The organism is Paenibacillus pinistramenti, assembly GCF_005869875.1.
In the GTDB taxonomy this organism is placed as follows: domain Bacteria; phylum Bacillota; class Bacilli; order Paenibacillales; family Paenibacillaceae; genus Fontibacillus; species Fontibacillus pinistramenti.
This window is the reverse complement of record NZ_VAWG01000008.1, coordinates 113,038-160,332: the sequence shown is the minus strand read 5'-3', so window position 1 is coordinate 160,332 and position 47,295 is coordinate 113,038. Positions and strand designations below refer to the sequence as shown.

The window sequence follows — 47,295 nt, the reverse complement described above, 5'->3', positions numbered from 1 at the left end:
CGCCCGCGCGCTGCGCCGCGGGCGGCTCCAAAGGCGCGTCCGGGCCGCCGGTATCCGGCCCGGGCGCGCCTTCCTGCGCCCACGCGCCGAATACGGCGCGTGCCAGCTTCTCCGGCGCTAGATTCAGCGCCGTGAGGGCGAGGCGCGGGTCCGTGCTCCAGCCGGACACCGCCGCCTCGCGCAGAGCGGCTGCGTGCCTGCAGCCGCTGCCGCCGCAGGCGCAGCGCGGAGCTTCCGCGCGCTGCGCCGCTTCCGCAGCCCCGGCCTGGCCGGGCTGCGGAAGGAGGGGCGGCTGCGCGGGAAGCAGCTCCGCCACCCCTTGGGGCACGGCCTCTCCGGCCAGCAAAGCGGCCAGCTCCATCGGCTTCTCCGACAGATAGCCGGCTATCCGCCCTTCCAGCTCTTCATCCGCTTGCCGGACCGCAAGGGCAGCCTGGCAGCGCTCCTTGTCTTCCTGTCCGGCGGCTCCGAGTGCGCCGTCCGGGCCGGGCTTTCCGGACTGATCCTGTCCCTGCCCCATCGGATTCTGAACCCATTCCGCCAGCAGCTCACCCGGCGCGGCCTTCAGCTGTATGCTGCCGTTTTCCGCTGCCGCCTTTCCCTTCGCCATTGCCACACCGCTCCTTTGTCTATTCAGGTCCAGTCCACAGTCTGCAGCGTAATCAGATCCTGCAGCTCCTCGGTCGACATCTCCGTCAGCCACTGCTCGCCGGAGCCGACGACCTGCTCGGAGAGGGATCTTTTGCGCTCGATCAGCTCGTCAATCCGCTCCTCCAGCGTCCCCTGGCAGATCAGCTTGTGGACCTCTACATTTTTCTCCTGTCCAATGCGGAACACCCGGTCCGTCGCCTGATTCTCTACTGCCGGATTCCACCAGCGGTCATAATGAATGACGTGATTGGCACGTGTTAAATTCAGCCCCACACCGCCTGCCTTTAAGGACAGAATGAAGATCGGGGGCCCGGAGCCGTCCTGAAACGTCCGCACCATCTCATCCCTTTCCCGCTTAGGCAGGCTCCCGTGCAGGAAATACGGCTCAAACCCGTACCGGCTGCGGATATGGCGGACAAGCAGCTCACCCATCCGGACGTACTGCGTGAAGATCAGGGCGGCTTCGCCGTTCTCCGTTACCGTATCGGCCAGCTCCAGCAGCCTCTCGAGCTTGCCTGAACGGCCTGCGCCGGAAGCCCGGGCCGCGGCAGCGCCGTCCGTCTGAAGCGCCGGATGATCACAGATCTGCTTCAGCTTTGTCAAAGACGATAGAACCAGACCTTTCCGCGCGATTCCCTGGCTGTCCCCGATTCTCGACATCAGCTCATCCGTAACATTCTTATAAAGCGCGGCCTGCTCGGAAGTAAGACTGCAGTAAGACTTCATTTCGATCTTCTTCGGCAGGTCCTTTGAAATGTCCGGGTCGCTCTTGAGCCTCCGCAGGAGGAACGGCGCCACCAGCTTTCTCAGTCTGGCCAGCTCCTCCGGATAGCCCTCGCCTCCAGCCGCATACTGGCGGCGGAAGGAGGCCGCAGTCCCCAAGTAGCCCGGATTGAGGAACTGAAAGATCGACCACAGCTCGCCAAGCCGGTTCTCCACCGGCGTGCCTGTCATCGCAATCCGCTGCGGGGCCCGCAGCTTCATAACGCTCTGCGCCTGCTTGGTGCCGAAGTTCTTAATATACTGCGCTTCATCCAGCACGATGGCCGACCAGTCCAGCTCCCTCATCTCCGCCGCGTCGCGTCCGGCCAGCTGGTAGGTGGTAAGAACGACATCGTAGGTCTGGCAGGCTTTCGTAAACTCCTCGCCGTGGAGCCTCTTGCCTCCATGATGAATATAGACCGACATCTGCGGCGCAAACCGCTTCAATTCCCGCTGCCAGTTGCCCAGAAGGGAAGTCGGGCAGATGATGAGACAGGCTCCTTCTCCCTTCTTTTCTTCTCCCTTCTCACCGTCCAGCATCGCCGTAATAACCTGCACCGTTTTGCCAAGGCCCATGTCATCGGCCAGCAGCGCGCCAAAGCCGAGCCTCTTCATCAGGGACAGCCACTGGAAACCGCGTTCCTGATAAGGGCGCAGCGTTCCCTGCAGCGTCTTCGGCACCGGTCTCTTCTCCAGACAGCCGAGCGCATCTCCTTGCACCAGCGCCTGCAGCAGGCCTTCCATTTCAAAGCCGGCAATATACATGCCTTCCCACTGCTCATCCAGATCAGGATCAGCAGCGAGATGCATCATCTCGGCAAACGTCATGCTTCCTTCTTCATGCTTCTTCATGTATTTCAGCATCTGGCGGATTTCCTTGACGTCGATCTCTATCCACTCACCCTGGAAAAATACCAGAGGAACCTTGGAACCCGCCAGCTCCTCAAGCTCCTCCAGGCTCAGCATCCGGTCGCCCAGCATCGCCTCGAGCTTGAACGTGACCAGCTGCTGCATGCCGAAATCCGTCTTCGCAGGGCGGCTGCCCTGCTGATCCCAGCTTCTTGCGCGCAGCTTCACGCCGGCCCGCCGCTTGCCCTCCTTCGTCCATCTGGACGGCATCTGCACCGTTATTCCTTGACGGCGCAGCAGAGGCACCGTCCGGCTCAGAAAGCGGTACACCTCCTCCTGGGTCAGCTCGGTCCCCTCGGGACTTGAAATGTTCAGCGCCGCCCTGACTTCAGGGGAGACGCCTGCCGCCTTATACAAGCTCAGCAGAAATTCGGTCTGCACATCCTTGTACACACTTCCGCCAAGGGGCAGATCCGGCTCCGTGCTGCTCCAGATGCCATCCGCCGCAATCCGGAGAGACGGATCCTCCCGGCTCTCCGCCCAGAAGGACAGCATCCAGTAAGGGTGCTCCTCCCACCGCTCCGGCGGCTCCAGCCTTAGGCAAAGATTGAAGCCCGGTCCGGCCTGGGGGGAATGGTCTGCCCGTTCCTGCGGCTCTACGCCCCCCGCTCCGGCTATCGCCGCCTCCAGCTCTCCGATTTCAGCGGCTGTGCCCTGAATTTCCGCCGGATAACCGGGGCCTGTTAGATTGTTCCACCACAGCTCGCTCAGCGGCGAGTATCCTCTTCTATAGTTAGCCCGTGCTTTCCTGAGCTCTCTTCCCAGCTCCTGCACCGTTTCCTGTACTTTGACATCTATAAGTGCGCTGATAAAAGAATGCAGCACATGAAGCTGGCGCTGCTCGGTCGATTGGGTCTCCTCCTCGGCCGGCGTCCTGATCTGCGCAAGTCCGATCGGCGGCATGGCAGCGGCCAGCCTGCGGAAGCGTTCCTCATCCTCCGGCAGGTCGAGCAGCGGGCACCAGACAGCCCGGATGGCTGACATCGTCCCCCTTCTTCTGCCGCCGGGGACAGCCGCCGGCGCTGAGCCGGGTACAATCTTCCCTCTTTGCAGCAAATTCTGCGCAAACCTTGCCGCTTCCCGCCAATAGGTCATTTCTCCGCCAGGCGTTACGCCCTGGGCTTCCAGGCCGGCTTCTTCCCAGGCGAACAGCATGCTCCAGGTGTCTTTAGGCGACAGAGCCAGGCCTTCCAGGCTGCGCCCGGTCAAGCCCCTGCGTTCTCCGCGCCGTGCCTGCTCCCGCGGAACTGCCGCAGGCCATCTTAACTCAGCGATCCGCAGGGCTGCCTGCTGAAACGGCCTTGCCCCGCCCGGCGATTGAAGCCGGCGCATGGTGAGTACCCACGCATCCACCCTGGATTCCGATATTTCTCCAGAGAAGCTGAAGAACACATCGCCAAGCCATATTCCATACAGACGTTGATTCATTGCTTTCTCCTGTCTTTTTCCGTTTGAGAACTTAATATTATATTATACATTAAGCTGCCCGATTAAAAACAGCTTTCCGCAAACTCGTATGAACTCAACCAAAAAAATAAAGCGGGCAGGCAGAAAGAAGCTGTCCGGCTTCGGGTATATGAATAGAAAGGGAAGAAATCCAATTGAGCTTCAAGAGAGGAGCCGGACATGCTGAGGCACAATCCTTATAAATGGTGGAACATCATTTTCTATCTCATTATGATTGCCGTAAATGCGGCCGCGGTGATCATCCCGCTCGGCGGCCATACGACAGGCGAGCTGTCGGATAAATACCATACACCGGTCACGCCGGCCGGCTATGCGTTTATGATCTGGTCGCTCATCTACCTGCTGCTGGCCGGATTCTGCATTTATCAGTTCAGAAGATTTACCGAACACCGGGATTCTGTTCGCTCCATCGGATTCTGGTTCGTATTATCGTGCGTCTTCAACGCCGGATGGATTCTGCTGTGGCAGAACCAGCTGGTCGCAGCCTCCGTTCTGGATATGATCGCTCTTCTTGTTACCTTAGTCATCATTTACAGAAAAACCAGGCTCATCCCTGACCCAACGCGGGGTGAACAATTCTTCCTGCGCCTGCCCTTTAGCCTTTATCTAGGCTGGATATGCGCCGCGCTGCTCGTCAATATGGCTGCTGTGCTTCAGAAGAACAGCTGGGGCGGGCAGGGCCTCCAGCTGGATGGCATAGCCATTGTCCTGCTGGCTCTGGGAGCCGCCGCCGCTCTGATTACCGCATTCCGGGGCCGCGACTTCATTCTGCCCCTTGCGCTGGTCTGGGCTTATTCAGCCATCGCTTTCGAGCAGAAGGATACCGTCAACGTTTATATAACAGCCATCGGCCTTGCCGCCTTCCTGCTCGGGTTCAGCTTGTGGATTCTGCTGTTTAGGCCTGCTGATGACCGGAGAGGGGCAAAAGGCTACCCCCGTTTCGGGTTCACATCAACCCGCAGGCACGGCCAGTAACGAGGAAAATTTTTCACTAAAAAAAGAAGAAGACCTCTGATCGCTCAGAGGCCTTCTTCTATTCCCGCTGCAGCAGCAGCGCAGATACTCTATGCCTTATTCCTTCAGTCCATTTCTTAAGCGCTATTTCTTGAGTGCCATTTCTTGAATACTACTTCTTCAGCGCTACAACCTCGATCTCTACCTGCGCATCCTTTGGAAGGCGGGCCACCTCGACGGCGCTGCGTGCCGGATAAGGCTCTGTGAAGAAGGTGCTGTACACCTCGTTCATTTTCACAAAATCGTTCATGTCTTTCAGGAAAACCGTTGTTTTCACTACCTGGTCCAGGCCGCTGCCGGCGGCTTCCAAAATGGCTTGTACATTCCGCAGGGACTGCGCGGTTTGAGCCGCTACTCCGTCAGCCAGCTCACCGGCAGCCGGGTCCATACCCAGCTGTCCGGACGTATACACCAGGTCGCCGATCGAAATTCCTTGGGAATAAGGACCGATAGCCCCGGGAGCATGAGTCGTTGCAATTACCGATTTCTTCATTGGCAGAATCCCATCCTTTGCTTCGCATGATTCGGTTATTCATAACTATGCATATTGTATCATTTCAGCGGCAGAAAAAGCGAGAAGGTGCTGCCCGCGCCAATCTGGCTCTCCACCCGGATAAAACCGCCAAGCAGACGTGCCAGGTTGCGGCTGATGGACAAACCAAGACCGGTACCGCCGTATTTGCGGCTGATAGTGCCGTCCGCCTGCTGGAAGGCTTCAAAGATCGAGTGATGCTTGTCCTCCGGAATTCCGATCCCGGTATCCTTCACCTCAAAGATCATCCAGTCTCCCTGGACCTGGTCCTGCGCGCCGGATTTGCGCATCGTAAGGCTGACTTCGCCTTGGGACGTAAATTTAAAAGCGTTCGAGAGCAGGTTGCGCAGAATCTGCTGCACCCGCTGACCGTCAGTATGAATCGTTAGCGGAAGAGGCTCCTCCTGGTGAATATGGAACTGCAGGCCTTTCTGCTGGGCTGACACTTCAAACTGCAGATAAATCAGTTCGGGAATCTCGCAGATACTGACCTCTTCGTCCACAATTTCCAGCCGCCCGGCCTCTACCTTGGATAAATCCAGAATGTCGTTAATGAGCTGAAGAAGCTCCTGACCGGATTTATAAATAATACCGCCATACATGGCTGCTTCGTCATCCTCGCCCGGACCGGAACCGCCTGCGTTAACTTTGCTGTTCTCCGAAATCAGCTGAGCCAAGTTGATGATGCTGTTCAGCGGCGTTCTCAGCTCATGGGACATATTGGCCAGAAATTCGGACTTGTACTGGGATGCCAGCATCAGCTGCTTGGCCCGTTCCTCCAGCACAATCTTGGCTTTATGCAGCTCCTCCGTCTGCCTCATCATCAGCGTATTGGTTTCCTTAAGCTCCTTGTTGCGGCTTCGCTCCACCTGAAAGTCCCGGAACATAAACACAAAGCCGGTGCTGAGCAGCAGGGACCAGAACAGCGTGCCCGGAAGCATGTGTACCACATAATAATTGAAAGGAATTACGCCGAAGACGGCAATATTCAGGTTGTTAACCACATTAATAACCAGAATATAAAGAAAGGCCTGCAGGACATATCCAACTCTAAACCGGTTAAAGCAGGCCTTCAGCACCGCCGCCGCCACACCAAGTATAGTTAAATTCAGACAGCCCGCCAGAGAGGCTTCATTAATTCCGAACAGCAGACGGCACAGACCGATCGCCACCCCAATGAATATCAGCGTCGCAGGCTCGCCAAAGCTCAAAGCTGCAATAATCAGCGGAACAAAGCGGAGATCAAAAATCACGTCATCCCCGAGCTTAAAGCCAAAACACATGGACGCATAAGCGGAGAAAATAATCAGCAGCACCGACGCCGCATATTTAATCCGGTTCGAAGCGATGACGAAGACGTATTTATATACTAGATTAGCCAGATAAGCGATAGTGACCAGTATACTCAAATTTACTGCAAAGGAACTTGCCATATTATTCATCCTATCACTCCCGGCAGCAGGCAGAAACAGATGCACCTCTATAGAGAATGAGCCGGCTTCTGCACGATGTATTTTCAATAGATTTGCAGCTATTATTTTGTAAATGGTGGTCCCCTGTCCAAATAGTAACAATTTGTAATATCTCTATCTTATCATAACACGAAGGCCTTTCGCGGAATAGGTACACATAAAAAAGAAGCCCAAATCCGAAGCCAAGGTTTTGGACAATCAAAAGACGCGAATCCTCAGACCCGATTCGCGCCTTTGTTCAGAAGCGGCAGCCAAGCCAGCTTCGGCCGCCTGAAATGAAATCCTCTGCCTGCGAGACTGCGCTTCTCCTCTTGCTGAACGGCTGTGTCCTGGTTGTCTTCTAGTGCCTGAAGCGGATAATCTCCTTCCGGAAGCATATAATACCTCCGGTGATAGGTGCTGACCATGTCTCCTTGAATGGTGACAGCATAATCGTTATGGAGCTCCAATAATCTGCCTTCCATAATGAGTGATTTATACATTGGAAATCGCCTCGGTTATAGAATTGGTAGCCTGTACTTAGTTACGGCTGCGGGTCCAGTTGTCATATTCCTTCTCTGCCGCTTCCTTGGAGTGGCCGTAGCGCTCCTGCAGCTTGCCGACCAGCTTGTCTTTCTCCCCGTCAATAACGTCGAGATCGTCGTCCGTAAGTTCTCCCCACTGTTTCTTTGCTTCCCCTTTTATCTGATTCCATGTGCCTTTGAATACGTTATGATCCATTTCCAATCACTCCTTCAGGTTAATGTCAAGATGCTGTGATAACTGGCCATGCCTTTACACTTGATAATTACCCCGGAGAATTTATCTCGAACCGTGGAAGGGCTTACAAAAATAACTGCGGTTACCCGCCGCAAAGCACAACGCACCGGAGAGCAGGCATTTCCTGTTCCCGGTGCGTTGTGCACTTGCTTTTCTCTTCTAATATGCCTTTCTCTTCTGGCGGTAATCATTGACAAACAACCCTGCAAAATAAGGATCCCACTGGGTTCCGCGGCCCTTATCCAGAATGTTGATCGCCGTGTCGGTGTCCATCCCTTTACGGTAAGGCCTGTCCGAGGTCATCGCGTCAAAGGCGTCCGCTACCGCGATAATTCTTCCGAAGAGAGGAATATTCTCCCCCTTCAGGCTGTCGGGATAACCCTTGCCGTCGAACCGTTCATGGTGGGATCTTACCCCGGGCAGGATGGGCGCCATCGCGTCCGCCGGCTCAACCCGCTGGAGGATCATTTCCCCCTGAACCGGGTGCTGCTTGATCTGGTGGAACTCCTCGTCGGTCAGCACTCCGTCCTTAAGCAGCACGGCATCGCGGGTGCCGATTTTGCCGATGTCATGAAGCAGCGCCGACTTTCTCAGCTCCTCCATCATCTTGTCCGGCAGCTTGGCCAGCATTCCGATATGCATCGCATATTCAGCAACCCTCTGCGAATGCCCCGCCGTGTAAGGGTCCCGGGCATCAAGCGCTGCAGCAAGCGTAGAAAAATAGCTTTCAATCAGCTGCTCGTTGCGTGAATTCTGAACCTTGATTCCTTCCAGCATGTGATTGAATCCGAAGACCAGCTTAGCGAATTCGTCCGAATAGAAGTCATCCGCCTGAATGTCCAGGTCTCCCGCCTTGACTTTGGCCATCATATCATACAGATGGTGAATCGGCCGCTCAATCTCCCGGGTCAGAATCCAGGCTCCCCCGTAGGAGAAGGCCATGCCGAGAACCAGGATCACTCCGGCCCACTGCCAGTAAGCATTGCTCGCGGTCTCCCAGCCTCCGAGCTTCACCTGGACAACCGTGCCATAGAGCAGAAGCGGAAAAACACCGATCAGAAATGTGCTGAGCTGGAACTTGCGGCGAATGGACATGATGACCTGGCCTTCGAGTGAAATTCTCCGGCCATACTGGCTTTCGCTGACCCTGAGCACTTCTTCAATAAGGGGCCTGCAGGCCCAGGAGGTTAAATAGAACTCGATCAAAGCGTGCATAAGCGCGATTAAGAGCGCTCCTATGCCTGCTAACAGAAGGTAATGAAGAGGGATGGTGACCGCCTTGATGTTAACCAGCCATGAGGTCAGGAGAACAGCAGGAATTGACAAGCTTAAGAAATGAGGACCCAAAATCCGCTTAACGGCCAGAAACGGCAGGCGGTGGATATGCAGATAGGCTTGCTGAAATTCAGGCCATGTCCTGTCCTCTGCCTCCGCTTCGAACAAACCTTTGACCGGCTTCATGTCCTTAATAAAGGCCATTGCATCCATCGCCATCATGAGGATCACAGAGAAGAGAAGGACAAGCGATAAACGTTCCAGCTCAATACCAGGAACGTCCAGGCTGCTGTAGATCACAACGCCCCCCACACCCAGTACCACGATGATCGAGCCTATCAGATAATTCAAGATAAGCCGCTGTACAAATTTCCGGTAGACTTCCAAAGGAACGTTCCTTCTTTCCGCAGTCAAACTGATAAAGATGATAGATCTGTTATTATTATCGGCTGCGGGGCTCTGATTGTTGACAGAAGAGCCTTTCTTTTTCAGAAAATAGCGGTTCGCCTTGGCCGGCTCTGCCGTCTCTTGTTTCGTTATCTGCCCCTTTCGTCTAATTAAGGGTAGGCGCTGAAGCGTGAAATGCCAACATAATGAGGGGCTGTTTAAATATGGAACTCACCCGGCTGACTGAAAATATCATCATTCTGCTGGCGCTGCTGCTTCTTGTGGGCGTGATATCGACCAAATTTTCGAGCAGGCTTGGCCTTCCTGCCCTTGTCTTTTTTATCGCCGCAGGTATGGGGCTCAACCACTTCGTCTATTACGATAATCCCTTTCTGACCCAGCTGGTCGGCACGCTGGCTTTAATTATTATTCTGCTGGACGGCGGCATGCAGACCAAATTTATAACCATCAAGCCTGTGATCGGCTCCGCCCTGTCCCTTTCGACAATCGGTGTGCTGGTCACTACCGTCCTGGTGGGGCTGTGCGCCCATTATATTCTGGACGTCACCTTAACCCAGGGCCTCCTGTTCGGGGCCATTGTCGGCTCCACTGATGCGGCAGCCGTCTTCTCCGTCCTCAGCGGAAGGAATATTAAAGAAAGAATCACCTCCACCCTGGAGGCTGAATCAGGCAGCAACGATCCTATGGCCGTCTTTCTGACCGTTACTTTGATCAGCTGGCTCCAGCATCCGGATCAGGCGGTCTGGAAGCTGGTCATGTCTTTCGGGCTTGAAATGGGTATCGGCCTGGCAGCCGGGCTTCTCCTTGGGTGGGCTGCGGTGAAGGGCATCAATCTTATCAATTTCGATTCATCCGGCCTGTACCCGGTGCTGGCCATTGCCTTCGCCGTGCTCACCTACGGGCTGACCTCCGCCGCCCACGGGAGCGGCCTGCTGGCCGTTTATGTAATGGCGCTTGTGCTGGGCAACAACGATTTAACGCACCGGCAGTCCATCCTGCAGTTCAACAAAGGCTTCGCCTGGATCATGCAGATTACCATGTTCACGTTGCTCGGCCTGCTTGTTTTTCCAGCCGATCTGCTTGGCATCGTTCTGCCCGGGCTCGCCTTATCGCTGATCCTGATGTTTATTGCCCGGCCCGCAGGCGTGTTCGCCTCCATGCTGTTCTCTAAATTCAGCTTCAGGGAGCAGGTGCTGCTGTCCTGGGCAGGCCTTAGAGGGGCTGTGCCGATCGTACTGGCCACCTACCCGCTGATTGCCGGTCTGGAGCATGGCCAGCTGTTCTTCAACGTTGTCTTCTTTATTATCCTGACCTCCGCCGTCATTCAGGGGCCGACCATCTCTCCGCTTGCCCGCAGGCTGGGGCTGTCCGGAGAAGTCAGCGAGCAGTCCCTGTCTCTGCTTGAACTGGTCTCCCTTGGCAAAACCCGTTCCGAAATGAACCACCTTCATATTCACGCCGGAATGAAAGTGATCGGCAGGCGGATCAGAGAACTGGGGCTGCCGCCCGAGGTGCTGGTGACCGCCATTATCCGGGGCGACCAGATCGTTGCGCCTCTTGGAGATACGATGATTTCGGAAGGAGATACCTTGTACCTGTTGGGGCCAAAGGCGGAACGCAGGCGGATCAAGGAGATTTTCAGCTTCCGCTCCACAAGCCTTACGACGGTGCCTGCCGAACCCGAACTGATTCCCGAGCCGCTCCCTCCGGTCAATCAAGGAAGCCTCGTACCGCAGATGGAAGAAGCGGAGGAGGAAGAAGATAATGAGGATGAAGCGGGCAGGGAGAACGCACAGAAATATCCTCATAAACGGCGCTCCGGGAACAAATAACGGGGCTGTCCCCGCCTTGAATAAGAAGCCCTGAACCTTTCCCTTTCCGGGGGAAGGTTTCATTTATCACAGGCCATGTGATTTCTTTCACATATTATTACAACTTGATATGCTAAGATTCCCTCGAACAAGTAGAAAAAAGGCAGCGCGCCCTTTTGGCATCAATGAGCAGTCAGCAATTAAAGAGCGACCAGATTAAATAGAAAAGGTGAAGCATAATGAAGAAAATCGTTATTCTTGGCGGCGGCTATGGCGGTGTCGTAACCGGCAAGCACCTGGCCAAAAAGTTTAAGAAAAACTCCGATGTCCAGATCACGCTGATTGACCGCAATCCCTATCACACGCTTCTGACCGAGCTGCATGAGGTTGCTGCAAACCGGACACCTGAAGATGCGATCCGGATTGAACTGAAGAAAATGTTTGAAGGCCGGAATGTAGATGTCGTGCTCGACAATATTGAGTCCATCGACTTCAAGGGCAGCCAGCTCCGTTCAGCTGAAACTACCTATAACTACGACTATCTGGTGATCGGCACCGGATGTAAGCCGACCTTCTTCGGCATTCCGGGCGCAGAGGAAAATGCCCTTACACTCTGGTCTTATGAAGACGCCGTACGCCTGAAAGAGCAAGTACGCAGCATGTTCGGGCAGGCCTCCAAAGAAACCGACGCTGCTATACGCCGTAAGCTGCTTACCTTTGTTGTTGTAGGCGCCGGCTTTACCGGCATCGAGCTGATCGGCGAATTGTCCGAATATCGTGACGAGCTGTGCAGAGAGTACAATTTTGACCGCAGTGATGTGCGCCTGGTCGTTGCCGATATGGCACCGAAGATTCTGCCGATCCTGCCTGATCCGCTCATCGAGAAATCAGCCCGTTACCTTGAGAAACGCGGCGTTGAAATTATTACAAGCGCCAAAATTACCGGCGTAAATCCAGGCAGCGTTGTGCTTGGCGACAAAGAGCTCGAAGCCGACACCATCGTCTGGACCGCCGGCGTTGAAGGCTCCGATCTGGTCGGCACGCTGGATGTCCAGCAGCAGGGCCGCAAACGGATTGTGACCAACGACAAGCTGCAAAGCGTCGATCACGACAATGTCTATATCGTCGGCGACAACATCTTCTTCATTCCGGAAGGCGAAACCCGCCCTGTACCGCAAATGGTTGAAAATGCCGAGCAGGCCGGTCCGATCATCGCCCATAACATCCATGCTGAAATTACAGGAAAACCTAAGAAGTCCTACAAGCCGGGCTTCCACGGCACCATGGTCAGCATCGGCAGCCGCTACGGCGTAGCCAACGTCGGCCTTCCGAACAAAATGTTCCAGGTCAGCGGGTTCCTGGCCATGTTCTTCAAGCATATGATAAATCTGTATTACCTGTTCACCGTTGCAGGCTTCAATAAAGTCTGGACGTACATGATGCACGAGTTCTTCCATGTGAACAACCGCAGAAGCTTTGTCGGCGGGCATTTCTCGAAACGCTCCCCGAACTTCTGGCTGCTGCCGCTGCGCCTGTTTGTCGGCTATAAATGGCTGGACGAAGCGCTGGATAAGCTGCCGAAGGTCTGGAATCATCCGAATGATATTTTCCTGATCCCTGTATCCTCCAAGGCCGCTGACGCTACTTCTGCTGCCAGTGAAGCTGCAGGAGCCGTGGCTACTACCGTTGACTCGCAAAGCGCCGCTTCCGCGGTCGGCAGTGCCAAAGAAGCTGTTGAAGCTATGCCTGTTCCGCATTTTATTACGAATATCGTAAATGGATTTATGGATATCTTCTTCTATCACTCGGACGGAAGCTTCACCGGACTCGCCAGCGTGTTCCAGTTCTGCATGGTCTTTGCCGAGCTGGCCATCGGCATCCTGCTGATCGTCGGCCTGTTCTCCGCAATCAGCTCCATCGCTTCTGTCGGCATCGGGGTTATGATCTGGTCCTCCAGCATGGCTTCGACCGAAATGCTGTGGTACTGGATGGCGGGAATCGCTCTGATCGGCGGATCCGGCAGCGTGTTTGGCCTTGATTATTACGTACTGCCTTGGCTCAAGAAGCAGTGGAAGAGAATTCCGCTCGTCCGCAGATGGTATCTCTACACCGAGGAAGGCCCAGAGCTCGGCGCAATGAGCAAGCCTGCTCTTCCAGCTTCCGGCGCAGGCTCCGCTTCTGCCGGACAATCGAAATAAGAGCAGTTGAACAAAGGCCTCCTCATGAATAAAGATTCCGGAGCCGTGCGGAACTCCGCACGGCTTTCGATTTTTCAGGAAAGCAAACGATTTGACGGCATCCCCTGTTCCATCTGCTGTAACTTAAATTCAAATGTAAAAATGCTTCGGGCGGGATCTTCCGTGTCCCGCGAAGGGAAGGAGCGACTGACCATGAACACCAGCCTTATCCAGAACGCCTCAAAGCTTCTGCAGGTCCAGTTGGCGCCGGAATCCGGCATCGCCCCGGACACTGCTTCCTCGTTATGTCTGCTAAGTGACGCCGCCCAGATGCTGGAGGACAGCACCCTGCCCCCTCTTCGCTCGGCACGGATTCTCGCCCTTTATTATGCTGTCAGACTTGCCATGCAGTGCCATCAGGCCTGTAAGGCCCCTGACTCACAGCTGGCCCGCAGACTGCTGGACGGTGATTACTTATACAGCGTGTACCTGGATCTTGCACTCAAATGGGAAGAATTTGATCTGATTGCCGCTTTGGCCCCTTTCATCAAGAAGATCCAGATCAAACGTGCAGAAGGCGCACCGCAGGATGAACTGCTGCTGCAGGGCTTATCCCGCTTTATCCGCACGGCATGCAAGATGCTGAACGATTCGGCGCGGCAGCAGACGCTGGCCGCTGAAGCCATTTAACCTTTAACCATCTGAGAGGAGAGGAACCGAAATGAAGCTGAACGAAGCGCTGCAAATCCCCTTGACGTCCATAGACCGTGAAATCACCAATATCGTCAAGCATGATCCCGACGTTCCCCGTTCTTCGGAGCTGGCAGGGGCCATTACCGGACTTATCGCTTCCGGCGGCAAGCGGCTCCGTCCGCTGATGGTTATTGTAGGCAGCCGGTTCGGCCCTGCCTCCGATAAGCGGAAAATCTGGCGCCTGGCAGCGGCGGCAGAGTTCATCCATGCCGCGTCTTTGATTCACGACGACATCCTTGACGACTCCCCGCTGCGTCGCGGACGCCCGGCTACCCATACACAGACCGGCATTTACCCTGCCGTTCACATCGGCAGCTACATGTCGGCCCGGGTGGTAGAGCTGATTGCGGAATACTCCGCAGACCGCAAGCGGTATGTATTTGATCTTTCGTCCATGGCGACCTCCCGCCTCTGCATCGGAGAATACCAGCAGCTGAAGCATGCCTTTGACTACGATCTGACGCTGGATCAGTACCTCGAGAAATCCCGCAACAAAACCTCCCTGCTCATGGCGGCCTGCCTGCGCATCGGCGCCCAGGCTGCCGGCGCGGATGAGGACATCTCCGGCAGGCTGTACGAGTTCGGCGACAAGCTCGGCCTGTCCTTCCAGATCCGTGACGACCTGCTGGACTTCACAGGCACCGAGGAGCAGCTCGGCAAGCCGGCCGGCAGCGACCTCCGCAGCGGCCAGGTGACGCTGCCGGTGCTGTTTGCCCTGGAGGATGCGAAGCTTGCGCAGCGCATCCGGCGGGTCGGGCCGTCGACCTCTTCCGAGGAGGTCGACGGCGTGCTCGCTGCGATCCGGAGCAGCGGGTGCCTCGAGCGGGCCGAAGCGTACAGCCTTCGGCTGCTCGAGGAAGCCCGTCGGCTTGCAGACGGGCTGGAGGGTTTTGAGGCGCAGCGGGATTTATATACGCTGCTCGATTATTTTGGCTGCCGGAGCAAATAACCCGGGCACCGGGTCAGCGTTACGGCAGCAGCAAAGCCGCAGATTCCGCGGGTAAAGCGCGGGGTCTGCGGCTTTTATTTATTTTACAGGAGGCCTTTCATCATCCTCCGGTCTTTGTAGTAAAACTCCTTGTCACGTTCATTAATCTCACGATGCACCTTGCACGGATTGCCGACAGCCACGACATTTGCGGGGATATCCTTGGTCACGACACTTCCTGCTCCGATGACGGTATTGTCGCCGATCGTAATACCCGGAAGAATGAGGACTCCGGCGCCGATCCAGCAATTTCTGCCAATCGTAACTGGCGCATTATACTGATAGGCCTGCTCACGAAGCTCAGGCAGGATCGGATGTCCGGCTGTTGCTACAGTCACATTGGGCCCGAACATGGTGTAATCGCCGACGTAAATATGGGTATCGTCAACCAGAGTTAAATTGAAGTTGGCATAAATATTTTTCCCGAAGTGAACATGCTTCCCTCCCCAATTGGCATGCAGCGGCGGCTCGATGTAGCAGCCCTCGCCAATCTCTCCAAACATCTCTTTGAGAAGTGCTGCCCGTTTCTCCTGTTCTCCCGGCCGCGTCAGGTTGAAATCATAAAGTTTCTCGAGACAACTGGACTGCTCCCTGCTGAGCTCCTCATCTCCAGGCAAATATAAATTCCCATTGTGAAGCTGTTCTTTAATGCTCATGACTCTATCTCCTTATTATTTAGACTGAATGTTTGATTGACAATTTGGGGCAAGTACGGACAAGGTCCTTACGATTTCTATATCTCTTACTATAGATTCACAGCAGCCCTTTGGGCATGGAGCATTGCCATTCATATATGGAGATTTGTAGTATTATTATTTTCATATCCGCAGTAGTTTATGAGGAGACTTAGGCATGGAAAATCCGGAGCATTATGAATACAGAGTGCAGATGAACCCCTATTTATTAAACGCAGAGCTGAATGTCACCTTTGCCGGTGCGGCAAAGCCGCTTCCCCGCCATAAGGTCGGCCCGGCTGTTTACAATTACATATTGATCCATAGTGTAGACAGCGGATATGGTACTTTTGAATGGCAGAGGAAGAAATACCGTTTGGGCCAAGGGGATACTTTTGTTATTTTCCCCGGCGTATTATTCAGCTACGAGGCCGATGGTGCTGACCCATGGTCCTACCGCTGGGCGGCCCTTCAAGGCCCGCGCGTTGCAGAAATGCTTGAAAAGGCCGGTGTTACCCTTACGGACCCCGTCATCAGAGGGGCGGATCCTGAATATCTGGCCGGCATATTTGAAGCAATTGAACAGGTATTTGAACAGAAAGCGGGTGAGACGGCAGCAGCATTAGCGGCTGACGGATGGTTTCGCGTCCTTCTGGCGGATTTTGCCCGCTTGAATGCACCTAAACTGCAGTATTCTTCAGCTGAGGTGCTTACCGGCTCTGAACGTTTGGTGGAGCAGGCGGTCAGATGGTTCCAGACGCAGTATATGCAGCCTATTTCTATCGAGAAATTAGCGGCCTCGCTTGGGTATCACCGGACGCATTTTACCAAGGTATTTAAACAGCTTACGAGCTTATCTCCCCGGCAGTACATCAATCAGATCCGCATGGAAAGAGCCAAAGAGCTGTTGAACACCCCCATAAGCATCGAACAGGTCGGGAACTCCTGCGGCTATGCTGATCCTCTGTATTTCTCCAAACAATTCAAGAAGTGGACCGGCCAATCGCCGGCTCATTATCGAAATGAATTGAAGAGAGCACATGAAAAGAACAGGTAGGAAAAAGGTTCAGCAAAAAGGACGCTCCCCTTGCCTTCGCCTGGGCTGCGTCCTTCTCGCTGGATTTCATTTGCTATTTTTAATTCGAGCATTCGAGCATTCGAGCATTCGAGCATTCGAGTGTACACCTGGCCATTGGGCCGCAGGGCCATGGGGCCGCAGGGACGCCGGGCTTACAGCAGAAAATAATCCGCAAGCGTAAAGGCCAGAATCGTCATGCTGATGACCTGATTCAGGTTGTAGGATGCAATCTTCATCAGCCGGCGGTTGGTTGGTTTAATCAGATTATGCTCCGTCAGCAGCAGCAGCACGGCTATCGCGATGCCGAGCAGGTACAGCCAGTCAAGGCCCTGCCAGAAATACAGGAACACAAGCAGCAGCACCATAACGGCGTGCAGGCCTTTGGCGATCCACAGCGCGTTCGTCAGGCCGAAGTAGCTTGGAATCGACCATAGACCTACAGTGCGGTCAAATTCGATATCCTGCGTGCCGTAGATGACGTCAAAGCCGGCGATCCACAGCATGACCACAGTGCCCAGCACAAACGGCGTAAAGGCAAAATGGCCGGTAACGGCGAACCAGGCGCCGATCGGCGCTGAGGCGATCACAAAGCCAAGATACAAATGGCTGAGGAACGTAAAGCGTTTCGTATAGGAATAAGATGAGATCAGAAAAATAGCGACAGGCGACAGCACGAAGCAGAGCAGGTTCAGCATGGCGGATGCGCCGATGAAGATGGCGTAGTTCACGGCCACGAAGATCAGCACTTCCCTGGACTTCAGCAGCTGGCGCGGCATGTGACGCTGGGCGGTCCGGGGATTCATGGCGTCAAAGGTCATATCCGCTACCCGGTTAAAAGCATTCGCCCCGTTGCGGGCCGCAACCAGCGCGATCACTCCCCACAGCATCGTCCGTCCGGACGGAATACCGTGGGCGGCCCATACCATGGAGATCACCGCAAACGGCAGGGAGAACAGGGTATGGGAAAACATAACGAGCTCGCCGAACAGCTTGGCTTTGCGGTAGACAAGCGATAGCGTGGACATGCCGTCACCGCCCCTCCGCCGAAGCGCTGCCTGCGGATGCGCCGGCATTCAGCGCCTCAAGCTCCTCTTCCAGCGCGGCCAGCATGCCTGTAATGTCCGCCGCCGAAATGACGAGCGGCGGCTGGAAGGCCAGCACGTTGCGGCCGACGCCATTTTTGCCGAGCAGGTAGCCTTTGTCCTTCATACCCTCCAGCAGGTCATCCGTCAGGCGGGCTCCAAGCTCTGGCCGGTCCTCGGCAATGCCAAGTCCCATCATCAGTCCTTCTCCGCGCACATCGGTAATGAGCTCCGGGTACTGAACCACCAGGCGCTCGAGGCCTTCCCGCAGCTGCTCGCCCAGCTCTTCCGAACGCTGGATCAGGCGGTGGCCCTCAATGAAGTCCAGCACCGCCAGGGCGGTTGCCGACGACACCGGATTGCCGCCGAAGGTGGAGGCCGACGGCCGGTTCAGGCTGGCCGCGATCTCGCTGGTTGTGCAGAAGGCCGCAACCGGAATGCCGCTGCCGAGGCCCTTGGCGACGCTCATAATGTCAGGCACTACGCCCCAGCGCTCCATGGCGAACATCCGGCCGGTCCGGCCGAAGCCCGTCTGGATCTCGTCCGCGATCAGCAGCACTCCGTGCTGCCCGAGCAGACGTTTCACCTCCGGGAAGTACCACTCCGGCGGCACGATGATGCCGCCGTTGCCCTGGATCGGCTCCGCGATCATGGCGGCGAACTCGCCGCCGCGCTCCGCCAGCAGCTGCTCCAGCGCCGCAAGCGACCGCCGGGCCGCTGCCTCCTGGTCCCCGCCCTGTTCAAACGGGCGCGGGATAAAGGCCGCGTCCTGATCCTTCGCCAGCTCCGGATCCGTCCGCCACATGGCAAGGCCCGTCACGCTCATCGTCAGGTACGTCCGGCCGTGCAGGCCGTTCTCGAGCGCGATAAACTTCCGGCGGCCCGTATGCATCCGGGCCAGCAGCAGCGCCCCCTCGTTCGCCTCGGAGCCGCTGTTGCAGAAGAAGCTGCGGCTGAGGCCGCCCGGCAGGATCGCCGCCAGCCGCTCCGCCAAATCTACATTCTGCTCCGTCAAATATATGGTGCAGGTATGCTGCAGCTCGCGGAGCTGCGCGACCGTTTTGGCTGCGATATAAGGGTTGCAGTGCCCGCAGGAAGCGACGGAGACCCCGGCATAGAAGTCCGTATACCGGACGCCGTCATGCCCGTACAGATACTGCATGGAGCCTCGCACCAGCTGCGGCGGCTTGCGGTAGAAATGACTGGTGCAGGGATAGAAATATTCCTGTCTCTTCTTCACAATTGCTTCAGGTCCGATAAATGCGCTCATGCCAGCACCTCCGCTTTCGCTTCCGCTTCCCTTGCCGCCCCGTTAAAATGCAGCGCTCCTGCTGTGTATCCGCCATAAACCGGCTTCAAGGCTTCAAATTCGGCTGCGGCGCTCTCCGGCTGATCCAGCACACGGCGGTACACGGCTACAACCTCCGCCAGCCGGTTCACATCGCGGTAAGCCGCGCCTTCAATCCGGAAGTGGGTCAGACCCGCTTCCAGCAGCTCCTTAACAGCGGGCAGCAGGCAGAGCTCCTTCGCCATCATCAGATGGCAGCGTCCGTGCGCGTCGCGGTAGACCGGATTCTCCCCTTTGTCCGTCATCAGCACCAGCACATCGTTCGGCACATACACGTTATCCTCTTCGGCCAGCGGCTGGAAGAGCTCCGCATTTTCATAGAGATCATGCTCCATATACATCAGCGCAGGCGAGCCGTGCACGATGGCCTCCACCGGACCCCGGCCTGCCTTCAGCAGCTGGGCCAGCTCTTCAAGCGGCGCCTCCATGGACACGGTGTAACGCTCCAGCCCCTGCTCCCGGTAGAAGCCGCCGGCCAGGTGATTAAGAATGTTCAGGTTGTAGTCCCCGATCATCGGATAGCCTGCGGACGCAAACCGGCGGATCGCCCCGATGTTCGTTATCAGGATGCCGTCAATCGGCAGACGCTCGCCGCGCAGCAGCGCATCATATTGCTCAAAATGGATCTCCCGCATCATGCGCGGCAGGCCGAGGTACAGCTTCGCGCTGCCTTTCAGCGCTCCAAGCTCTTTGATTTCAGCTTTTGTAAAAGGACGATCCGGCTCGAACACATCTCCTGACAGGTAAATATGGTCGGCTCCTGCCGCCAGAGCGGCTTTGGCCTGCTCCATGTTGTTCACATGCACGGACACCTCGCCGCGGCCTGCGCTGCTTCTCTTCTCTTCTGCCAGCCGGCTGCGGATCCGTCCGATCCGTTCTTCCTCCAGCTCCCGCTCGGCCGTCGGCGTACTGAATACCTTGCCGGTGCTGTAGAATTTGCCTGTTCCCTCATAACGGCGGTTGATAAAATCCAGGCCGGGACGGCCAAAGGAATAAGCGGTTGTAAAATCCCGCTTCCGGTGCTCAAACAGCGACGGCGTATCCACGCTGCGGTCGAATCCGACCGGATCGTCAAGGTAGCGGTCGATAGCGTCGCTGTAGCTGCGGACCAGCAGCTGCACAAACTCGGCGTCGCGCATCCGGCCTTCGATCTTGAAGGAGGTGATGCCGCCCTGAATCAGCTCAGGGATGTGCTCGTACATGAACATGTCTTTGGCTGCCAGCGGATATTCGGTCGGATAGACGTTGCCGTCCTTCTTGACCCGGTACTCCCAGCGGCACGGCTTGAGGCATCTTCCGCGGTTCGAGCTGTTGCCGAAGACGGCGGAGCTGAAATAGCAGTTCGCGCCGTGTACGCTGCACAGATCGCCGTGAATGAAATACTCCAGCTCCATGCCGGTAGCGTTCAGCAGCTGACGGGTCGTATGCAGGTCCATTTCGCGGGAGGTGACCACGCGGGTGACGCCGAGCTCTTTCAGCGCCAGCACCATTTCAATATTGTGGGCGTTCATCATGACGGAGGAGTGGACATGCAGCTTCAGTCCAAGCTTGTGAATCAGCGAGACGACCGCGAAGTCCTGTACGATCAAGGCATCCGGGCCGATGGTCTCCAGATACTTCAGATATTCGGCTGTCTCTTCCATTTCCTGCTCGTTCAGCATGTTGTTGACGGTGACGTAGACTTTTTTGCCGAGGGAATGAGCAATCCGGATCGCTTCTTCCATTTCCTCCAGTGTAAAATTATATCCCTTCCGCATCAGGCGCATGTTCAGGGACGGGCCGCCCAGATAAACCGCGTCACAGCCTTCGCCGATGACCTGTTTGAATATTTCAAAAGTGCCGACCGGAGCCAGCAGCTCCACTTCTCTGCCGTTAAAATATCTTGCCATTGGAATCTCCCCCATACCTTATTGTTGTCCTGCTTCTTGTCTCCTCATATCCAAAACCTTGTATCCAAGTCAGCCAGGCGTCCTTCCTTCGGGTCCGGCTACAGCAGCCAAAGCACCGCCGCCAGCAGCAGCAGGTGCAGGCCCACAAAGCCCGTTTCTTTCGCTCCCCATGAAGGCTCGTAGTATTCCGTCCGCGGTGCATCGACAACAAAACCCCTTGCTTCCATCGAGGTAACCAGCTCTTCCGCCCGCCTGAAGGCCCCGACTGTTACCGGGACCAGCAGCGAGATGAGCATCTTCCCCTTGTCGCGCAGGCGCAGCTCCCGCAGATCCGCGCCCCGCGCGGCCTGAGCCTTCAAGATCTTCTGGCTCTCCTCCAGAATCGTCGGGATAAACCGCAGCGCCAGGCCCGCCATCAGCGTAAGGCGGTGGACAGGCAGCCGCAGCCGCGCGAACGGCTTTAACATGCCGTCCAGGCCCTGATTCAGCCTGCCCGGCGTCGTGGTGAACGTAAGCAGCGCGGTAAAAGAGATAAACAGCGCCATCCGGACCACCGCCAGCCCGCCGGCGCTTAATCCGCCTGCGGAGACCGCAAGCGGCCCCGCCTGAAGCAGCACCCTGCCCTGTGAGACGGTCAGGCACTGCAGGATGAAGATGAACAGCATCAGCAGCCGCAGCGGCTTGGCCGCCTTGGCGTAGAATTTATATGAAATGCGCGTAGCCGCCATAACGGCCAGCGAGAACAACGCGGCCAGCAGCAGCGCCGGCCAGGAGCGCAGCAGGATAATTGCCGCGGCGTACACCAGCATCGCCGTCAGCTTCGCTCTGGGATCAAGGGCATGAACCCAGGAGCCGGTGTCTATGACCCGGCCGATCAGCAACCTGTTCTTCATAACCGGGCACCTCCTGCCGCCTGGACGGCTGTAATTGCTTGTACTGCCGGCACTGACAGAGAAGCAGCCTCTTCAGCGCCGGCGCCGGCCCCGGCCTGCTCCAGCAGCTTTGCCGTCAGCTCCGCCAAACCGGCGGCGCTGAAGACCGGCCGCTCGCCGCCGAGCCCGAAATGCCCGGCCAGCCAGTGCCACCAGTGCATGCATTCCGGCAGCTGCAAGCCTTCCTTCTCCAGCATAGGCAGCTGTTCTGCCATCGCTTCTGCCGTGCCCTGGAACAGGCAGCTGCCGTCCTTCATGAGCACCCAGCGGTCTGCGTAGGGGAGCAGCTCCTCGATCCGGTGGGTGACGACCACCACCGTCTTGCCCTGCTCCCGGCACAGCCGGAGCAGCAGTTCCGTCAGCTCGGTGCGGCTGGCCGGGTCCAGCGAAGCGCCCGGCTCATCGAGCACGAGCAGGTCCGGCTCCATCGCCAGCACCGAAGCGATGGCCGCCTTGCGCATCTGGCCGCCGCTCAGATGAAACGGGCTGCGGCCAAGCAGCTCCTCCGGCAGGCCGACCTGCCGCAGCGCTGCCCCGGCCCGCCGCTTCGCCTCTTCAGCCGGCAGGCCGAAGTTCAGCGGTCCGAAGCAGAGGTCCTTCTCCACCGTCTCCTCAAACAGCTGGTGCTCCGGGAACTGGAACACCAGCCCGGTCCGGCGACGCAGCTCCCGCAGCTTCGGCGTTTTGGCACCGGCCTTCAGCACGGTGTCGAACACTTTGACGCTGCCGGCGGTCGGGTCCAGCAGGCCGCCGAACAGCTGCAGCAGCGTCGACTTGCCGCAGCCTGTCGGTCCGGCAATTGCAGTGAAGCTTCCGGGCTCTATGTGCAGGTTCACTCCGTTCAGCGCCGGCTGGCGGAACGGGGTGCCCTTGTCGTATTCATAACTTACCTCTTCGAAAATAACGGACATATGATCTCCTCCAGCGACCCGTCCTTCAAGCTGCCCGAAAGCCGGATCCCATAGTCGGCAAGCGCCTGCTGCATCTGAATCCGGAAGGGAAGCGCCAGGCGGCAGGCGGTCAGCAGCTCAGGTCTGGCAAACAGCTCCTCCGGCCTCAGGTCCTCCCGGATCACTCCCCCGTCCAGCACAAGCACCCGGTCGCTCTGCAGCACTTCCTCGGCATCGTGAGTAATGGACAGCAGGGTATAATTCCCGTCTGTGCGCATTTCCTTCAGCAGCCCGAGCAGCTCCCGGCGGGCCTTCTCGTCCAGCATGGAGGAGGCTTCGTCGAAGATGACCACCTTCGGCTGCATGGCCAGCACGGAGGCGATGGCCACCCGCTGCTTCTGCCCGCCGGATAATTCCCCCGGATGTTTGTGAAGCAGCTCTGTCAGGCCCAGCCTTCCGGCATATTCCTTCACCCGGCTGCGCATTTCGCAGCGCGGCAGGCACTGTCCCTCCAGCCCGAAGGCTATATCCTCTTCAACCGTTGCCCCGATGAACTGGTTCTCCGGATTCTGAAACACCATCCCGATGCTGCGCCGCAGCCGGTAAGCGGACAGAGGCGTCAGCTCCTCCCCGCCGATCCAGATCCGCCCTGTCTGCGGCTTCAGCAGGCCGCCCAGCAGCTTGATCAGCGTGGATTTGCCGCAGCCGTTCGGCCCAATCAGCGACACCCAGCTGCCCGGCTCTACAGCACCCGACGCTCCATTCAGCACAGGGTTCTCTTTTCTTTTTCCATAAGCGAATCCCAGATTCTCAAAGCTTAGAACCGGCCCGGGCTCTCCCCGGACGGGGTCTTCCTCTGCTCTGCGCTCCTGCCCGTCTCTCCCCATCATGATTCCGCTCCCAGGAAGCCTTCGAATAAGGAAAGCTTCGAAAGCGCCGGCACCAGCACCCGGACTGCAATGCCCACGACAATTCCTGTGCCAAGCCCGAGCAGCACCAGCATCGGCAGATAATAGAAGACGACGGAAGAATGAATGACAATGGAAGCTGCCGCCAGCTGCCCGAAGTTATGGGCGATCCCGCCCGCTACGCTGATCCCGATCAGGCTGAGCCGGCCTCTGCCCACTTTCAGCAGCACCCACATGACGCCAAAGCTGAACACGGCCCCCAGGAAGCTGAACAGGAAGCTGGAGAACGTGCCAAAGATAAAAGCCGTGAGGAGCGTTTTGAGAATCACGACAACCATCGCATCTCTTCCCCGCATAAAATAAAGACAAGTAAGCACCATAATATTGGCAAGCCCCAGCTTTGCCCCGGGCACCGAAACATTGAGCGGCACCAGGGTTTCAAGCAGGCTGAGTACAACTGCAACAGCGGCAAATATCGCAATAATCACCGTTCTCCTGAGCATCAGGCCGGTTTCTTCTCCGTGCGGTATGGACGGCATGACGGTTACCCCTTCCTCCATGTAAATGTATATCCTTATTATTTGTGATTTTTTTCACTTAAACTGTTAGAAATATCACATCGACCCGAAAAAAATTCTTACTTTTTAATAGCCTAAAACTAAGATGACTGGACAGGCTTCTATTATAGCGCTCCTTCTGCCGCATGAAAGTGAAGGATGACACAGTTCGTCTGATTCCGTCAAAAAAAAGCCTGCTCCGCAAGCCCTCGGCTCTTGGAACAGGCGTTCTTCTTCTAGTTCAGGTTAACGAGCTTTCTGATCTTCCTTGCCGAGCCAGATGGTAAACCAGCCCGCCCCGATCACACCGATCACACCGACAATACTCAGAATCAGAATGTACCAAAAATGTTCGTTCATCTCTGCACACCCTCCCGTTTTCCATATTCGCAGCCTGAATTTACTTCTATTGTTACCATTAAACGGTTTGGACTATGCAGCAAACATTTTTCTTATAAAAATTTTAATTATTTACTTTTTAAGGCATAAGGTGTATAATATAAATTCAGTATGTTAACATTGTTTTGAATTCCTCATTAGGCTTTAACCCTCCTTAATACCGTTCCGGTATATAAATTCCTATTTGATGAACCCTAAGAGTATGAATTTTAGTAGTTTCTGATTCACACTGGCGCGGTCATCGGAGCCGCAAGGACAAAAGAGAGGCAGGGCTTTTGTTGTTTTAGAGATGTATTGACGGTTTGAGCCTCGGAAGGAACCATGTGTCTTCTACGTGTACGGAAGACACGGTTAACCATACACCCTAGTAAGCGTCAGCCGCGATTGGCTGGCGCTTACGTCCATTATAAGGAGGATTTACGTTGGAGGAGCAGCAGTATCAGCAGAATCACAAAGCCTGGAATACAGGCACCTACAGCGCCTGGTCGCAGCGGTTTGGCACGCCGGCCGAAGCCGCGGACAAGCTGCGGAGCGCCCCGGAGAAGCGGCTGGGCAAAGCGCTCGACTATATGGGCAGCGTCGCAGGCAAGAAGATCATCAACCTGATGGGCTCGGGCGGGAACAAGGCCGTTGCCTTAGCTCTGCTGGGAGCAGAGGTTACTGTCGCCGATTTCTCGGAGGAAAACAAACGCTACGCGCTCGAACTCGCCGAAGCGGCCGATGTGCCGCTGCACTACGTGGTTGCGGACGTGCTTCATCTGCCGCAGGAGACTGTGACTGGAGATTTTGATGTCGTCTTCATGGAGTTCGGTATTCTGCATTATTTTACGGACCTCGTCCCATTGTTTGAGGTGGTCCGTTCTCTGCTGGGCCCGGGCGGCAGGCTTGTGCTGCAGGACTTCCACCCGGTCTCCACCAAGCTGATCTCCTCGCGCGGCACAACCGCCAATATCCGCAAGCATAAGGTGGACGGCGATTATTTTGACACCAGCCTGACGGAAACGGAGATTTCCTTCTATAAGTTTCTGCCCGATAACAGCAGGCAGCCCGAGGTGCAGAAGGTCAAGCTGCGCCACTGGAACCTGGGCGAGATCGTTACCGCCGTGGCTTCCGCCGGCCTGTTCCTGAAGCTCCTTGAGGAGCTGCCGAACCTGTCGTCCGACGTGTTCGACAAAGGCATTCCGAAGACATTTACACTGGTGGCAGAGAAGCTTTAACCCTCCGTCCTTCTATATAGACTGAACTAAAGAAAAAATACTGCAGGAACCTTTCCCGTACTTGTCCCAAATTGTCATTCGAAAGTTCAGTCTATATGAAAAATGCCCCCTCATTTGCCTTGTATCCAGGCTGTGAAGGGGCATTGCTGTTTTGCGCCATTCTTACTGTTGCTCATTCACTGCTGACTCACTGCACACTCAAATTATCCCAGTTCGTCTGGAACTGCTTGAACATCTCCTGCTTGTTAATCTTACCGCCGATATAAGCCTGGATGGTGTTCGAGAGCTCCTGCGGCATGCCGTTCGGCATCCGGGCCCAGTTCCAGGTGAGCGTCTTGCCGGCGTCCGTATATTTCAGGATTTCGGCTCCCAGCTGGCCCAGATCCTCTTCGGTGCCTTTGATACTGTTGAATGCAGGAATAAACTTGAATTCCTTCGTAATGTAACGCTTGCCCGTATCGGACGTCACCAGCCAGTTCAGAAAATCCTTCGCCTCCTGCTTCACCGGTGAATCCTTGTTGATGACCCAGTTGTTCGGCACGCCAACATAGATCTTGTCATTGTCCTCGGCGCTGTTGTCGATCGGCATCGGCAGGAAGCCGAGATGCAGATCCGGGTTGATGCCGTCCAGCTGCACCTGCGTCCAGTTGCCCTGCTGCATCATGGCCGCTTCTCCGCTGGCGAACATCGTCACCTGGGTATTGTAGTCCGTGGACAGCGGATTCTTGTTGCCGTACTTCAGCGTCAGGTCGAGCAGATTCGCCCATTCCTCAAACACCTTGTTCCCTTCGAATTTCTCGGTGCCGTCGGTCAGCCCCTGAATGAAAGCGCCGGGGTCCTTCTGCTGCGCAAAAGCCACGTTCACGTTATGGTTGCCAAGCACAAACCACTCCTGGTAGCCGTTAGCGAATGGCGTAACGCCGATTGCCTGCAGCTTCTTACAGGCCTCCTCCAGCTCATCAATCGTCACCGGGAGCTGCGTAATCCCCGCCTTCGCAAACAGGTCCTTGTTGTACATAAACCCGTAGCCCTCAAGGTTCATCGGCATGCCGTACAGCTTGCCGTCCCGGGTCATCGGTTCCTTGGCGATATCCTTCACATCCTTGACCCACGGCTGATCGCTCAGATCCTCCAGATAGTCAATCCACATGTCCCGCTCCACATAACCGCCAACGTTAAAAATATCCGGCTGGTCGCCCGAGGCGAACTTCGCCTTCAGGGAAGCGCCGTAGTCGCTGCCCCCGCCGACCGTCTGAATATCCAGCTTGATGCCGGGATGCTCCTTCTCATAATCGGCTTTGAGCTTGTCCAGCGCATCCGCAATCTCTACCTTAAACTGAAAAATGTGGATGGTCTTCGTTGCCGCCCCGTCCGATCCGCCGCTTTGGCCGCAGCCGGCCGCAAGCAGTACGAGCGCCAACAGCAGGGCGGCGGCTCTGAAGCTTTTTCCCGCTTTGGGGTTTAGCTTTATCTTCATCTTTGATTTCATCACTGTTCACCCCTTTACAGAGCCGGCGGATACGCCTTCGATGATGTATTTTTGCATAAAGAGGAAGAAGATTACGACCGGCGCAATCCCCAGCGTCAGGGCCGGCAGCGCCAGATCCCACTGCTTCGTGTACTGTCCGAAGAACGCGTAGGTGGCAATCGGGATCGTCGCCCGGCTTGGATTCTGCAGAATCAGATAAGGCATCAGATAGTCATTCCAAATCCACAGCGTGTTCAAAATAATGACCGTGACGATAATGGGCTGCATCAGCGGCAGCACCAGCCGGAAGAAGATGCCGTATGCCGAGCTGCCGTCCACCTTGCCCGCTTCTTCAATATCGACAGGTACGGATTTGACGAAGCCGTGGAACAGAAAGACGGTAATCGGCGCCCCGAAGCCCAGATAGGCGATGATCAGCCCGAGTGTGCTGTCCATCAGCGACAAGCCGCTCAGCACCTTGACCAGCGGAATCATGATCGCTTGAAACGGAATGACCATCGCCGCCACAAACGCCAGATACAGCAGCTTGTTGAAGCGGTTGGGCCTGCGGACCATTTTATATGCCGCCATCGCGCAGATCAGCGAAAGCAGCAGGTTGCTGACCACGGTTACGATCAGGGAGTTCAGAAAGGCTTTTGGAAAATCGGTCGCCTTCCAGGCTTCCTTATAGTTGCTCCAATGGAACGCCGCCGGCCAGTTGGCCGAATCCGTCAGGATGCTGCCGTATTCTTTGACCGAGTTGACGAGCAGGAAGTAGAACGGAACAAGGAACACCAGTCCAAGCAGGACGAGTATAATCTCGACGATCAGCAGAGGCAGCTTGTAGCCGCCAGGCAGGGATTTCGTTCTCATACCTCGACCTCCTTCCGTTTGGTTGCCCATACCTGAATGACGGAGATCAGGGCCACCACGATGAAAAAGATGATCGCTTTGGCCGATCCCATGCCGTAGCGGCTCAGGGTATAGGCCTCATTGTAAATATTCAGCGCCACTGATTCGGTTGCCTTAAACGGCCCGCCCTTCGTCAGCGAGAGATTCAGGTCAAACAGCTTGAACGACCAGGAAATCGACAGGAACAAGCAAACGGTAACCGCCGGCATTACCATCGGGATAAGCACATGCCGGAGCACCTGCCATCTTCCCGCCCCGTCGACCCGCGCCGCCTCCGTAAGCCCCTTGGGGACATTGTTCAGCGCCGAGATATAAATGACCATCAGATAACCGGCGTTCTGCCAGACAAACACAATTACGATAGACCAGAAAGACGTGCTTTCATTGCCGAGCCAGGGAAGATTAAAGAACGACCAGCCGGTCGCCTGCCCGATTGAGGCAAACCCCCTGACAAAGATAAACTGCCATATAAAGCCCAGCAGCAGCCCGCCGATGACGTGCGGCATAAAGAACACCGTCCGCATCACGTTGCGGGTAAGCAGCTTGCGCGTAAGCACGTAAGCAAGCGTAAATCCGAGCAGATTCGTCAGAATCAGCCCGAGTACGGTAAACCGCACAGTAAACCAGAAGGAGTTCAGAAAGGACGGATCCTTCGTGAAGATATGGACATAATTGCGTATGCCCGCCCAATCCGCATGTCTCGCGATGCCGTTCCAGCTCGTGAAGGAATAATACAGCCCCAGAAAGAACGGAACCGCGACAATAACAGCAAAAAAGACAGCTGCAGGCCCCACAAAAACAAACTGCTGAAGGACCTCAGATCCTTTTCTCTGCTTCATCTTTCTCACCTCATTTTCGGGTTAGTCACTGTGCAAAGTGTTTACCCTTCCCCTGCTTGCTTTGAATCTTCATAAAAAAAAGAGCACCTCGCTCTGCCCGTCACAGGGCTGCTGGATGCTCTAAAAATAGATCTTGCCACAACGGGACAAGTTAGCCGGTCTTTGAACCTACCACTCAAAGACACTATTCAAAAGGGGATGCTCTAATCATAAGGCGGCAAGCTGAAGTCAGGCTTATAGAAACCTTAAAATTTCCTAAAATCTTTATTCCCTAAAATCTTCTTTCCCTAAAATCTCTGCAGGCCGCCGCTTCAATACTGTGTCCAGTATTTGATCCGCTCATCGCCATTCCCTCCGTTAAAATAGTGCCGGGAACCTCCGGCCCGCTCCTCCGGTTCATGGCTTTGAAGCATGATGATCCGCTGCGGGTCCGGAAGCTTCGGCCCTTTCGCGGAGGCGCCGTACGGAACCGGTGAGGCGTACGAAGAAGAGTGCCGCTCCTCCCACGCGATATATCCCTGCTCCTTCAGTCCTTCAAAGGCCCTCCAAAGCTCCTGCCGTCTGCGGCCTGTTTTCCGCTCCAGCTCCTCCCAGGTTGGCATTCTCCGGCGCTGGAGCGAGAAGTTGAACAAGATGCGCAGCACCTTGCGCTGCAAGTCCGGAAGCATATATATTCCTCCTAACAACAAAGAACGTATGTTCCCATTATAAGAGAACATACGTTCTTTGTTCAAGAGGCAGCAAAAATTAGTAAGCAGTCCAGCCGGCATCCGCCGTAATGACCGTTCCGTTAACAAAGCTGGACTCGTCGGTGGCCAGAAACAGAGCAACCTGCGCGATCTCCTCCGGCTTGCCGGTGCGCGGATTCAAGGCCAGACCCGGACCTGTGCGGGTAGTGCCGAACTCGTTAATGTTGGTAATCGTTGAAGCGATGTTGGTCTCAACGCCGCCCGGCGCGATGGCGTTGCAGCGAATGCCCTTCTGGGCATACATGAAGCCGGTATTTTTCGTGAAGCCTACGACCGCATGTTTAGAAGCCGTATAGGCCGCTCCCGCACGCGCACCGTAAAGTCCCCCGGCAGAAGCCACGTTGATGATGATCCCCTGCTGCTTCTCCAGGAAGACCGGCAGCACCTTGCGCGTTGCCCGCATAACGCTTGTAGTATTTACCGCAAACACGCGCTCCCAAATGGCGTCCTGAATGTCTCCGGCCGGCTCGAAATTATCCATGATCCCGGCATTGTTGACCAGAATATCAACCGTGCCGTAAGTGCTGACTGCAGTATCCACGAGCTGCTGGATGTCTTCTTCCAAAGCTACGTTTGTTTTGATGGCGGAAGCCGCTCCTCCGTCTGCCTGGATTTCCTTGGCCACCTGCTCGGCTCCTTCCAGGTTCAGGTCCGATACGACCACCTTGGCGCCTTCTTTGGCGAAGAGCAGCGCAATTTGTTTGCCCATGCCTGAAGCCGCGCCTGTTACGATGGCTACTTTATTTTGAAGTCTCATGTTAGAAGCCTCCCTTATAGTTGGCGATCTTGTAATCGCTTTATTCTCTTCCTCCTCATTATAAAGTTTGCTGAATTGCTGATACAATAAACATGTCAAGGACAAAGTGTACAATAATGTTCATAAATGATCCGATTTGTTGAACAAATAGGCGGTGGGAACGATGACTGAAGTATATTCAGCGGACAAGAGGGTCAAGAAATCCCGGCTGGCTTTGCAAAGAGCTCTGCTCGACCTGCTCAAGAGCAGCCCTTTCGAAGACATTACGATCACGGAAATCGTCCAGCATGCGGACGTGAACCGGGGAACCTTTTACAACAACTATCAGGACAAGCAGCAGCTGCTGGAGGAGATTATGCAGGATGTCCTGTCGGACCTGCTGAAGGCCTACCGGCGGCCTTATATCAACGAGACTAAATTCGAGGTGCACCGGATTCAGGCCGGGGCCATTGAAATTTTCCGCCATGTTGCAGATCACGCCAACTTTTACCGGGTGGTGCTCGGCTCCAATTCCCTGCCCGGCTTTCAGTATAAAATCTATTCCTTCCTAAGAAATATTCCCCTGCAGGATCTGATTTATCCTTACCATGAGGACAGAGCCGGAGTGGGAGCCAGCGCGGGCGGAACCGGGGACAAAGCTGCAGGGGCCGACTACGAGCTGTGGTGCAGCTTCTACGCCTCCGGCCTGATCGGGATGATCGGATATTGGGTGGAAAATGATTTCGCCCAGTCCCATGAATACATGGCCGAGCAGCTCGTCGCGCTGATCAACGGGCAAAGCCGGCTGTTCATGCTTACCAAAATGGATTGACAGTATTTTAGTGGTATTTTAAAATAACACTAACTTTTTCAACCGGAACGAAAGGTGCCTGTGCCTATGTCCATGCCTATGCTTATGATCGAACAATTGCGGAAGCTCGGCCTGTCCGAGCTGGAAGCGAAATGTTATGCGGTGCTTCATGAGAAGTCCCGGAGCTCCGGCTATGAAGTGGCGAAACATGTCTCCGTGTCCAGGACAAACGTGTATGCGGCGCTCCGGACGCTCCATGACAAAGGCATCTGCCGGGTGCTGGAGGGCGACCCGGTGCTGTATGAAGCGGTGCCGATCAAGCAGGTCATCAAGCTTCTTCAGTCCGATTTCGACCGGACGGCCCGCATGCTTATGGAGGAGCTGGCCGCCCCGCCAAGTGCGCCGCCCTTCTTCGCGAGCTGGAAAGGCGAGCGGCTGGCCGCGCAGACGATCCGGCGGCTGATCGCCAATGCCGGAAAGACCATCCTGATCGACGTCTGGGCCGAGGATCTGCACCGGATTGAAGCTTCCCTTCTGGAAGCCGAGCAGCGGGGAGTTTCCGTCCACCTGATGATGATGGGAGAATGCCATACTCCGCTTAAGCACGTTATCGTTCACCAGCGCCCGAAGGCCGACCTCAGCCAAATCCGTCATTTTACCTTACTCTGCGACCAGGAAACCGCGCTGATCGGCAGCTTCGGCACCCAGGCGGAGGAGTCTGTGCTGGAGAGCAATCATCCGAGCATTGTCGATCTGCTGGTCAACGCCTATGAGCATGATGTCGTCATGCTGCGGATCGAAGAGGATTTTGGGGCCGAGCTGGCCGCAAAATACGGAGAGCATTACGAGAAGATCAGGCAGGAGCATCCCGAGCTTAATTAGAGGCTTGAATTAGAGGCTTGAATTAGAAGCTCGTTTAAAAAGCTTGAAACAGAATTTTTCAGCAGGAGGGGTTTATCATAGCTGCATCTAGTCCATCGGTTCTACGAACCAACCGTTCATACCGCCATTTATGGCTGGCGCGAATCTTCGCGACGACCTCGTTTCAAATGCTGACCGTTGCCATCAGCTGGCAAATGTACGCCTTGACGGACAGCGCCTTCAAGCTTGGCCTGGTCGGCCTGGCAGAGTTTATCCCCATGCTGCTGCTCACCCTGGTAGCCGGACAGGTCGCGGACCGCTTTGACCGCCGCCGGATCGTCTTTATCTGTCAGCTTACAGAAGCTGTCGTCGTCTCCCTGCTGGTCGCAGCCACGCTCGGCCACTGGATTCAGAGCTACCATATTCTGATTGCCGCAGCCATTCTGGGCGCTTCGCGCTCCTTTGAAAATCCTACAGGTTCAGCTCTCGTTCCGGACCTGGTTGAACGTGAGGAGCTGCCGCAGGCAGCTGCCTGGTCCGCGTCCGCCGGCCAAACCGCTTCCATCGTCGGCCCTTCACTGGGGGGACTCCTGCTGTGGATTGGACCTTCGGCCGTTTATTTTACGTCGATCGGCGCGCTGCTGATCTCTGCATTCCTGATCCTGTCCATCAAAGTGAAGCGGACCGTCCGGAAGGATGAAGCGGTCAGCATGGATTCGCTGCTGAACGGCCTCCGGTTCGTCTTCAAACGAAAAATCATCCTCGGCACCATCTCGCTCGATTTGTTTGCCGTGCTGCTGGGCGGCGCAACAGCGCTGCTGCCGATCTTCTCGGAAGATGTCCTGCATACCGGTGAGTGGGGCCTCGGTCTATTACGGACCGCTCCTGCTGTCGGAGCTCTGCTGATGTCCCTCGTGCTGACCCGCTATTCCATCCAGCATGCGATCGGCAAATATTTGTTCAGCTCGCTGGCGATCTTCGGCCTGGCTACGATCCTGTTTGCCGTCTCCAAGAATCTCGCCCTCTCGCTGGTCGCCTTGTTCCTCATCGGCGCTTCGGACGTGGTGAGCGTGGTCATCCGCTCCACGCTTGTCCAGCTGAACACGCCGCATGAAATGCAGGGCCGGGTCAATGCCGTCAACATGCTGTTTATCGGCACCTCCAACCAGCTCGGCGAATTCGAGTCCGGCACGATGGCCAACTGGTTCGGCGCAGTCAACGCCACCATCATCGGCGGCATCGGCACCCTGGTGGTTGCCGTGCTGTGGATGTACCTGTTCCCGGCGCTGCGCACCTTAAAGACCTTCTATGACAACAGTCCGGGGGTTAAAGAAGGAGAAGCCGGATAGATTTACGGATAGATTTACGGATAGAAATATGGATTGAAATATGAATTGAGGAAGGCCTTCGCTTGCGGAGGCTTTCTTTTTTTGGCGCGGGAGAAGACGTCTTTCAATTTGGGTAATGTATACATATAATCACATTTATGTATGTACCACTTTTTTACTAAGGAGATTGACAGAATGATTGGTCTTGCCATCACATTATTCATCTGCGCTGCCATGTTCATAGCCGGCGGAATCGTCATGATTCTTAAGCCTGCAATCGGCTGGTACAGCCAGCAGTGGAGATTTAAAGAGGACATACCGGAACCAAGCGACACTTATCTTTCAGTTAGAAAGTTCTTGGGTGTATTTTTAATTTGTGCCGGGGTATTGTTCCTTGCCGGCGGGATCCTGAACTGCTTGTAGCCGACCTTCTGAGGAGGTGTTTAAATATGAATCCTGTTTCAATGCACAAAAAATTCAGGTTCATCTTGGTCATTTCCCTATTTGTCCTTACGCTTACTGCCTGCAGCAATTACGAATGGGATGGCAGGAGCCAAAGCTGGGACGCTTCTTTCTCATATTCAAGCGACAACAAAACTGCCAGCTATACGATTAAATACATTGGCGAGGAAGCCAGCATCACGGGTTTCTCCTATCAATTTTCAGGTAATGTTCTAACTGCCTTCGGCGGAGAAGAAAAAAAGCTGCAGTCCCCTTTTCAAATCAAGCAGAAGCTGTCCGGAAAGGACTATTCTAAGGAGAACAGCTCCGTCAATCTAACGATTAAGTGGAACGGCAAAGAGGAACGTTTAACTTTGAACAAGCAGTAATAAGAGCACCAGACAGAGTCAGCTCATTCACTCGTCAGCAGCTTCAGCAGCCTTCGGGAAGATTTGGCCGAGAGTTCTGAAGCCCTATTTGTATCCTTTTCATTAACAAGAAGGTAACCTGCCTTACTTAGATCCCTGCTCAGGTGTAAATCAAAATACTCACTTTCTCTATTGCTGTAGATCATTTGGATGACATAATCGGGCTTGCCGATGTCTATTACTCCGCCCATTCGCTTTGCAGACTTGATAGTACTACTGATTTCATTCATTCCTTTATGACTGGATATTTCTCTTGTTTGCCCAGCGGCCTGATTCGTTACTTGAATCTTTTCTATATTGTCCCGGGAAGTGCAGGCAGATGACAGAAACATTAAAATGAGAAATTGGAGTAATAATTTTTTTAGGTTCGTAACATTACCCACCTTCAATTCGATTCAATTTCTATGGTTCCCCCTATGATTTCCGAAATAGGAGACCGCCCCTAATAAAGGTACCAATAATTATTAATAATTATAATTTTTAGGGGAAATTGCGGCATGAGAAAGAAGGTGTCCCAACATAAATATTACGAGGACACCTTCTTTTATTTTAAAGAATTTATGAATCAATATTTAGTATTTGGAACAAATGCTTCAAAGATTCTTCCATCAGCTTCAATTGATATACTGTTATTAAATATGTCCTTTTGCCTGTATACCTTATTAACATCCCCATAATACCATGTAGTTACAGGAACCCCTTTCTTAAAGTATCCAATAAAATCACTTATAAAAGTTTTTTCATTAAGAGGCGAAGGTGGTAAAGGAATATTATAGCAAGTCTCAGCCCTCCGAACAGCAAAAACGCGGCCTCCCGTCCGGGAAGCCGCTTCCTGCCTTGCTTATAAGAATGCTGGTGAAGGGACTCGAACCCCCGACCTACGCGTTACGAGTGCGTTGCTCTACCAACTGAGCTACACCAGCATATATAGTGAACAGCTGCATCAACATTATATAGCTTCAGCCTGCCATCTTCAAATCAGAAACCGGGCGGGACGCTCCCAAGGAGAATGCTCCTGCTTAATCTCCCGCCTGTTATCCGGCTTAATCTCCGGTTAGCGCCCCGTTTCTCCTTCTTGCTCCCGCATGTATGCCCCCGTACCCTGATCCTGCAGATCCGCCTGGCGCCCTACAGCTTCTCCCTGACGGAACGCAGCTTCTGCTCAGAGGAGGATTCCTTGTCGCGGCGGTCGTCGATTTTGATGGAGGTCGAGACCCGCTGTACTCCCTGCTGGAATGGGGATTCGTGCAAAGCCTGAATGGCGGCGAACACTTTATCCAGCGGCCCTTCGATAATCGTGCTCATTGAGGTCAGCTGAACCTGAACGCCTTCCTGTCTTTCCAGCACCCGCTGCATATCTGCAACATAAGCACTTAAGCTGGTTGACCCCGTCCCTACCGGGAGCACCGTTACCTCTGCGATTGCCATTCCACTTCACTCCTTCGTTCGTAGTCACTGCCTTTATTGTACCAGCCATGACCCGATTTTACCAAAATCGACACATCCATTATTCGCACAAATTTCACAATCGCCTGCGGCCCAGTCAGGACAAGCAGTTTGGGCTCCGCCCCCTTCCAAATGTGTCTGTTCCGTCATTGCCGATCACTAGATGTTGTTGTATGATCGTTGCATCGCTACGATATGTAGCAATATGTAGTTGTTAGTAACATTTTTCACGAAGCAGAACTTCTTCTAAGATTCCTTCCGGAGTTACATATCCGGGGGTTACATATCCGGGCCATACAGACCCGAGCATATCTTGTCACATTCTGCAAATAAGGAAAGGAGCAGACAGCTATTATGGCAGTGCTTTACCCAAACTATGAGGCCGGCGAGCGGCGCCTGCTGAACGAAATGATCGCGGTGGGAGAGGACATTATCGACAGCAAGGACCTGGATCTGATCCGGGAGAATGCGAACTTGAACGGGGAGAGCTTCTCCGGAAAAATGAGCAAATTAGGCAGTGAATACGCCAAATGGTATGCCAAGCATTTTATTATGCCGAAGCCTGTCGTCCGCGCCATTGAAGACAATTATGTCTACGTCCATGATCTTGACCAGTATGCCATCGGCACGACCAACTGCATCTTTATCCCATTCGACAAGCTGCTGAGCGGCGGGTTTAACACCGGGAACGGCAGTGTCAGACCGCCGAATTCGATTATGACGGCGATGGCGCTGGTGGCGATTATTTTTCAATCCCAGCAAAATGCCCAGTACGGCGGCGTCTCCGCCAGCAAAATCGATTACGACCTCGCGCCTTACGTAGCCAAGTCGTTCGCCAAGTATTTCCGCAAGGGACAGTCCTATTTCGAAGAGGAGGACGGCGCAGAATTAGGTGAGATCAGCATGTCCCTGTTTGAGCTTCAGCTCCGCTATCCGAAGACATTCCGGTATGCCCTGAAGGAGACAGAAATCGAAACGCTGCAGGGTGCGGAAAGCCTGATCCACAACCTGAACACGATGTCCAGCCGCGCCGGCGGACAAATTCCGTTCACCAGCATTAACTATGGCACCTGCACCTCGCCGGAAGGGCAGATGGTCATTGACGCCCTCCTGGCCGCGACAATGCGCGGGCTTGGCAGCGGGGAGACGCCGATTTTTCCGATTCAAATCTTCAAATGCAAGCAGGGCGTCAACCAGTCGCCTAAAGATCCGAACTACCCGCTGTTCCTGAAAGCCGCGGAATGCTCGGCCAAACGGCTGTACCCGAACTTTGCCAACCTCGATGCGCCGCTCAATCTTCAGTATTATGACCCGGCGGACCCGGATACCGAATTCGCGACGATGGGCTGCCGCACCCGAGTGCTCAGCGACCGCTTCGGACGGAACAAGCTGTCCGGCAAAGGCAATTTGTCGTTCAACACCCTCAACCTCGTCAAGCTGGGCATTGAATACGGAACGGCGCTCGGCAAACGGAAAAAGGCTGATGAAAAGGGCTTCTACCACGCCCTCAATCACTATCTCGACATCGCGCTGGACGGGCTGATGCACCGCTTCGGCATCCAGTGCAGACAGAAAGCCAAAGCCTCCGACTTTATGATGCGGGAAGGCGTCTGGGAAGGCGGAGAGCAGCTTGCGCCCGACGACGCGGTCGGCGGGCTGCTGAAGCACGGCAGTCTGTCGCTCGGCTTCATCGGCCTGGCCGAATGTATGAAGGCGATGTACGGCAAACACCACGGCGAAGACGATGCCGTCTATGAGAAAGCCTTAAGTCTGATCTCCTGCATGAGAGATTACTGCGACCGCAAGAGCGAAGAACTCAACTTGAACATTACGCTGTTCGCTACACCGGCCGAGGGCCTGTCCGGCAAATTCACCAAACGGGACCGCCAGTTCTACGGCACGCTGCCCGGCATTACCGACCGGGAATATTATACGAATTCGTTCCATATTCCGGTCTATTACGAGATTCAGGCCGCCCGGAAAATTTCGCTCGAGGCACGCTTCCACGACCTGTGCAATGCCGGCGCCATCTCTTACATCGAGCTGAACGGAAATGCCCGCAGCAATCCGTCGGCCTTCCTGAGCATTATTCAATATGCGCTGTCCCAGCAGGTCAGCTACTTCAGCATTAACCATCCGGTTGACCGCTGCTCCGCCTGCGGCTTTGAGGGCATTATCGGCGCCGTCTGCCCGTCCTGCGGCAGCCATGAGGAAGACGTGCATATCCGCCGGCTGCGCCGGGTGACCGGCTATCTGACCGGGGATTTCCAGACCCGGTTTAACAGCGCGAAGCAGGCCGAAGTCCGGGACCGGGTTAAGCATACGCCATGAATCTGTGCGGCTACTACCCGGAATCCATTAACGAAGGCGAAGGCCTGCGGGCCGCGGTCTTTATCAGCGGCTGCCGGCACCGGTGCAGGGGCTGCTTCAGCCCGGCAACGTGGAATTTCAGCTACGGCGAGCCGTTTACGCTGGACAGGCAGGATGAGATCATCCGGGACATTGCCGGCAATCCGCTTCTGAGCGGCATCAGCCTGCTGGGCGGCGACCCCTTCTTCTCTGCTGATGAGGTCAGCGGGTTCCTCGACAGGCTGTATGAGCAGGCCGGACCAGTCAATGTCTGGGCCTACACGGGCTACACGTTTGAGGAGCTTACGGCTGACCCTGCCTCTGCAGAATACGGCCTGCTCCGCCGCTGCCACGTTCTTGTGGACGGCCGGTTTGAAGAGAAGCTGCGCGATCCTTCCCTGCGCTACTGCGGCAGCTCCAACCAGCGGCTGATTGATATTCCGGCCAGCCTCGCTGGCGGACAGGTGATCCTCTGGAAGCCCGCTCTGACCTTCTGACCCGCTGCTGATTGTTAAAAATGTGACAGACAACCCTCCCGGCGCCCGGTATAATAACGCCCATCATTTCCAATTGTGGAGGGTTATCTTCGTGAACAAAAAAAATCTGTTCTTCCTCGCCGTGCTCCTGGTGCTGATCCTGTTCGGCAGCCTGATCTTTCTCAACCGGCAGCAGCAGTCCTCCGTGCTGGAGGGGCTCCCGAACTACACCGATGACAAAGAACCGATCGTGGTGACCGGGTTCCAATACGACCGCCAGCCTCATCTCGGCGATCCGGACGCCAAAGTCAAGGTCATTGAATTCGGCGATTTCAAATGCCCGGCGTGTAAGAAATGGACCACCCAGAATTTCAGTACTTTCAAGAGCGAGTTCATCGACACCGGCAAAGTTGAATTTTACTTCATGAATTATGCCTTCCTGGACCGGGATTCCTATCTGGCTGCAGCCGCCGGTGAGGCGGTCTACAAGCAGAACAATGAAGAGTTCTGGAACTTCTATGAGCAGATGTACCAGCATCAGGGCAAGGAATCGGAAATTTGGGCGACGCCGTCTTATCTGATCCAGTTCGGGAAGGATTACCTGAAGGGCATCGACCTGAAGCATTACGAGCAGGACGTCAACGAGCACACCTATCTGCACCAAGTGAAAGAGGATTATAAAATCGGCGGCTACTACGGCGTGAACGGCACCCCGACCTTCTTCGTGAACGGAAAAATTCTGCGCAGCATGGACTATGCCGAGCTGCAGGCCGCGATCGGACAGGCGGAAGCGGACGCGGAATAAGCGGGATGATGCGGCTTGATGCGGCTTGATGCGGCTTGACGCGGCTTGATGCGACTTGAAAAGGCGGCAAACAGTAAAAAGAAGACCGGCAGACTCTTCAGAAGTCCGCCGGTCTTTTGTCATACGTATGAAGGCTGGACCGCTGCGTCCGGCCTTATTATTTTCCGTCAAACAAATCGCCGAGGCCGCCCAGGATGCTGCCTTCCTCCCGTCTGCCTCCGCCGAACCGGGAAGCCGACAGGATGCGGTCCGCCATCCGGTTAAACGGCAGGGACTGCACCCACACCTTGCCCGGGCCGCGCAGCGTTGCGAAGAACAGCCCTTCGCCGCCGAACAGAGCGGTCTTGACCCCTTTGACAAACTCGATGTCGTAATCCACGCCTGCGGTAAAAGCAACGAGACAGCCGGTGTCCAATCGGAGCACCTCGCCCGGCGCCAGCTCCCGCTCCATCACATAGCCGCCGGAATGTACGAAGGCCAGGCCGTCGCCTTCAAGCTTCTGCATGATGAAGCCTTCGCCGCCGAAGAAGCCCGTGCCCAGCTTGCGCTGGAACTCAATGCCGATCGACACGCCTTTGGCGGCGCACAGGAAGGAATCCTTCTGGCAGATGATTTTGCCGCCGTAGCGGAGCAGATCGAGCGGGATGATTTTTCCCGGGTAAGGCGCTGCAAAAGTAACCGCCTGGCGGCCGCCGTAGCCGGCATGCGTGAAGACCGTCATAAACAGGCTTTCGCCCGTCAGCAGACGGCGCCCGGCCCCCATCAGCTTGCCGAACATACCTCCCCCGGAGCCGCCGCTGCTGCCGTCTCCAAAGACGGTCTCCATCCGGATGTCCGGGTCCATCATCATAAAGCTGCCGGCCTCGGCAACCACGCTTTCGCCGGGATCGAGCTGCACCTCCACGCACTGCATTTCCTCGCCATGAATTACATAATCAATTTCGTGAGCACTCATTATCGTTATCCCCTTCCGGATTCTATCCTGCCGCCAATCGCGGCGATTCTAGTTCTATATACGCAGAGCTTCCGCCGCCGTTTCACTAAGCCTGGCTGTGCCGCATTAAACCTGGCTGCGCCGCATTAATCCCGATGCTTATTCAAAAATTCCAGCATGCGCCGGTACACCGCGATTTCGTTCTTCCGCTTGGAGAAGCCGTGCCCCTCGTCGTCCAATACCAGATATTCCACATCCGTCCCCTGCTCCTTAAGCGCAGCTACGATCTGGTCGGACTCGGCCTTGACGACGCGCGGATCGTTAGCGCCCTGGATGACCAGCATCGGGTTCACCATCTGCTTCAAATAGGTGATCGGCGAATCCTTGGTCAGCCGCTCTTTGTCGCGCTCCGGATGGCCCAGCCAGCGTTCCATCACCGGCTTCCAGTCCTCCGGCACGGAATTCATGAACGTAAAGAGATTGCTCGGTCCAAAAATATCCACCGCCGCCCGGAAATATTCCGGATGGCGCCCGGCCAGCAGCAGCGTCATGTAGCCGCCGTAGCTGCCGCCCACGACGAACAGCTTCCCGCGGCTGGAGATACCCTGGTCAAACAGCCACTCCATGCCGGCTATACAGTCCAGGCGGGGGCCTTCGCCCCAGTCGCCCTCGACCCTTTTTACAAATTCGGAGCCGTAGCCGGTGCTTCCCCGGAAGTTAGGGGCAAAGATGTTGTAGCCGTAAGCGAGCATAAACTGGAACATGGCCCGGAAGAACTTCCCTTCGGATGCCTGCGGCCCGCCGTGCGGCCAGAAGATCGTGTACCCGTTCGCCGCCTCCGGCTTGGCCTTGAACAGCAGCGCTTCAATCTCCAGACCGTCAAAGGAGGGATAACGCACAACTTCAGGGTAGACCAGGTCCTCCGGCGCAAGCCCGGTGACGCGGTTCTGGGTCAGCGCCGTCCATTTTCCGTCCGTATAGCTGTAAATATTAAAAGGCTGCACCGCACCACGCCCCAGCACGTAGACCGTACCCGACTTGGCCACGACCGCTTTCTCGACCACGTCAACCGGCAGCTCAACCGCAGCCGCCTCCCCGCCTTCCAGCGGTTTGACATACATGCGGTTCTCCGTCCCTCTCTCGGTCCAGATATACAGCTGCCCCGACTCTTTATGATATTTGATGTCGGTCACCGCTTCGCCGCTGATCTGGCACAGGCTGGTGAATTCGCGCGTAGTCAGACTGTACTGCATCACATAAGCATATTCGCTTTCAAAATCGGTTATGTAGATCAAGGTCTCATTATCCGTAAAAATAAACCCGTAGCTGGTCTGAACCGCCTCCGGATTAGGCGACACCCAGGTTTCTTCCCCGTTCTCCAGCACAAAGGCCTGCTGATGGGTGTTGGCAAACATTTTGACGAGGACGAGCCGGTCTTCTTCAGGGCTTACAGCTTCCAGAAAGGTCGGCGCCTCCTTGCCCGTATACAGCAGCCGGTCTTCCCCTGTCTTCAGGTTCAGCAGCCGGGAGTTCAGATAGTTGGCATTGTCCTTGGAAGTCGTGTAATAGAGGCGCTCCCCGTCTTCCGACAGCTCGATCAGATAGAATTTATCGGCGGCCTCTCCTTCAATCAGCTTGAGCGGGTCCCCGCCTTCCGGAGGAAGGGCGTAGATCTGGTAGTTCTCATCCCCGTCGCGGTCAAATCCGGCCAGTATAAACTTCCCCTTCGGGTCCGCCTTAATCGCGTTCACATTCTGGTTGTTGTACGTGAGCGGAATAGGGTACGTCTGCGGCAGATTCATCGCCCACAGATTGGGCTGCCCGCTGAGATTGCTGCTGAAGATCAGCCGTTTCTCATCCGGGGTTACCGTAAAATCCCGTATCACATACGTTTGAAAAAACTGCTCCACATCCGGTTTTGGAAATTCAATCATACCTGAAGCCTCCTTAAGAGATTATGAGGTCAAAATGAATGGCTGCCAGATCTGCCCTGCAGCTAATATTGCCCTGAGGTACTGGAAGATCCTGAGAATATCATAAGCGATGTGACCGGGAAAGTCGAAGGCTGCTGCGCTGCTGGCTCCGTCCCGTCCGCACCTTTAACCGGGCCTGCGCATATACCTAGGCCATAGGAAGCGCCCAGAAAGGAGCCTGCTTGATTCATGATTCCCATGTATCCTTACTACGGTTCCCAGACCGTATGCAGAGAAGAAATGCTCACCTTCCCTCCCCAGCACCAGGAGCGCCAGCCCGGCATCGAAAGCCAGATGAATCCCCTGCCGATCTGGGACAACCCGGCCTACAAAGGCAGCGGCAAGCTGGAGGGCAAAACAGCGCTCATCACCGGCGGCGACAGCGGGATCGGCCGGGCGGCGGCTGTTGCTTTTGCCAAGGAGGGCGCAGATGTCGCCATCGCCTACCTGTACGAAAGATCCGATGCCCTGGTGACCAAACAGGCGGTTGAACGGCTCGGCCGCCGCTGCCTGCTGCTGGAGACTGACCTGCGTGTGAAGGCCAACTGTCAAGCTGCTGTTCACCAGACGGTCTCTGCCTTCGGCAAACTTGATGTGCTGGTGAACAACCATGCTGTCCAGTATCCGCAGGAGAGCATCGCCCACATATCGGAGGAGCAGCTGTATCAGACGTATCAGACCAACATTCTGTCCTTCTTCTTCATGGTGCAGGCTGCGCTGTCCTGCCTGAAGCCGGGCTCAGCCATCATCAATACGGCCTCCGTTACTGCCTATAAAGGGGAAAAGGAGCTGCTCGATTATTCCTCCACCAAGGGGGCGATCGTTTCTTTCACACGCTCCCTCGCCCTCCAGCTTGTTGACAAAGGCATTCGCGTAAATGCCGTCGCTCCGGGTCCGGTCTGGACCCCGCTGATCCCTTCCAGCTTCTCTGCGGAACGGGTCAAAACCTTCGGCGCCGACATTCCGATGAAGCGCGCGGCCCAGCCGTTCGAGCTGGCTCCGGCGTATGTTTTTCTCGCTAGTGAGCAGTGCTCCTCCTTCGTAACCGGCGAGGTGCTGCATGTGAACGGCGGACAGATGGTGACCACGTAACGAGAAGGAAACGGAGAAAGAAACGCAGAAAGAAACGGAAACGGAAAAGGAACGAGAATCGGAAAGAGAAAAAGACATTGAACAAACAAACAAGGTGCAGCCTGCCGGGAAAAGCCGGGAAAGCTGCACCTTGTTTGCCTATTATTGATCCATTCAGCTGCTTAATCATTTATTAAATGAACCTTACAGCTGATGAACTTTTTACCTAGCGAATGTTATTTCTAGTGAATATTATTTGTAGTAAACCTTATTTCGCGTTCACGAATCGGAGGACCTCGGCCAAGGCCTGTTCAGCCGTATACACCTCGTTCACGTCCTCGGCGCGGTTCTTGAACTCCACCAGACCTTCGCCGGCCTGCTTGCCGACCGTAATCCGGAGCGGCATCCCCATCAGATCGGCATCCTTGAACTTCACGCCTGCGCGTTCATCGCGGTCATCATACAGCACCTCGATGCCGGCAGCCTGAAGCTGCTCATAGAGCTGCTCGGCCAGCTTGGTCTGGGCTTCGTCTTTCACCGCAATCTGGATCAGATGCACATGGAATGGCGCGATGCTTACCGGCCATACCATGCTGCCGCCGTCCGAGCGCTGCTCGGTAATGGCGGACAGGATGCGGGAGATGCCGATGCCGTAGCAGCCCATAATCATCGTCTGGGACTTGCCCTCCTGATCGAGGAACGTTGCGCCCAAAGCCTTGCTGTATTTGGTGCCCAGCTTGAACACGTGGCCCACTTCAATGCCTCTGTGGAACTGCAGCGGCTGGCCGCAGCGAGGGCAGACGTCGCCTTCTGCCGCGTTGCGCACATCCGCAACCTTGGTGATGGTCAGGTCACGGCCTGGAACTACATTTTTCAGGTGGTAGTCCTTCTCGTTGGCGCCCACAATCCAGCTGGCAACGTTCATGACATCGCGGTCAGCAATAACAGTGACGTCCAGGCCGACCGGGCTGGCAAAGCCGGACACAAAGCCTGCTGCCGCCACTTCATCACCTTCCGCCATGCGGAGATCCTCCGTGCCAAGCGCATCCTGCAGCTTCAGCTCGTTCACCTCGTGATCGCCGCGGATCAATACGGCAACCACTTTGCCGTCCGCTGCGTAGATCATCGTCTTGACCAGCTGATCGGCTGGCACGTTCAAAGCTTCGGACAGCGAGGCAATCGAACCGGTGCCAGGCGTATGAAGCTTCTCGTAAGCAGGTGCTCCTTCATCGTTACGAGCGGCTGCGGTGTAGCCGATTTCCGCTTTTTCCAGATTCGCCGCATAATCGCATGCCGTACAGCTTACGATTGTATCCTCGCCGATGTCCGCCAGCGCCATAAATTCATGGTTCTCGCCTTCGCCGCCGATGGAGCCCGCATTGGCTTCAACCGCGCGGAAATCCAGCCCTACCCGGGTGAAAATCCGGCTGTACGCGTTGTACATGTCTTTATAGACCTTGTCCAGTCCTTCCCAGTTCACGTCAAAGGAGTAGGCATCCTTCATCATAAACTCGCGGCCGCGCAGCAGTCCGAAACGCGGACGGCGTTCGTCGCGGTATTTGGTCTGAATCTGGTACAGGTTCATCGGCAGCTTGCGGTAAGAGTTCACATCATTGCGGACCAGCGTTGTGATAACCTCTTCATGTGTTGGTCCAAGAGCAAATTCGCGGTCGTTGCGGTCCTTCAGGCGGATCAGCTCAGGTCCGTAAACCTGGTAGCGGCCGGATTCCTCCCACAGCTCGGCAGGCTGCATGGCCGGCATCAGCAGCTCCTGCGCGCCTGTGCGGTCCATTTCCTCGCGCACGATATTAGACACCTTTCTCAGCACTCTCCAGCCAAGCGGCAGGTAGCTGTACACCCCCGCCGCCAGCTGGCGGATATAACCGCCGCGCAGCAGCAGCTTGTGGCTGTTCGCCTCCGCATCGCCTGGCGCTTCTCTCAATGTTGGAACCAATAACTTATCCTGTCTCATCCCAAAATTCCTCCTTATAAAAATAAAAAAGAACGCATCTCCGTAGGGACGAATGCGTTCGTGGTACCACCCTAATTTCTATGCCCCGCCATCCGGCAAGCCGGTCAGCGGCCGCCAATCTTCGGCAGGCCAGGCATAATCTCAGAATCCTGTAACGGGGATGAACCGGCAGCCTGACCGCATTAACGCAGCCGGCGCAGCTCGCAAGTAGGGAGATCTAATCGTGCCGTAAAGCCTCTCAGCGTGATAATGGCTTATTCTCTGAACGACGCGGGTTTAAACCTCATGGCTTGGTCACAGCTGGTGGAAATATAGAAATCTGCAGCGCAGAGATCCGTTTAAAGCTTGAATTAACCTCAATATAGCTTAATTTACCGCTTACCGGCGCTTCCGTCAATGGGAAGATGACAGGAGGCCAGTTATAGCAATGGTAATAGCAATAGCTGGAGCTGTCACTGTCACTGTCACTGTCACTGTCACTGTCACTGTCACTGTCACTATCTTCAACTTGGACAAAAGGCCGCCGTTTTATTCAAAACGGGAAAAAGCGTCTGGGACAAACAGCAAGGCGCTTCAGTCCAGCCTGCCTAAGAAGTCCGGCTGCAGCGCCTCGATCAGGTCGCCGGCCAGCAGCGAGGCTGCGCCGCCGCGCAGGGCGGCCGCCTTGTCTCCGGCGGCGCCGTGCAGATAGACGCCGAGGCTGGCTGCCGAGGCGGCGTCCTGGCCTTGGGCGAGCAGGCTGGCGATGAGGCCTGTGAGCACGTCGCCCGTGCCGCCGGTCGCCATGCCGGGATTGCCGGACGCGTTCACGAAGACGCGTCCGTCCGGCGCCGCGACGACGGTGCGGGCGCCCTTGAGCACGAGGGTCACCCCGTGCTCGGCCGCGAAGCGGCGGGCCAAGCCGAGGCGGTCACGCTGCACCTCGGCCGTAGGGATCCCGGCAAGGCGGGCCATCTCGCCGGGATGCGGCGTCAGCACGGTCGGCGCAGACCGGCGCGGCCAGGCCTTCAGGCCGTCCGCCGCCGCAAGGATATTCAGCGCGTCCGCATCGAGGACAAGCGGCTTGTCCGCGCCCTGCCATAGGGCGCGGAGCCAGGCGGCGTCGCCGTCAAACCGGCCGAGCCCCGGCCCGGCGGCGAGCATGTCGCGCGTCTCCAGCAGCCGCAGCACATCGGCTGCGGCTTCCGCGCTCCAGTGCGCAGCGCCGTCCCTGCCGGCCGGCGCCAGCATGAGCTCCGGCACGGCGCCGAGCACGTGAGGCAGCGCCCCTGCGGGCAGCGCCCACGTCGCGAGGCCGCAGCCGCCGCGCAGGGCGGCGCGCCCGGCGAGCAGGCACGCGCCGGCCATGGCCAGGCTGCCTCCGGCCAGCAGCACATGGCCGTAGGTGCCCTTGTGCGCATCCGGCTTCCTCGCCTCAGCCGGATCGGCGCCCAGCCTGCTGCGCAGCACGCTTTCCGTCAGCAGGAAAGCGCTAATGCCCGCCTGCTCGGCCAGCATGTCCGGGATGCCGATATCCCGGACAACGACCTCGCCGGCGTACCCGGCGGCCGGATACTGCGTCAATCCGGCCTTCAAGAACCCCAGCGCGGCCGTCACGTCCGCCCGGAGGCACGCGCCGGGCACCTCGCCGGTATCGCTGTCGATCCCGCTCGGGATGTCCGCCGCGACAACGGGCAGGCCGCTTCCGGCCGCTTCGCCGATAAGCGCCGCGTAACGCTCCCGCGGCGCCCCGCTGCTCCCGGTG

At 55.9% G+C, this 47,295-nt stretch carries 41 protein-coding genes, 1 tRNA gene and 1 pseudogene (1 of these 43 only partly in view); 16 read left to right on the top strand and 27 right to left on the bottom strand.

The window, feature by feature from the left end:
* Nucleotides 1–610: pseudogene (locus FCN15_RS11695) on the bottom strand (hypothetical protein); the annotation flags it as partial.
* A 23-nt stretch (nucleotides 611–633) separates the two neighbouring features.
* Nucleotides 634–3,750, bottom strand: coding sequence for a DEAD/DEAH box helicase (locus tag FCN15_RS11690; RefSeq protein WP_138495185.1), 3,117 nt, complete (start codon nucleotides 3,748–3,750; stop codon nucleotides 634–636).
* A gap of 198 nt (nucleotides 3,751–3,948) precedes the next feature.
* On the opposite strand from FCN15_RS11690, the gene FCN15_RS11685 reads away from it, so the two are divergent.
* The gene (locus tag FCN15_RS11685) at nucleotides 3,949–4,764 is read left to right on the top strand and encodes a tryptophan-rich sensory protein (protein WP_138495184.1); all 816 of its coding nucleotides are present in this window, start codon (nucleotides 3,949–3,951) and stop codon (nucleotides 4,762–4,764) included.
* A gap of 151 nt (nucleotides 4,765–4,915) precedes the next feature.
* Here the strand turns inward: FCN15_RS11685 and FCN15_RS11680 are convergent, their stop codons facing one another.
* The 5 genes from FCN15_RS11680 to FCN15_RS11660 form a co-directional block, all read right to left on the bottom strand.
* Nucleotides 4,916–5,296 (bottom strand): RidA family protein, encoded by a 381-nt coding sequence (locus FCN15_RS11680; protein ID WP_138495183.1) that lies wholly within the window; start codon nucleotides 5,294–5,296, stop codon nucleotides 4,916–4,918.
* A 59-nt stretch (nucleotides 5,297–5,355) separates the two neighbouring features.
* On the bottom strand, nucleotides 5,356–6,768 hold the full coding sequence (locus FCN15_RS11675) for an ATP-binding protein (protein WP_138495201.1): 1,413 nt from the start codon (nucleotides 6,766–6,768) through the stop codon (nucleotides 5,356–5,358).
* Between the two features lie 254 nt (nucleotides 6,769–7,022).
* Nucleotides 7,023–7,289 carry a hypothetical protein gene (locus tag FCN15_RS11670; RefSeq protein WP_138495182.1) on the bottom strand — a complete coding sequence of 89 codons (267 nt, stop codon included), beginning with the start codon at nucleotides 7,287–7,289 and terminating at the stop codon, nucleotides 7,023–7,025.
* A gap of 37 nt (nucleotides 7,290–7,326) precedes the next feature.
* Nucleotides 7,327–7,527 carry a CsbD family protein gene (locus FCN15_RS11665; protein ID WP_138495181.1) on the bottom strand — a complete coding sequence of 67 codons (201 nt, stop codon included), beginning with the start codon at nucleotides 7,525–7,527 and terminating at the stop codon, nucleotides 7,327–7,329.
* 198 nt (nucleotides 7,528–7,725) lie between these two features.
* Nucleotides 7,726–9,228 carry an HD-GYP domain-containing protein gene (locus FCN15_RS11660; protein WP_138495180.1) on the bottom strand — a complete coding sequence of 501 codons (1,503 nt, stop codon included), beginning with the start codon at nucleotides 9,226–9,228 and terminating at the stop codon, nucleotides 7,726–7,728.
* Between the two features lie 224 nt (nucleotides 9,229–9,452).
* Here FCN15_RS11660 and FCN15_RS11655 point away from each other — a divergent pair, with 224 nt between their 5' ends.
* The 4 genes from FCN15_RS11655 (at nucleotide 9,453) to FCN15_RS11640 (ending at nucleotide 14,939) form a co-directional block, all read left to right on the top strand.
* Nucleotides 9,453–11,081, top strand: coding sequence for a potassium/proton antiporter (locus FCN15_RS11655; RefSeq protein WP_138495179.1), 1,629 nt, complete (start codon nucleotides 9,453–9,455; stop codon nucleotides 11,079–11,081).
* A 218-nt stretch (nucleotides 11,082–11,299) separates the two neighbouring features.
* Nucleotides 11,300–13,258 carry an NAD(P)/FAD-dependent oxidoreductase gene (locus FCN15_RS11650; RefSeq protein ID WP_138495178.1) on the top strand — a complete coding sequence of 653 codons (1,959 nt, stop codon included), beginning with the start codon at nucleotides 11,300–11,302 and terminating at the stop codon, nucleotides 13,256–13,258.
* A gap of 192 nt (nucleotides 13,259–13,450) precedes the next feature.
* A complete protein-coding gene (locus FCN15_RS11645; protein ID WP_203232129.1) occupies nucleotides 13,451–13,927 on the top strand; it encodes a hypothetical protein in 477 nt (158 codons plus the stop codon).
* Between the two features lie 31 nt (nucleotides 13,928–13,958).
* Nucleotides 13,959–14,939 (top strand): polyprenyl synthetase family protein, encoded by a 981-nt coding sequence (locus tag FCN15_RS11640; RefSeq protein ID WP_138495177.1) that lies wholly within the window; start codon nucleotides 13,959–13,961, stop codon nucleotides 14,937–14,939.
* A gap of 83 nt (nucleotides 14,940–15,022) precedes the next feature.
* On the opposite strand, the gene FCN15_RS11635 is transcribed toward FCN15_RS11640, so the two are convergent.
* Entirely contained in the window at nucleotides 15,023–15,634 is a 612-nt protein-coding gene (locus FCN15_RS11635; protein ID WP_138495176.1) for a sugar O-acetyltransferase, read from the bottom strand.
* A gap of 196 nt (nucleotides 15,635–15,830) precedes the next feature.
* On the opposite strand from FCN15_RS11635, the gene FCN15_RS11630 reads away from it, so the two are divergent.
* Complete coding sequence (locus FCN15_RS11630; RefSeq protein WP_138495175.1) at nucleotides 15,831–16,709, top strand: helix-turn-helix domain-containing protein; 879 nt, start codon at nucleotides 15,831–15,833, stop codon at nucleotides 16,707–16,709.
* A gap of 173 nt (nucleotides 16,710–16,882) precedes the next feature.
* Here the strand turns inward: FCN15_RS11630 and FCN15_RS11625 are convergent, their stop codons facing one another.
* From FCN15_RS11625 to FCN15_RS11595, 7 genes are all read right to left on the bottom strand, one after another.
* The gene (locus tag FCN15_RS11625; RefSeq protein ID WP_138495174.1) at nucleotides 16,883–17,755 is read right to left on the bottom strand and encodes a UbiA-like polyprenyltransferase; all 873 of its coding nucleotides are present in this window, start codon (nucleotides 17,753–17,755) and stop codon (nucleotides 16,883–16,885) included.
* Between the two features lie 4 nt (nucleotides 17,756–17,759).
* Nucleotides 17,760–19,082 carry an aspartate aminotransferase family protein gene (locus FCN15_RS11620; RefSeq protein ID WP_138495173.1) on the bottom strand — a complete coding sequence of 441 codons (1,323 nt, stop codon included), beginning with the start codon at nucleotides 19,080–19,082 and terminating at the stop codon, nucleotides 17,760–17,762.
* Nucleotides 19,079–21,049 carry a peptidase U32 family protein gene (locus tag FCN15_RS11615; protein WP_138495172.1) on the bottom strand — a complete coding sequence of 657 codons (1,971 nt, stop codon included), beginning with the start codon at nucleotides 21,047–21,049 and terminating at the stop codon, nucleotides 19,079–19,081. The genes FCN15_RS11620 and FCN15_RS11615 overlap by 4 nt, the downstream gene beginning before the upstream one ends.
* Before the next feature lie 98 nt (nucleotides 21,050–21,147).
* Nucleotides 21,148–21,942, bottom strand: a complete 795-nt coding sequence (locus FCN15_RS11610; RefSeq protein ID WP_138495171.1) for an energy-coupling factor transporter transmembrane component T family protein — start codon at nucleotides 21,940–21,942, stop codon at nucleotides 21,148–21,150.
* Entirely contained in the window at nucleotides 21,939–22,892 is a 954-nt protein-coding gene (locus tag FCN15_RS11605) for an ATP-binding cassette domain-containing protein (RefSeq protein WP_138495170.1), read from the bottom strand. The genes FCN15_RS11610 and FCN15_RS11605 overlap by 4 nt, the downstream gene beginning before the upstream one ends.
* The gene (locus tag FCN15_RS11600; RefSeq protein WP_238996643.1) at nucleotides 22,868–23,761 is read right to left on the bottom strand and encodes an ATP-binding cassette domain-containing protein; all 894 of its coding nucleotides are present in this window, start codon (nucleotides 23,759–23,761) and stop codon (nucleotides 22,868–22,870) included. Before FCN15_RS11600 ends, FCN15_RS11605 begins: the two co-directional genes overlap by 25 nt.
* Entirely contained in the window at nucleotides 23,758–24,339 is a 582-nt protein-coding gene (locus FCN15_RS11595) for a Gx transporter family protein (protein WP_238996642.1), read from the bottom strand. The genes FCN15_RS11600 and FCN15_RS11595 overlap by 4 nt, the downstream gene beginning before the upstream one ends.
* Before the next feature lie 818 nt (nucleotides 24,340–25,157).
* On the opposite strand from FCN15_RS11595, the gene FCN15_RS11590 reads away from it, so the two are divergent.
* A complete protein-coding gene (locus tag FCN15_RS11590; protein ID WP_138495169.1) occupies nucleotides 25,158–25,952 on the top strand; it encodes a class I SAM-dependent methyltransferase in 795 nt (264 codons plus the stop codon).
* Between the two features lie 187 nt (nucleotides 25,953–26,139).
* Here FCN15_RS11590 and FCN15_RS11585 read toward each other — a convergent pair whose 3' ends face one another.
* The 5 genes from FCN15_RS11585 to FCN15_RS11565 form a co-directional block, all read right to left on the bottom strand.
* Nucleotides 26,140–27,429 (bottom strand): ABC transporter substrate-binding protein, encoded by a 1,290-nt coding sequence (locus FCN15_RS11585; protein ID WP_138495198.1) that lies wholly within the window; start codon nucleotides 27,427–27,429, stop codon nucleotides 26,140–26,142.
* 18 nt (nucleotides 27,430–27,447) lie between these two features.
* Complete coding sequence (locus FCN15_RS11580) at nucleotides 27,448–28,293, bottom strand: carbohydrate ABC transporter permease (protein ID WP_138495168.1); 846 nt, start codon at nucleotides 28,291–28,293, stop codon at nucleotides 27,448–27,450.
* Nucleotides 28,290–29,171: a carbohydrate ABC transporter permease gene (locus FCN15_RS11575; RefSeq protein WP_138495167.1), complete on the bottom strand. Its 882-nt coding sequence runs from the start codon at nucleotides 29,169–29,171 to the stop codon at nucleotides 28,290–28,292. Before FCN15_RS11575 ends, FCN15_RS11580 begins: the two co-directional genes overlap by 4 nt.
* A 311-nt stretch (nucleotides 29,172–29,482) precedes the next feature.
* A complete protein-coding gene (locus FCN15_RS11570; RefSeq protein WP_138495166.1) occupies nucleotides 29,483–29,839 on the bottom strand; it encodes a hypothetical protein in 357 nt (118 codons plus the stop codon).
* Nucleotides 29,840–29,918: 79 nt separating this feature from the next.
* Entirely contained in the window at nucleotides 29,919–30,677 is a 759-nt protein-coding gene (locus tag FCN15_RS11565; RefSeq protein ID WP_138495165.1) for an SDR family oxidoreductase, read from the bottom strand.
* 163 nt (nucleotides 30,678–30,840) lie between these two features.
* On the opposite strand from FCN15_RS11565, the gene FCN15_RS11560 reads away from it, so the two are divergent.
* From FCN15_RS11560 to FCN15_RS11540, 5 genes are all read left to right on the top strand, one after another.
* Nucleotides 30,841–31,488 carry a TetR/AcrR family transcriptional regulator gene (locus tag FCN15_RS11560; RefSeq protein WP_138495164.1) on the top strand — a complete coding sequence of 216 codons (648 nt, stop codon included), beginning with the start codon at nucleotides 30,841–30,843 and terminating at the stop codon, nucleotides 31,486–31,488.
* Nucleotides 31,489–31,572: 84 nt separating this feature from the next.
* Complete coding sequence (locus FCN15_RS11555) at nucleotides 31,573–32,349, top strand: TrmB family transcriptional regulator (RefSeq protein WP_138495197.1); 777 nt, start codon at nucleotides 31,573–31,575, stop codon at nucleotides 32,347–32,349.
* A gap of 53 nt (nucleotides 32,350–32,402) precedes the next feature.
* Nucleotides 32,403–33,677: an MFS transporter gene (locus FCN15_RS11550; protein ID WP_338044374.1), complete on the top strand. Its 1,275-nt coding sequence runs from the start codon at nucleotides 32,403–32,405 to the stop codon at nucleotides 33,675–33,677.
* 174 nt (nucleotides 33,678–33,851) lie between these two features.
* A complete protein-coding gene (locus FCN15_RS11545) occupies nucleotides 33,852–34,079 on the top strand; it encodes a DUF6199 family natural product biosynthesis protein (RefSeq protein WP_138495162.1) in 228 nt (75 codons plus the stop codon).
* A 26-nt stretch (nucleotides 34,080–34,105) separates the two neighbouring features.
* The gene (locus FCN15_RS11540) at nucleotides 34,106–34,486 is read left to right on the top strand and encodes a hypothetical protein (RefSeq protein ID WP_138495161.1); all 381 of its coding nucleotides are present in this window, start codon (nucleotides 34,106–34,108) and stop codon (nucleotides 34,484–34,486) included.
* A 23-nt stretch (nucleotides 34,487–34,509) separates the two neighbouring features.
* Here FCN15_RS11540 and FCN15_RS19320 read toward each other — a convergent pair whose 3' ends face one another.
* The 3 genes from FCN15_RS19320 to FCN15_RS11530 all read right to left on the bottom strand — a co-directional run bounded on the left by FCN15_RS19320 (nucleotide 34,510) and on the right by FCN15_RS11530 (nucleotide 35,953).
* The gene (locus FCN15_RS19320) at nucleotides 34,510–34,908 is read right to left on the bottom strand and encodes a YhfM domain-containing protein (RefSeq protein ID WP_476703848.1); all 399 of its coding nucleotides are present in this window, start codon (nucleotides 34,906–34,908) and stop codon (nucleotides 34,510–34,512) included.
* 467 nt (nucleotides 34,909–35,375) lie between these two features.
* Nucleotides 35,376–35,448, bottom strand: a tRNA-Thr gene (locus tag FCN15_RS11535).
* A gap of 205 nt (nucleotides 35,449–35,653) precedes the next feature.
* Nucleotides 35,654–35,953 carry an MTH1187 family thiamine-binding protein gene (locus tag FCN15_RS11530; protein WP_138495160.1) on the bottom strand — a complete coding sequence of 100 codons (300 nt, stop codon included), beginning with the start codon at nucleotides 35,951–35,953 and terminating at the stop codon, nucleotides 35,654–35,656.
* Nucleotides 35,954–36,325: 372 nt separating this feature from the next.
* On the opposite strand from FCN15_RS11530, the gene FCN15_RS11525 reads away from it, so the two are divergent.
* From FCN15_RS11525 to FCN15_RS11515, 3 genes are all read left to right on the top strand, one after another.
* A complete protein-coding gene (locus FCN15_RS11525; protein WP_138495159.1) occupies nucleotides 36,326–38,302 on the top strand; it encodes an anaerobic ribonucleoside triphosphate reductase in 1,977 nt (658 codons plus the stop codon).
* A complete protein-coding gene (nrdG, locus tag FCN15_RS11520; RefSeq protein ID WP_138495158.1) occupies nucleotides 38,299–38,817 on the top strand; it encodes an anaerobic ribonucleoside-triphosphate reductase activating protein in 519 nt (172 codons plus the stop codon). The genes FCN15_RS11525 and nrdG overlap by 4 nt, the downstream gene beginning before the upstream one ends.
* Before the next feature lie 91 nt (nucleotides 38,818–38,908).
* Nucleotides 38,909–39,601 (top strand): DsbA family protein, encoded by a 693-nt coding sequence (locus FCN15_RS11515; protein ID WP_238996639.1) that lies wholly within the window; start codon nucleotides 38,909–38,911, stop codon nucleotides 39,599–39,601.
* 157 nt (nucleotides 39,602–39,758) lie between these two features.
* On the opposite strand, the gene FCN15_RS11510 is transcribed toward FCN15_RS11515, so the two are convergent.
* Nucleotides 39,759–40,556: a TIGR00266 family protein gene (locus FCN15_RS11510; RefSeq protein ID WP_138495157.1), complete on the bottom strand. Its 798-nt coding sequence runs from the start codon at nucleotides 40,554–40,556 to the stop codon at nucleotides 39,759–39,761.
* Between the two features lie 125 nt (nucleotides 40,557–40,681).
* Complete coding sequence (locus FCN15_RS11505; RefSeq protein WP_138495156.1) at nucleotides 40,682–42,469, bottom strand: S9 family peptidase; 1,788 nt, start codon at nucleotides 42,467–42,469, stop codon at nucleotides 40,682–40,684.
* A gap of 228 nt (nucleotides 42,470–42,697) precedes the next feature.
* Between FCN15_RS11505 and FCN15_RS11500 the strand changes: the two genes are divergently transcribed.
* Nucleotides 42,698–43,600, top strand: a complete 903-nt coding sequence (locus FCN15_RS11500) for an SDR family oxidoreductase (protein WP_138495155.1) — start codon at nucleotides 42,698–42,700, stop codon at nucleotides 43,598–43,600.
* Between the two features lie 247 nt (nucleotides 43,601–43,847).
* Here FCN15_RS11500 and FCN15_RS11495 read toward each other — a convergent pair whose 3' ends face one another.
* Together FCN15_RS11495 and FCN15_RS11490 are read right to left on the bottom strand one after the other, a co-directional pair.
* Nucleotides 43,848–45,551 carry a proline--tRNA ligase gene (locus FCN15_RS11495; protein ID WP_138495154.1) on the bottom strand — a complete coding sequence of 568 codons (1,704 nt, stop codon included), beginning with the start codon at nucleotides 45,549–45,551 and terminating at the stop codon, nucleotides 43,848–43,850.
* Nucleotides 45,552–46,124: 573 nt separating this feature from the next.
* Nucleotides 46,125–47,295, bottom strand: the 3' portion of a protein-coding gene (locus FCN15_RS11490; protein WP_138495153.1) for an NAD(P)H-hydrate dehydratase. 494 nt of this gene lie beyond the right edge of the window; 1,171 of the gene's 1,665 nt are visible here — the last part of the coding sequence; its start codon lies beyond the right edge, outside the window; the stop codon is at nucleotides 46,125–46,127.

Coding starts and splice junctions, on each gene's coding strand:
- FCN15_RS11690 (WP_138495185.1), bottom strand. CDS start 3,750: ATGAATCAACGTCTGTATGGAATATGGCTTGGCGATGTGTTCTTCAGC.
- FCN15_RS11685 (WP_138495184.1), top strand. CDS start 3,949: ATGCTGAGGCACAATCCTTATAAATGGTGGAACATCATTTTCTATCTC.
- FCN15_RS11680 (WP_138495183.1), bottom strand. CDS start 5,296: ATGAAGAAATCGGTAATTGCAACGACTCATGCTCCCGGGGCTATCGGT.
- FCN15_RS11675 (WP_138495201.1), bottom strand. CDS start 6,768: ATGGCAAGTTCCTTTGCAGTAAATTTGAGTATACTGGTCACTATCGCT.
- FCN15_RS11670 (WP_138495182.1), bottom strand. CDS start 7,289: ATGTATAAATCACTCATTATGGAAGGCAGATTATTGGAGCTCCATAAC.
- FCN15_RS11665 (WP_138495181.1), bottom strand. CDS start 7,527: ATGGATCATAACGTATTCAAAGGCACATGGAATCAGATAAAAGGGGAA.
- FCN15_RS11655 (WP_138495179.1), top strand. CDS start 9,453: ATGGAACTCACCCGGCTGACTGAAAATATCATCATTCTGCTGGCGCTG.
- FCN15_RS11650 (WP_138495178.1), top strand. CDS start 11,300: ATGAAGAAAATCGTTATTCTTGGCGGCGGCTATGGCGGTGTCGTAACC.
- FCN15_RS11645 (WP_203232129.1), top strand. CDS start 13,451: ATGAACACCAGCCTTATCCAGAACGCCTCAAAGCTTCTGCAGGTCCAG.
- FCN15_RS11640 (WP_138495177.1), top strand. CDS start 13,959: ATGAAGCTGAACGAAGCGCTGCAAATCCCCTTGACGTCCATAGACCGT.
- FCN15_RS11635 (WP_138495176.1), bottom strand. CDS start 15,634: ATGAGCATTAAAGAACAGCTTCACAATGGGAATTTATATTTGCCTGGA.
- FCN15_RS11630 (WP_138495175.1), top strand. CDS start 15,831: ATGGAAAATCCGGAGCATTATGAATACAGAGTGCAGATGAACCCCTAT.
- FCN15_RS11625 (WP_138495174.1), bottom strand. CDS start 17,755: ATGTCCACGCTATCGCTTGTCTACCGCAAAGCCAAGCTGTTCGGCGAG.
- FCN15_RS11620 (WP_138495173.1), bottom strand. CDS start 19,082: ATGAGCGCATTTATCGGACCTGAAGCAATTGTGAAGAAGAGACAGGAA.
- FCN15_RS11615 (WP_138495172.1), bottom strand. CDS start 21,049: ATGGCAAGATATTTTAACGGCAGAGAAGTGGAGCTGCTGGCTCCGGTC.
- FCN15_RS11610 (WP_138495171.1), bottom strand. CDS start 21,942: ATGAAGAACAGGTTGCTGATCGGCCGGGTCATAGACACCGGCTCCTGG.
- FCN15_RS11605 (WP_138495170.1), bottom strand. CDS start 22,892: ATGTCCGTTATTTTCGAAGAGGTAAGTTATGAATACGACAAGGGCACC.
- FCN15_RS11600 (WP_238996643.1), bottom strand. CDS start 23,761: ATGATGGGGAGAGACGGGCAGGAGCGCAGAGCAGAGGAAGACCCCGTC.
- FCN15_RS11595 (WP_238996642.1), bottom strand. CDS start 24,339: ATGGAGGAAGGGGTAACCGTCATGCCGTCCATACCGCACGGAGAAGAA.
- FCN15_RS11585 (WP_138495198.1), bottom strand. CDS start 27,429: ATGAAGATAAAGCTAAACCCCAAAGCGGGAAAAAGCTTCAGAGCCGCC.
- FCN15_RS11580 (WP_138495168.1), bottom strand. CDS start 28,293: ATGAGAACGAAATCCCTGCCTGGCGGCTACAAGCTGCCTCTGCTGATC.
- FCN15_RS11575 (WP_138495167.1), bottom strand. CDS start 29,171: ATGAAGCAGAGAAAAGGATCTGAGGTCCTTCAGCAGTTTGTTTTTGTG.
- FCN15_RS11570 (WP_138495166.1), bottom strand. CDS start 29,839: ATGCTTCCGGACTTGCAGCGCAAGGTGCTGCGCATCTTGTTCAACTTC.
- FCN15_RS11565 (WP_138495165.1), bottom strand. CDS start 30,677: ATGAGACTTCAAAATAAAGTAGCCATCGTAACAGGCGCGGCTTCAGGC.
- FCN15_RS11560 (WP_138495164.1), top strand. CDS start 30,841: ATGACTGAAGTATATTCAGCGGACAAGAGGGTCAAGAAATCCCGGCTG.
- FCN15_RS11555 (WP_138495197.1), top strand. CDS start 31,573: ATGATCGAACAATTGCGGAAGCTCGGCCTGTCCGAGCTGGAAGCGAAA.
- FCN15_RS11545 (WP_138495162.1), top strand. CDS start 33,852: ATGATTGGTCTTGCCATCACATTATTCATCTGCGCTGCCATGTTCATA.
- FCN15_RS11540 (WP_138495161.1), top strand. CDS start 34,106: ATGAATCCTGTTTCAATGCACAAAAAATTCAGGTTCATCTTGGTCATT.
- FCN15_RS11530 (WP_138495160.1), bottom strand. CDS start 35,953: ATGGCAATCGCAGAGGTAACGGTGCTCCCGGTAGGGACGGGGTCAACC.
- FCN15_RS11525 (WP_138495159.1), top strand. CDS start 36,326: ATGGCAGTGCTTTACCCAAACTATGAGGCCGGCGAGCGGCGCCTGCTG.
- nrdG (WP_138495158.1), top strand. CDS start 38,299: ATGAATCTGTGCGGCTACTACCCGGAATCCATTAACGAAGGCGAAGGC.
- FCN15_RS11510 (WP_138495157.1), bottom strand. CDS start 40,556: ATGAGTGCTCACGAAATTGATTATGTAATTCATGGCGAGGAAATGCAG.
- FCN15_RS11505 (WP_138495156.1), bottom strand. CDS start 42,469: ATGATTGAATTTCCAAAACCGGATGTGGAGCAGTTTTTTCAAACGTAT.
- FCN15_RS11500 (WP_138495155.1), top strand. CDS start 42,698: ATGATTCCCATGTATCCTTACTACGGTTCCCAGACCGTATGCAGAGAA.
- FCN15_RS11495 (WP_138495154.1), bottom strand. CDS start 45,551: ATGAGACAGGATAAGTTATTGGTTCCAACATTGAGAGAAGCGCCAGGC.